This is a genomic window from Candidatus Villigracilis vicinus (assembly GCF_016702885.1).
In the GTDB taxonomy this organism is placed as follows: domain Bacteria; phylum Chloroflexota; class Anaerolineae; order Anaerolineales; family Villigracilaceae; genus Villigracilis; species Villigracilis vicinus.
In genome coordinates this window covers 114,060-171,730 of sequence record NZ_JADJDD010000009.1, presented here as the reverse complement: position 1 = coordinate 171,730, position 57,671 = coordinate 114,060, and the positions used below count along the sequence as shown (strand labels likewise).

Below are 57,671 nucleotides of genomic sequence, written 5' to 3'. Positions count from 1 at the left end.
GACCGAGGATTTCTCCTGCTTCAGCGTGACGCTTGGTCTGCAATTTGGAGTAAAGCAAACTCCCATTCACGTTGACCTCAAACCTGCCTCCGTCTGAAGGAACCAAGGTGATACCTTCGATGACGTGCTCGTAATTCTTCAACAATTCCTCTGCCAGGCTCACGGCCCGGTGAGTGTAATGTCAAACCGCGCAGTAGACGACCTCGATCTTCAACATGGTTTCTCCGAAAGACCCAGACAACATCCCAGCCAAGAACGAATACTCGTAACTTTTCGCTCAGGTGGGCATCTATATTATGTTGATCAGGTCTGAAAATTTGTTAGAAAATTATAACATGCCGCTTTACAAGGCTTGCCATGCCCCCTTATGCAAGCTATAATGCCGCAGTCGTTATAAAGTAATAGTAGGAAGCAAGGAGAGAACAAATGCCCGTTTATACCTATCGCTGTGAAAATTGTGGAATTCAATTCGAAAAACAACAATCTTTCACCGATGATCCATTGAAAACCTGCCCTGAATGCCGCAAAAAGGCTTTGAAGAAAGTTATCACCCCCACCAAGGTCATCTTCAAGGGATCCGGTTTCTATGCCACCGATCACAAATCGCCCTCTGGCGACACCTCCTCCACAAAGAAGAGCACAGAAAGCAGTTCCTCCGGAGAGTAGTATGTCTGCCTCGTTCGGCATATTGCAGAGGACGCGCTTATGAGCGCGTCCTCTGTTTTTTTATTTGAATTCGTAAATACGCATCTTTCCGCGCTGACCTATGAATCTCAAGCCCAGGGCTTCGATATCCACCTCTTCATTGTAAATGGGAGGGAATATCTCGCCGCGATAGATACTGTTCTGTGAAAGGACAATAAAACGCACCCCCTGCGCCCGGCTGGCTTGAGAAAATGCCTCCCACGATTCGTTGGGAAGTGCGGGGAATTCCGCGTCAAAGCCCCAGACCCAACCCGCCGACCAGTTGCCGATCTGACGCGCACGATACGGCATGGTGTTCGGCGTGTAAAAATCATAGCGGTCTGCAAAGACCTCTGAAGGAGAGGTCATGCCGTTGCTGAGCAGTGTTTGTTCGATAACAGTGAGAACTTTTCGTTCTGCGATCGCTGCGCGGATCAAGCCGACGTCATAAACTGCCCAGCCATAAAAGGTTTGAAATCCCAATCCAATGAAGATGGCAGCCACTGCCCACTCTCCCCAACGGATTGAAGCGATATGTTTTTTTACAGTATCAGTCAACACCGCTAACAAGACCGCCATGGAAGGCAAATAAACGCCCATCAAAATAACGGGCGAACGCGCGCTGTCGCTGAGTGAGATCGGGATGGCGTATAAAACAATAAAGACGACCGAAAACAATGAAAAGCGGGCGTACCGTCCTTTTGGAGAAATTATGAAAGCCGGCAACGCTGCCCAGATATGTGAAATAAAATAAAAAAAGAATGGCTTGTACAGGTCAAGCGCACGGACGGGGTCTTCAGCGATGGTCTTAAATACAGAAAAACTTGCAATATCCGCAGGGGTGGGTGGATAGGTCCAGTCGACGCCGTAAAAAAATTTATATAAATTGAACGCCTGCCCTGTCTCCAAAGGTCCATGACCGGAGAAAAGGTTCACAGCGATTTGCAGACCTGCCACCCCAGCCATTGCTCCCGCCAGCACAAGCAACGGGCGGATGGGGCGTATTCCATTCAACAGAACGTATCCGGCAAGAATAGCTACAATGGAAACAGATGCATGCGTACGCCACAAGAATGACAACCCCAACGAGACACCAGCAAGGATGAGTTGGTTGTCAGTCAAGCCCTCCGCCGAGGATGGCGGTGGGAGCTTTTCATCAAACCAGTTATGGCATAAAAGAAAAACGGCGAAAGCAGTAAAAGCCGCCGCGCCGATATCAGGGCTAAGGGTATTGGCATTCTGAAAAACAAATGGGGCGGCAACAGAAGAATAGAACGCGACGAAAGTGGCTGGCACAGATCCAGTACAGGCAACAAGTGTCGAAACAGAAGCAATGAAAAGTCCGGCGAGAAGCGCATTCAATACATAAGAGAGGAAAAGCACATAGGTGAACGGCATCTGTCCAATGAGGAAGGCGTATCCAAATGGATAGAATCCGTTATACAAAGACTCAGGCTGAGCTAAAGACATCCTGCGCCCATAATAGAGAATGTTCCAATAGTCGTTGCTGAGCGCATGGAATTGCATGAGCCAGCCAATGACAAAGGTCAACCCGGCGCCGAATGCAAAGAACAGAAAGAACAAAGCGGTGCGCGAACCGAGAGTTTTTTTCATCAGGCAGGTTTTAGGGTCGCCGGTCTTCTAATCATCCAAACGGCTACAACAAGAAGCGGGATCAACGCCACAACAGCACTGACATACGCCATCATGTTATATCCAAGCGAGGCGAAGATGAATCCGCTTTCCAAACTTCCAAGTGCGGATGCGAGACCGACGAGCAGGTCATTGAAGCCTTGCGTGCGCGCACGTTCGGCAGGTGAGAGCTGGTCTGCAAGCAAAGTTGAGCCGCCGACGAAACAGAAGTTCCAGCCCAAGCCGAGCAGGAACAACGCCACGCCCAACGGAAGAACATCGGGGGAGATCGTTGCCGCAATGCAAGAAATGACCAGCGTTGCCGAGCCGATCAAAATGACAACACCACGCCCCCATTTATCAGCGAGCCTGCCGGAGATGATCGAAAAAGCGTACATGCCAAAGGTGTGCGAGGCGATCACTGCGGAAATATCTGTCAGTTGATGGTTATGCCCGCGCATGTGCAGGGATGTAATGACCATCACCAGCACCATCACCATCTGCCCAAGCACCATACTGACCAGCGCCACCAATGCAGCAGGCTGGCTGAAGATCTCACGCAAGCTGCGCACATGTGTATGTTTGACCAGCGTTTCAGGGAATTTTTCTGCCACCTGTTTGCCGATCTCACGCGGGTCGGGGCGCAAACCGGTAAAGACCACCACTGCACCGATCACAAAGAGGATTGCCGCTACAAGGTACGCGCCAGCCAATTCATCAATGCCCCACGAACCAACAAGTGAACCAGCAGGTCCCGCCACGAACGGACCGATTACCGAGCCGACAGTCCCACCGATCACTACATTAGAAATGGCGCGTCCGCGATGTTCAGGTTTGTTGACTTCAGCAGCCGCGAAACGACCGAGTTGCACCGCCGAATTGGCGATGCCCATCAGGATCATACCGCCCATAAATACAGCAAAGGAATGGATGGCAATCGCATAAAAGGTGACGCTTGAGCCAAATACGCCTGCGGTGAGCCCAATGGTCAAGCCGTTGCGCCTGCCAATGGCGTCGTAGACGTATCCCCACATGAAGGCGGAGAATGCCCCTGCCAGCAGATAAACAGCCGTCGGCACACCCGCCCAACTTGGGTTTTGACTAAGTTCTTTCCCTACAATGGAATTCAAGGTTGCCGCTGCAATAAACCCTGCAGAAGCGAGAGATTGCTGGGCAAACAAAACAGCCGTGATCTTGCGAGCAATGGATTCTAAATCGTTCACAAATTTATCCTTAGGTTGAAGTCGGTTCGGAATTATACACTTTTGCCAATGGATGATTATGGCTCAAGTCGCCACCAAACAGGGTCTACAAAAAATCTAACGCAAAGGCGCAGAGCCGCAAAGAAAATATTTAAATCTTAGCGTCCTAGCGACATTGCGTTAAGCCTTTAAAATTAAAAACGAAAAACCCCAGGCTTATCGCCTAGGGTTTCGACTACTGAGTTATCAACTACCAAACTACCTACCCATCGCATCCATCACAGCGACAGAAGCGATTTGCACAATGGCATTGACATCGTCACCCGTCTGCAAGACGTGAACCGGAGCGCCAACACCGAGTAGGATCGGTCCGATCGCTTTGGCATTGCCGAGGCGTGCCAGCAGCTTGTAAGCGATGTTCGCCGATTCAAGCGAGGGGAAGACCAGCACATTGGCATCTTTCACCGCGCTGAACGGATAACGTTCTTCAGCGATCTCAGGCACTACAGCGGTATCGGCTTGCATTTCACCGTCCACGCGCAGGTCGGGGCGGCGGGTCTTAACGATACTGACTGCCTTGCTGACCTTATCCGAAAGCGGATGCGGGGTGGAACCAAAGTTCGAGAACGAAAGGAAGGCGACATGCGGGTCAAGCTCGATCTTCTTGGCATAGTCCGCCGCGAGGATGGCGATCTCTGCCAGATCTTCAGCCGTCGGGTCAATATTCACAGTGGCATCAGTAAAGAGGAAAACCTTGTCTTCCACGATCATGATGTACACACCTGCCGCACGCGCAACACCCTTCGCGGTATGATGCACTTGCAACGCCGGGCGAATGACCTCAGGATAATCATAGGTCAAGCCGGAGATAAAGGCATCCGCATCGCCCATCTTCACCATCATCGAACCGAGCACGTTCACATCACGCACCTTCTTTAGGGAATCACCCACCGTCATCCCTTTCCGTTGACGCAATTCATAGAATGACTTGGCATAGGCTTCCAATTTTTCGAAAGTATCTGGGTCTACGATCTCCGGCTTGTAATCGAAACTGAGCGACTTAAGCTCGTTCTCAATAACCGACTTGCGTCCGATCAGAACCGGCGTAGCAATACCTTCTTCCTGGATCTGATATGCCGCACGGATGATCTTCTGTTCCTCCCCTTCAGCAAAGACCACACGCTTCTTGCCGCCCGACGATTGGGCTTTGTTCTGGAAGAAATAGCGGATGCGCTCGCCCTTGCCCTGACGGAACGCCAACTGTTCCTTGTATTCTTCGATGTCAATGGTCTTACGCGCCATGCCGGTCTTCATTGCCATCTCTGCCACGGCGGGAGCTTCCCACAGCAACACACGCGGATCGAGCGGAGTGGGGATAATATACTCACGTCCGAACTTGATCGGCTCGCCTCCATACGCGCGGATGACTGAATCAGGTACATCTTCCTTTGCCAACGCGGACAGTGCCTTCGATGCCGCGAATTTCATGTCTTCATTAATTTGCTTTGCACGCACATCCAACGCACCGCGGAAGATGAAGGGGAAGCCCAACACGTTATTGACCTGGTTTGCGTAATCGGAGCGTCCGGTCGCGATGATGACATCCTTGCGCGCTTCTTTCGCCAATTCAGGGCGGATCTCCGGGTCGGGGTTCGCCATCGCAAAGATGATCGGATCGGGTGCCATGCTCTTGACCATCTCCGGCGTCATCACGTTCGCCACAGACAAGCCATAGAAAACGTCCGCGCCGCGCAAGGCATCAGAGAGAGTCCGCGCATCGGTATCAACAAGGAAGCGTTCCTTGTACTTATTCATGCCTTCCTTGCGACCCTTATACACTACGCCCTTGCTATCGCACAGCATGATGTTTTCACGCTTCACGCCCCAACGGATCGCCAACTCCGCACAGGAGATCGCCGAAGCGCCCGCGCCAGAGATCACGATGCGGATCTCTTCATGTTTCTTGCCGACGATTTCCAACGCATTCGCCAACCCTGCCGAGGAAATGATCGCCGTACCATGCTGGTCGTCATGAAAGACGGGGATATCCAGCATCTTCTTCAGTTCTTCTTCAATGTAAAAACATTCGGGGGCTTTAATATCTTCGAGGTTGATCCCGCCAAAGGTCGGGGAAATCGCCGCAACGACCTTGATGATCTCATCCGGGTCGTGTGAATTCAGTTCAATGTCGAACACGTCAATATCGGCAAACTTCTTAAAGAGAACGCCCTTGCCTTCCATGACGGGCTTGCTAGCCAGCGCGCCGCGGTCACCAAGACCGAGAATGGCTGTGCCGTTCGAGATCACGGCAACAAGGTTTCCCTTGGATGTATATTCATAAGCGTCACTAGGATTTTTTTCGATCTCAAGCACTGGTTCGGCGACACCAGGAGAATATGCCAAACTCAGGTCGCGCTGGGTGTCCATGGGTTTGGTGGGCACAATTGCGATCTTGCCGGGCTTGCCTTTCAAACGATGATATTCAAGAGCATCTTCACGTGTGAACTTAGCCATGTTGCCTCCAGAAATTTGATATATTAAATTATTCCACAGCCGGTCAAAAACTCATAGTTCCGTTTGTCACGATTTTTGGCGTAACAGCAACCACTACTGTTCTTTACCCCCAGCTTCCTAATAGTTCCGCGCAAATCCTATCAGATCAGGAAAACTTCAGGCAGGCCTCTGCCACCCGCCGCACCTCGTCCTCGGTCAATTCAGGGTACATGGGCAGGGATAGGACTTCATCCGCCGCTTTCTCAGAGTTGGGCAGGCTTCCACGACCCAAACCTAAGTTTACATATCCAGGCTGTAGGTGAACTGGGTGCGGGTAATGGATCAATGTATGGATCCCTTGCGCCCGAAGGGTTTCTCGAAACGCATCCCGCTTGGGATGGCGAATCACAAATTGATGGAAAACAGGCTCAACGTCCGCAGGGTGAGGCGGAAGGGTTACATCCGAGCCTGAAAGCAGATCCATGTATAGGCTGGCGAGTTGTCTGCGGCGCTGATTCCATTCCTCCAAATGCCGCAGTTTGACACGCAAGAAACCTGCCTGCAATTCATCGAGGCGGCTGTTCATTCCTTTTATCTGGCTGACGTAACGTTGCTTCCATCCATATTGCCGCAAAAGCTGCACTTTCTCTGCCAATGCCGGGTCATTCGTTACAACGGCTCCCCCATCACCAAAGGCGCCCAGATTCTTGGTGGGGTAAAAACTAAACGCGGCGATCTCACTCCACGAGCCCACTCGCTTTCCATTAATAGAGGCACCATGCGCCTGCGATGCATCTTCGACAACTGCTATTTTTTTCTTCGCTGCTATTTCCAAAATAGGATTCATATCAGCAGGACAGCCATATAAATGAACCGGGATAATGGCACGCGTGCGTTCTGTAATGGCATGGGCAACTTGCTCAGGGTCAAGTGTGTAACGCGCTAGATCAATATCCACAAGCACCGGGCGAGCGCCGGTCAACTCAATGGCGGCAATGGTGGCAACCGCCGTGTGTGATGGTGCAATGACTTCATCTCCTGCGCCAACACCACAAGCCAGCAGAGACAAGATCAACGCGTCTGTACCAGAAGCGACACCAATGGCATAAGATGCCCCACAGTAATCTGCAAATTCTTTTTCAAAGGTTTTTACTTCTTCACCCAAAATATAAGAACCACCAGCCATGACGCGCGCGAACACTTCATCTAACTCATGGCGTAGTGTTTGGTATTGACGGGTGATGTCAAATGCAGGGATGATTTCCATTTTTAGAGGTAATGCCTTTTATGCTGGTAATAATATTCAAGCATATCTTTGATTCCATCACGAAGTGGAACATGCGGCTCCCAACCCACTTCACTTTTTATTAAGCCATAATTTCCATAATAGTCGCCGATGTCGATGCGTTTGCGCCCTTCGGGAAAAGGTACGATTTCGTATTCTCCACTGCCATGCACAGCGATCATAAGACGTGCAAGCTCCAACAGAGTGATCGGTTCCCCACCGAGGTTGTATATTTTCCCGTAAGCAGCCGGGTTAGCGGCACAACGTAGAAGCGCATCCATTACATCATCCACATGATTAAAATCTCGGATCTGGCTCCCATCACCAAATATCTGTATCGGCTTTCCTTCCAATAATTGACGGAACCACCAGCCGATAAATGTCAGGCGATCATCACAGATGCGCATCCGCGGTCCATATGTATTAGTCATTCGCAAGACACAGGTTGCCATACCATGCACGCGATTGTAGACGATGTGATACATCTCACCGGCGCGTTTGCTCACGCCATTGTTATCAAGCGGGGTTAGCAAATGTTTTTCATCCACAGGCAGATACATGGGGCGTCCGTACACTTGTCGCGTTCCCGCAAATACGATGCGGACTGCTGGATTCGTCACGCGGCAAACTTCCAATAACTTCAACTGTCCTACTGCATTGACACTTAAATCTTTGAAAGGATCTTGCATACTGCCAATATGACTCATCTCCCCCGCAAGGTTGAACAGAAAATCCTGACCTTGAACTGCCTCTTTTACTTTTGCCTCATCCTGAATATCCGCTTCAATTACCTTAACCTGTTGCCTGATCCCGTCCAGATTAAATGGATTCGCCCCTGTAGCCGGGTCGGCATTATCAAGAATGTTCACCTCAGCGCCAAGGTCAAGCAGCTTGCGCGCAAGATTGCTTCCAATAAACCCAAGTCCGCCTGTGATCAATGCATTTTTATTTTTATAACTGGTTTTAATATCCATTATGTCTTTTTGTGAAGATGTTCCTTCTTAACGACCAGCATCCAATATAAATCGGCTAATTGTTTCAAGGTACGAACAATACGCCAGGGGACAAAAAATTGCGAAACGCCATATTTCCGCGAATAATGATTAACGGGCACTTCTGCAAATACATACCCGGCATCCTCGATCTTTTTGACCAATTCCAGACAAATCGCGCCGCTTATGCTCTTCAACTCGACACCTTGCAAGATATGCCTGGGGATCAGGCGAAAGTCGCAATCTACATCGCGAATGCGAATGCCGAAGGTAAGCTTCACAAAATAATGATATACCCGTCCGATCAGGATGCGGGCAATTGAATCATTGCGAGACAATTTATATCCATTGACGAGTTCAGCACCATCATACACAGCCTGTGCCAGATCAACCAACTCAAGCGGGTTGTATTGCGAATCACCGTCGGTATAAAATACCCAATCTTTTGTGGCTGCTGAAAAGCCGCTTTGTAATGCACCACCATAGCCGCGGTTCTTTTCATGTGTGATGACTCTCAATTCAGGGTAGCGCGCCTGCATTTCTGCCAGCATGTCAGCAGTGTAATCTGAGCTGCCATCATTGACGACGATGATCTCGAAATCATCTGTCACCTGACGGCAGGCAATCGAAGCTGCCGCGATCATACTTGCGATACTGCCCCCGTCATTGTATGCCGGAAAGACGGCGCTCAAGCTGTTTATCTTTTTACGATCAGGTTCTGTATTCATGATTTTTTCTCGCAACTGCAAACACACTTAACCCATAAGGCAGCCCAAAACGGGAAACAAAAGGCGCCTCCCATGAAAGAATGCGCCTGAAAATTTCGTTCGTCCCGTCCAAGGTTAAGTCTGAGCGTTCACTACGCAACGGCGAGAAATGTTCGCCGAGCCTTTTTGCTACAGCCAGCGGGAATAACAAGGTATTCGCATAGGAAAGATGCACAATGTGAAATCCGCTTCCTTCCAGCAAAGATTTCAAAAGCCCTTTGGTATAACGTCTGCGCGTGTGGACACGCTCATCGTGTTGACCGCGCAGCCAGTCATAAGCGGGCAAGCGCATTAGAACATGTCCGCCGGGGAGGAGCACGCGGAAAAATTCTCGCAATGCGCAGGCTTCATCGGGCACGCCGCGTTCGTACAAAACGTCGAAGCTGGTGACAAGGTCAAAGGAAGCAGGAGCAAGCGGCAGGTCCAGCACAGAAGCGCGGGCGAGGCGGGAGGCGTTTCGTTTGCGGCTTAACGTCACCGCTTCAGCATATAAATCCACGCCGGTGACATCGCCATAGTCTGCCAGGTAGGTCGTCATGGCGGCACCGGTGCCACAACCTGCATCTAAAATTTTCAATCTGCGTTTGGGTTGTATCTGGCGGAGGATCAATGCTTCTGTAATGGCAGCCATGCCAAGGTACCACCAATGGCGTTCCTCAGCTTGATACATGATCTCGTATTCACGCGAGTCCAATCTGCCTCGTTAAGGAACGACGTACATCAAGAGCATCTCTACATCGCAATCATATTGATAGTGCAAGTCGCCGCCAGGATGGGCACGCGCCCAAACTTCAAGCTCTTCGATACGGCTGGGAGGTGCAATGAGCACCTCATTGGAAATCGGGTTAAACGTATCCAAAAGTTCGGGCACATTGATCACACTACGGCTTCGACTCAAGAAAGATGTCGAAGGGTGTGTACCGTGAATAAAAACTGCATCGCTCAATAGATAGATCTGCTGCTGGTTGTCAATCTCATATATTTGCGACCCCAAATACGAAGCAAACCGACCGGCAGTATTTTCGGCAAACCGGCAGCGCCCCACAAAATCGGCATAATATGTCCATAAATTGAACACAACCAAACTTGAGAGGACGATGGAAGTTGAAACAACATACGCCTGCCGCTTCTGCTCCCAACCCAAGCCGAACATCTTCAATATTTCATCCAAACCGATCGCAGCCATGATCATAGCCGAAGGCATTGCCATCAACATGCGATAAGAATCGGCAGAGGGCGGCAAAGCAAACACTCCAATGGCAACGGTTGCACCCCAAAAGTACCCATATAAAAGCAGGTATGCCGGGTTTCTCAAGCGCCATAGGGCAATCCCCAACCCCGCCAGGAACATGGTGGTTGAAATCATACTTAACATTGGAGCAGGTGACCCATAGAAATCTATCGCAGGAAAGTAGATTAACGAAAGAAATGCATGCATCACACGCCCAACCAAGATCTCTACAGCACTTTGCCCCGTAGACTGCATGGTTAATTCCAGCCAGCCTGATTGAAATGTTCCATCATTTCCCAGACGAGCGAAGAACTCATTCGGCTGCAAATAAATAAACATTGCGCTTGGCAGCATCGTTACTACAAAACCGCCCCAAAAAGCGGACATCTGCGACAAGCGCTGTTTAAACCAATCACGATAGAAAATAAATCCTACCAAAGTAAAAACAACCAGCATACCCGCCACGACCTGAGCGGTCAAATAAACAGAAATGTGAACGGCAAGCAATGCCCCACCAAGAGCGGTTCGCCATGTCACACGTTTTTTCAGACCACTCCATAAAAAATACAACTCAAGCGGCGCCAGCCATGTCCCTTGAATATACGCTACTGAAGCGATGCGGCTATAATGAATATGGGAGTGAGAAAATGCCACCAAAAACGCTGCCAATAAACCAATACGAGCCCCCCCTATTGAACGTCCCAAGAGATAAATACATGGAACTGCCAAGACACCACCAATAGCAGGCAACAACCTTAAACCGAAGGGGGTAACTCCAAAGACCTTAAATGAGAAATTAATCAGCTGCAAGTAAATCGCGCCGAAGTTATCCCACGTTGCAAACGGATTGGTGAGAAGACCATTTATTGTATTTTGCGCCGCAAGCCCAACTGCACCTTCATCACCATCCAATACGCGTGGCAAACCGCCTAGTTTATAAAACCTAACAGCAAATGCCAAAAGAGTTATAAATAAAATCAAAAGGATTTCAGTTCTATTCTCTTTAAACCAGGCAAGGGCTGACGGCTTTATTACACTCGAATCCATTGAGGGTAAAAAAGCATACACATAACACGCCACCCCCAATAACCATACCGTAATCACTGGAATATAATTAACTCTTGTAAAGATCGCAAAAAAATACGTTGCCAGCATCGCCAATGCCGAAAAGAGGGTTCCAGCCAGCACCCAGAAGACTCGCTCAGTAAATATAAAAGAATCAGACCAGCGTTTCAAGAATGAAAATTCAGGCATAATTTGGCTGGTGACCAAAATTAGAACCCCAATACCCGCCAACCATGTATAAGGAGGAAGAAAAAACGCCTCATCTGCCGGTTGAGAAAAAACCAAGAACTGGCTGATCAGAACGATATATACACCAATGAACGCGAAAAAACGGCGTATATTTAAAATATCACTCCCCACTAAGTCATGTTGTTTCATAGTAAAGCCTCCTTCATCAGTTCAGTTTTGTATTAAAGATTATACCCAAAAAAATTATTCAATTTCATTAACTCACCTTATACGATGTCACGGGGAAGCGGAGCGAAAAATTTCTGAGATTATCATAGAAACCTTTCGCTATCGCTCAGGGTGACATGCCAGGTGCGTAAGGTAAGTCATTAAGCATAATCTTTGCTCGTTATGCACATGACTTTCTCAAAATAAAACGGCAGGTTCTGAAGTTCGAGAAAAGGTTCGCTTAAACAATATACCTCTTGCATCAATGCTCTCGCCGCAGCCCCCGTCGGCGAGGACGCCGCCTTGAGCAAGGTAAAAATAGACTTTTAGAAGAAGTCTTATGTTCTATTCTCTAAAATTCCACCTGTTTTGTGCATTTCTTATCGCGGTTTTAATGCTCTGAGCAAAGCCACGTTGTTATAAAGACCCAACGTTAACAAATCTTCAAATTCATGTATAATTAAGGAAATCTTTAAACACTTCCCGCCGCCTTTTGCGGTCTTGGCTTTGAAACTAACTGGAAAATTCGAGCACGATCCTCCCCCGGTTTTGGGAGTTATTTTGTGAAGTCTGCCCAGGATAAAACATTGAACACGAACCTGGCTTCACCCTAAAATCTACAAGTGCCGAACGTGACGGAACCCAGTCACGGAATTCGACCTATCTCCGGAAACGCCTCTTTTGCGACCCCGGAGCCTGGTACCCTAACCCAGACCTTTTCGCAGCCGAGACCGATTCTGTCGGGCATCTCGGCTGTGTGTGTTTAAAAGGTTTTGTAGCAAAAGCGAGTCACGCAAAAAGCGTGACCTACATGAACATGAAGAAAATAACCGCTCTCGAAGTGCAAAAGAAGAATCCCAATCGGGTGAATGTTCACCTTGACGGGGAATTCGCCTTCGGACTGGCGCGCATCACCGCCGTATGGCTCAAAGTCGGAGACACGCTCAGCGATGAGAAACTCGCCGCCCTGCAAGCCGAAGATGCGCGTGAAAAAGCACTGCAACAGGCGCTGCTCTTCCTTAGTTACCGCGCCCGTTCGGAGAAAGAGATACGGCAGAACCTGAAAAAGCACGAATATCCCGAAGACGCCATCGAATACACGATGACCCGCCTCCGCGATAACAGGCTCGCCAACGATAATGAATTTGCCCATGCGTGGGTCGAAAATCGCAGTACATTCCGCCCACGCAGCCGCCGCGCACTGACGATGGAACTTCGTCAAAAAGGGCTCGACGAGGAAACGGTAAAAGAAGCCGTTGCCAATATCGATGAAGAAGCCCTGGCGTATGAAACAGCCCGAAAACGGGCACCCAGATTCAAAAGTCTGGAATGGAGCGAGTTTCGCAAGAAACTTTCCGAACATCTTGCCAGGCGCGGCTTCCCCTACTCTGTAGTTACGTCCGTTGTCACCCGCATTTGGAACGAGACGCATACAGAGGAAACGAAATACGAAGATGAGGAATTGACATGAATCCGATCATCATAATTTTGATAAATATTGTGGCTCTGCTCGTAGGTGCTGCAGCGGGATATTTCTTTCACCGCTATCAGGTAGACCGCGCCGCCAAGGCACGTCAGGAACGGGCTGATGATATTCTAAAAGCCGCCCAGACCCAGGCAAACATGATCGTGAAAGGTGCGCAGGATAACGCCACCAAGATCATCCAGGCTGCCGAAAGCGAGATCAAGGAACGCCGTATCGAGTTGAACCGCGATACTGAGCGCCTTGAAAAACGCCGCTCTGAAGTGGACAGCCGCTACGATAAGATCGAACAGCGCGAACAGAACCTCAATCGCCGCCAGTCACAGATCGACAAACGCTATAACGAAGCCGAAAAACTGCACGAAGATCAAATGAAAAAGCTCGAAGAGATCGCGCAGATGACCCCCGAAGAAGCGCGCAAAGACCTCTTTGCCGCCGTTGAAAAAGAAGCTCGCGGCGACATGGCGCGCATCATCCGTCAGATCGAAGCGGAAGCGCGTGAAGAAGGCGAGAAGCGTGCCCGCAAACTCATAGCGGATGCCATTCAGCGCGTCGCTTCTGAACACGTGGCGGAAGTCACCCGCGCCGTGGTGACCCTGCCCAGCGAAGAAATGAAGGGTCGTATCGTTGGTCGCAACGGACGCAACATCAAAGCCTTCGAACAAGCCGCCGGTGTGGATGTGATCGTGGACGATACGCCCGATTCCGTCACCGTTTCCTGCTTCGACTCGGTCCGCCGTGAAATTGCGCGCCGCGCACTCTCCAAGCTCATCCTCGATGGACGCATTCACCCTGCACACATCGAAAAAGTTATTGAAGACGAAACCCGTGCCGTTGATAAGATTATCAATGAAGCAGGCGAACAAGCCGCGTACGATGCCAACGTGTCTGGCATACATCCTGAAGTCCTGCGTATGATGGGTCGCCTCAAGTTCCGTACCTCGTATGGTCAGAATCAACTCGCTCACGCAGTGGAAGTTTCCAAGCTGGCGGGCATCCTCGCCGCTGAGATCGGTGCGAATGTAGAGTTGTCTAAGATGGGCGGCTTCCTGCACGACATCGGCAAAGCCATGGATCACAATCAGGAAGGCACGCACGCCGGTCTCGGTGCGGAATTCTGTAAACGCTATGGGGTCAACCCCATTGTGGTGAATGCCATCGCTTCTCACCACCATGAAGTGGATCAGGAAACTGTGGAAGCCATTATCGCCGAAGCCGCCGATGCCATTTCTGGCGCCCGCCCCGGCGCCCGCCGCGAAGACCTCGAAGCCTACATCAAACGCATCCGTTCGCTCGAAGAAATGTCCATGTCCTTCGATGGCGTCCAGCAAGCCTTCGCCATTCAGGCAGGACGCGAAGTGCGCATCATCGTCAAGCCGGAAGCGATCGACGATCTCGGCTCCACCCGCCTTGCACGCGACATCGCCAAGAAGATCGAAGAGACCATGCAGTACCCCGGTCAGATCCGTGTGACGGTCATCCGCGAGACTCGGGCGACTGAATACGCCAAATAACCCTTACAGGCTGGTTACGAATGCCCAAACCCATCCCCCAGAGTGCTAAAATAAACGCACCTGCCGGGATGGGTTTTTATTATTCTTCGTCCTCATCCCAAAGGTAGAGGCGAAAAGGTCATGGCAAAAACCAAGGCACCGAATATTGCAAAAAAGGGGAAAACCGCAGCAAAGCAAGGGGCGGCTCTAAAATCGTCCGTTAAGACAGTGAAGCCCCGAACCGGTAAAAAGAATGCTCTCAGCATTGCAAAACGGGCTGCCGCCCTGGAGCAGCAGAATGAGTATCTCGCCTTACTTAATGAAGTGACCATGACGATTCTGCTCTCGGGGGATTTTGATACCATTCTACGTGAGCTGGCAAAGAATATGGCGCGGCTTACCAATGCCGATGACTGCTACATCACTCTTTGGGATGAGGAAAGAAACCTGACCATTCCACAGGAAACCACTGCGATCCTGAATACTCCTTACTCGGAAGACCAACTCCCCAGCTCTCACAGCATGACGGCATCTGTATTAAGATCTGGACACACCTTAACAGCCGATGATGTTTTCAACTCGCCGTACATAGATAGTGAGATCGCCCGGCATTATCCTGCCCGCTCTGTAATGGGCGCTCCGCTCATCGTGCGCAAACACAAATTAGGCGCGGCGATCATTGCCTTTAATACTCCTCATCACTTTACACAAGAAGAAGTCAAGCGCGCGGAATACGCTGCTGGGCACATCGCTGTGGCGGTCTGGAATGCCCAGCAAGATATTGAGATTAAGAAAAGGCTGAAGGAACAGCAAACACTCGCGCGTATTACAACGGCCTTGAGTCAAACTGAACGGATCGGACTTGCCAACCTGCTCAAATTGATCGTCGACTCTTCCCGAGACTTGATCGCAAACGCCCAACAAGCAGTTATCCACCTGGTGGATCAGGAAAAAAACTTCCTGATCCCCAAAGCCGTTTCAGGCATCGAGATCACCGAAGACAACAAGAGTAAGATGCGTATCGGCGAAGGGGTTGCCGGGCAGGTGATCACGGACGAGCAAAGCATCTATATTCCGGATATCCAAAACGATAAACGCTATATCAACCTGTCTGCCAATATCAATTATCGTTCCATGATCGTGGCGCCGGTTTCCAGCGGCAGCCAAAAGCTCGGGACCATCAGCATTCAAAGCCGAAAGACTCATGCCTTTTCCAGAAACGATATCAGCCTGTTAAATGAACTTAGTCAACAGGCTGCCATTGCCATTGAAAATGCCCGCCTTTATGCTGCCGTCCAGCAGGAGTTGGCAGAGCGTATTTATGCAGAAACAGCGCTACGCAGCAGCGAAGAACGCTACCGCAGTGTATCCGAAGACATCCCTGCCATGATCTGTCGCTTCCAAGCCGATGGAACCCTGACCTATGTCAATCAATTTTATAGTCAGTTCTTTGGCAAAAAACAATACGAATTCACGAACATCAATCTCTTCTCTCTAATCGAAGATGAAGAAGAGAGAGCCAAGGTCAAATCAAAATACCTTTCTTTAACACAGGAAAACCCATTTACCATCTACGAAGTGAATGAAACCAACAGCCGGGGTGAAAAGCGCTGGGTGCAATGGATCGACCGCATGATCTACCACAAAGACAATGAGAATGTGGAATACCAAGCCATCGGTATGGATATCACCGAGCGTAAATTGGCGGAGCTCGAACGTGAACGACTCTTAAAAGCCGAACACGTACAACGCCTGCGCGCTGAGACCAGCGCCGATGCCACGCTTGCGCTTGTCTCGCACACTGAAACCGATAAGGTTCTAAATGAGATCCTGCATCAGGTGCAAAAACTACTTCCCGGCTGCGCAGCAAATATCGCCTTGCTGGAAGGAGATATACTGCGAACTGCCGCATGGCTGGGATATGAAAACCGCGGCGAGGAAGGTTTCAAAAACCTGATCAAACGCACTTCCATGTTCCCGGTCGAACAACAAGTCATGCAGGACCCGCGCCCACTACTGGTCGCAGATACGCATCAAGATCCAAACTGGAAAATCCTGCCCGGGCTGGAATGGATCCGCTCAAACTTAAGCATCCCGCTCATGTGGAATAACGAAATGCTGGGCTTGTTGTATATCGACGAAGATACCCCCAACAAAGTGACAGAAGAAACCGCCAATCTTCTCAAACCGCTGGTCAACGCCACCACGGTTGCACTGGAAAGCTCCATTCTGATCGAGACCACACGCCAGGCGCTAAAAGAGACCAGCGCCCTTTATCGTATCAATCAAGGCTTGGTTGCCCTTGAAACCGACGAGCTTCTAAAAGATGCCGTGGAACTCCTAAAGAATAATTTTGATTATTATCATGTTCAAGTCTTCGTCATTGACCCGGTCACTGAAAATTTCATTCTCAAAGCCGCAAGTGGAGAGATCGGGAAGAGACTGGTGGAAGCCGGGCACGAACTACGCGCCGGGGCAGGTATCATTGGATATGCCGCTGAAACCGGCATGCCATTCTTTACCAACAATGTAGAAGAGGTCGTTTTCTTTATGTTCGATCCTTACCTGCCAGAAACCAAAGCAGAGATGGCCATCCCCGTTCGAAACGGAGAAAAATTGTATGGCATCCTCGACATTCAACAAACCACCGCAAAACCCTTCACGCCCAGAGACCAGCAACTGGTCATCACAGTCGCAGACCAACTTGCCGTGGCACTCCACAAAGCAGAGTTATACAAAGATCTGCAAACCGCTTTACAGCAGGAAAAAAATATTCGCAACCAATTGGTACAAAATGAACGGCTTGCCATCATGGGGCGACTGCTCGCTTCGGTATCACATGAATTGAACAACCCTCTGCAAGCCATTCAAAACGCCCTATTCCTCTTGAAGGAAGAAAAAGGGCTTTCGCAACAGGGCTTGAACGACCTCGATATCGTACTCGCCGAATCTGAGCGCATGGCAGCATTGATCGAGCGTCTGCGCACCACCTACCGCCCGCCTCAGGCAGAGGAACTGCAGCCTACGTACATCAATAACATTATTGAAGACGTTTACGCCCTGCTCGCCACCCACCTGCGCAAGAATGAAGTCGTTTTTGAATTCCACCCGCAAACTGATTTGCCGCCCATCATGGCACTACCGGACCAGATCCGTCAGGTGGCACTGAACCTGATGATCAATGCCGTGGAAGCCATGCCCAATGGCGGCAGTCTGACTGTAGATACCCATTACCTGCGCGCATCAAACGAGGTTAAGTTGTCCGTTTCGGACATGGGAGCAGGGATTTCTCCTGCAATCCTGCCTTCCATTTTCAACCCATTCGTCACAAATAAAAAGCGCGGAACGGGCATTGGTTTGACGATCTCACATGACATTGTCATCAAACACAGAGGTCGTATTACTGCCGAAAACAACCAAGGCAAACCCGGCGCCACATTCAACGTGTGGCTGCCCGTGGAACAACCTCTCTCGGCGGAGATCGAATGAACATCACTGGACACATCCTCATCATTGATGATGAAGCCTCGCTGCGTAAAACGCTGGCGCGCATTCTGCAACAAGCGGGGTTTGATGTCACTACTGCTGAAAGCGCCGAACAGGGTTTGGATTATATAAAAACCACTCCCTTTGACATGGTACTGACCGATCTACGTATGCCCGGCATGCATGGTATGGACGCACTCAAACTCATCCATAGCAATCACCCTGCCCTGCCAGTGATACTCTTTACCGCCCAACCAGATGTCAACTCGGCAATCGATGCCCTGCGGCACGGCGCCACAGACTACCTGCTCAAACCGATCAAGCCCGAAGCCATCATCGAACGCACCCGAAGCATTCTGCTTAACCATCAACGTGAAAAACGGAAACGCGAGATCCAATCACAGATCGAAATACTGCAAAGCGAGTTGAAAGAATTGAATGGCATGGAAAATTCCACAAAACCGCCAGCACAACCTGCGAACCCGGTTGCACTGGAAAAAGAACGATTCCTCAAACGTGGTCCGCTTGTGCTGGATCTTCAAGCCCGGCGAGTGCTGTTCAATGAAGAGACCCTGAACCTGCCGCCCACTTCCTTCGATTACCTGCTCGTATTGGCACGACACGCCCCCCATGTGGTCGATTACCAAACCATGGTAGCGGAGGCGCAAGGATACCAAACCGACACGCGTGAAGCTCAGGAGTTGACCAAGTGGCACATCCATCAACTGCGTCAGATCATCGAAAAAGACGTTCACAACCCTGCCTACCTTCTCAACGTACGTGGAACCGGCTACCGCCTCGTCGTTGATTAGTTGGAAGCACCCTACAGAGGGGCACCCCGCTCAATGGATGGAACCCGCTTCAGCCCTCGCCTGAAGCGGGTTTTTCATTCACCAACTTTCCCCAACTTTTGCCTCTTCATCCTATCTTTTCGCAGGGTGAATCCTGTGAAAATATAAGCGATGAATACCCCAGCCTCCCCCCAAGAATTGGTACGCATCCTCGTAGTGGATGATCACCCCAACACCGCGACAACCCTTGCGCGTGCGCTCGCACAGATCGGACCCACAGTGGATGTCGTCTCGGCAGTCAGCGGAATGGACGCCCTCGCTAAGGTAAAAGACATGGGCGTGGATATCCTTTTCACCGATATGATCATGCCCGAGATGACTGGCTTGGAACTGATCGAAAAACTACAGAACCACCCTGGCGGCAAACCTTCGTACTCGTATCTCATTACGGCGTACGATGTACCTGGTCTTAAAGTGACCGCCCAGCGCTTGAAAGTGAACGACGTCATCATCAAGCCGGTGCGCCCCGAGCGGATCTGTCAGATTGCGACCAACGCCATTGATGAGATGAAGCACGCCACTCACCCGACCGGCAGCAAAGCCTCAACAAAGCGAAAATTCAAACTTCTTGTAGCAGATGATGTAATGGATAACGTGACCCTATTAACGCGTTATCTTGAATATGAAGGTTACGATCAAGTCACTGCTCGCGATGGGCAGGAAGCGTTGGACAAGATCCGCGATGAATTACCAGACCTCATCCTGCTGGATGTGAACATGCCTAACAAAGATGGTTTCACCGTCCTCGAAGAGATCCGCAATGATCCTTCTGTCGCACATATCCCGGTCATAATTCTGACCGCTGCACGACTCGACCCTTCTGATGTGCAATCAGGTTTAAACCTGGGTGCCGATGATTATGTAACCAAGCCCTTTGACCGTCACGAATTAATGGCACGCATCCGCACCAAATTGCGTGTTAAAGAAGCGGAAGATATTACCCGCCGCCGCAACCGTGAGTTAAATCTTTTGCCTGAGATCGGTAAAGAATTAAGCGCCCGCCTCGACACAAAAGACCTTGCCAATGTCCTGCTTAAACGAACTGCAGAAACACTGGGCGCCATTCAGGCGAACATGTACATCCTCGGGGAGGATGAAGATGAAGTCCACGAAAAATATGAGGTGGCGTTGAATCCCTCCGGCGCGGCAGTAGACCTAACCCCGCCCGCAAAACTTATTCAACACATGCAGGGAACTCATCAGGGACTGGTGATCGAAGATGCCGTCAATGACCCGCTATGGCATGTGGACGCAAAAACCTATATCCGCTCTGCGTTGGTGGTGCCGATCTTTGGTCGCCACTCGCTGCTCGGTCTGATCCTGCTGACCCACGAGCAGGAGAGTTATTTTTCCGGCGACCATCTCCTATTGCTCCAGGCGATCGCAAGTCAGGCAGCTATTGCCATTGAAAATGCGCGCTTGTACTCGGCGGTGCTGCAGGAGCAGAAAAAGGTGGCTGCGATCTTGCGCCATGCCTCCGAAGCCATCCTCCTTTTTGACGAACATACCAACCTCACCTTGCTCAACCCGGCTGGTGAACAACTATTCAACGAAAGCCCTGCAAAAATTAATACTCCCTTGCCCCGCGACCACGGCTACGAAACCTTTACCCGGTTGATCGATGAAGCTCGCGCCGCGAACATGTCCATTTCAGGCGAGGTGGTGTGGCCCGACCAGCGCACGTTTACGGCGTTCATCGCCCCGATTGAAGACGGTGGAACGGTCGCTATTTTGCACGATGTCAGCCGCTTCAAAGATCTCGACCGCATCAAGAATGAATTCATCGCCACCGCTTCACACGATTTAAAGAATCCACTCACCACCATTGGCGGCTATACCCAGCTTTTAGGTCAGGCGGGGCCATTAAATGACCACCAAAAAGAATTTGTCGAGCGCATTCAACACGCCACCAAGAATATGGGCGAGCTGGTCCATAACATGATGTCACTTGCGCAATCTGACCTTGAGACCATCCAAAAACATGAGCCGGTTGATATCAAAGAACTGGTCAAGGAACTGGCGACTGAATTCCGCCCGCAGGCCGCGAAAAGCTGCAAACACTTGAAACAGAAAACGCAACTTCGATCCACATCAATGGCGATCCGTTTCAATTGCGCCAGGTATTTCGCAATTTGATCGGCAACGCAATCAAATACACACCTCAGGGTGGTCATATCAAGATCAAAACTATTATCGAACAACAACAAGTCATCATTCAGGTCATAGATAATGGATATGGCATTCCCGCTGCGGATCTACCCTTTATTTTCAATCGTTTTTATCGGGTCCGCAGCGGAAAAGCCAACGAGATCGAAGGGAATGGGCTTGGGCTGGCGATCGTTAAATCCATTGTAGAACAACATAACGGACACCTTAGTGTGGAAAGCGAGCCAGGAAAAGGCTCTTTATTCAGTGTTCGCTTACCCCTAACAAACAAGTAAAACAGAACCAAGGAGAATAGGATGAAAAAAATTCGCTTTCACATGATTTTTGCAATTGCCATGGTACTTATTACAGCCTGCTCGCCCAAAGTGATCTATGAAAGTGCGGCAGAGCCGCAAATTAAACCCGGCGACGCCATTGCAGCGCCGAGCGATGAAGTCATTTTGACCGTTACTGGAAACATCAGCGCCAAAAATAACGGGGACGCCCTTGAACTGGATATGGCAACGCTCGAAAAGTTTGGTCTTGTACGTTACGATGTCAACGATCCATGGATGGGGAAAAACATGACTTATACCGGTATCCTGATGTCAGATTTCCTTAAAGTCGTCGGCGCTTCTGATACCGCTGAAAATGTACTTTTCACAGCCCTGGATGAATACGAGGTTAATCTCACCATCAAGGAACTCGAACAGTGGCCCATTTTGCTTGCCACTCAAGCCAACGGCGCTTATATGACCGTCAGTGAAAATGGTCCCACACGCATCATCTTCCCATTCGATGACTATGCCGATATCGATCAGATTCTTTATAAAGATTTGTGGATCTGGAATATCAAGAGTATCGAGGTGCAATAAAAATGGAAAATAAATCCAGTCAGCGCAAACCTGTACGATTGCAATTCATAATAGGGGTGGTGGGAGCAATCTTTCTCATCTCCATTTTGTCAGTGGTTTTCCTATCCTTCCAAAGCAGTACAAGATCGCGTGAAGCTTTTCTTGTGGATTCGGAGGCACTTGCAACCCTATCAAATATTCAACGTCACTGGTTATTGCTTCACGTGGAAACACGCGCCTGGCTGGATGATCCAAGCAGTGGAACGGAACAGGTTGAAAATCAGAGGTCGCTTCTCGCTGCGCAACTCCGGGTGATCAAACCATATATCGTGGACAACCTGCCCGCATCCAGAAGAATTACCAACATAGAAGCCAGGTTAACCGAATACGATGCCCTGCTGGCAGAGGCGCAATCCTCAGACACCCCCCAAGCATACAAAGAACAACTCACAGACCTCCTTCAAAACGAAGAAACAGAACAGATCAAACGCGCCTACGATCAAGTTGAGCGCGATTTCTTCGTAACATTTAGCGAGAACCTCTCTGCCCAACAAAACATCCAACGTTTGCTGATCGTTCTAGCGATCCTTTTTACACTTTTCATTATTGGTGCTGGCATTTGGGCAGCACGCACCGCACGTATTACAGCGGAACTACAACAAAGTCAGGTTGCTACATTGGAGCAGCGCGTTGCAGATCGTACCAAAGCGCTAAGCGCCTCTTCAGAAGTCAGCCGCAGACTCTCCTCCATTTTGGATCGCGGGCAACTGGCAGTGGAAGTGGTGGAGCAACTCCAGTCCACCTTCCATTACTACCATGCTCACATTTATCTTTTTGATGAAACCAAAGAAAACCTGGTCATGACCGGTGGAACGGGTGAGGCAGGAAGAATTCTACTGGAACGCAATCACAAGATCCCGCGTGGACGAGGCTTGGTCGGGCGCGCTGCAGACTCAGGAAAAGTTGTGCTGGTTCCTGACACTCACGCTGACCCCAACTGGCTCCCCAACCCGTTACTGTCAGAAACGCAGGCAGAAGTTGCTGTTCCCATTATGGTTGGCGATCAAGTTCTAGGTGTTTTGGATGTGCAAAACAATGTTGCAAACAGCTTGGGAACAGAAGATGCGAACTTGCTACAGAACATCGCAGACCAGACCGCGATTGCTCTGCAAAACATTCAATCGACCGAGAATGTAAAAATTTCTCAGGAACAATATGCCCTGGCGTTGGAAGGCTCGAACGATGGCATTTGGGACTGGGACATTGCCAATAACAACATCTATTACTCGGCACGTTGGAAAGCCATGCTAGGGTACGAAGAACACGAACTGACCCGTGGCTTTGTAGAATGGGAGGAACGTATCCACCCAGATGACCGCGATTATGCGGTCAAAGCCCTTGAGGATTACCTGGAACGGCGCGCGCCAGAATATAAGGTCGAAATCCGCCTCCGCCATAAAGACGGCACCTGGCGCTGGGTGCGCGACACAGGCAAAGCTCTGCGAAATCCTGATGGCACTGCCTACCGTATGGCAGGTTCACATGCCGATATTACCGAAGCCAGGTTGCAACAGAACCTAACGGCTCAACGCGCCCGACAGCAGGAAGCGCTCAACTCGATCTCCCAAAAGATACAGTCAACGACCAGCATTGAAGCGGCGCTTCAAGTAGCAGCCCGCGAACTGGGACACGCTCTCGGCAGAAAACCCACACTTATCACGCTTGACCCTGTAAATGAACAAAAGAGCAAAGACTCGGGAGCATCTCATGCAAACTGAAAGAAACAACGCCCTCACCTTGCGCTATGTATTCGCTTTGAGTCTCATTGCGCTTTTATCGATCACGGCGTTCTTCACCCTGCGTTTTGCCATCACTGAGCAGGAATCGGGTGCAGCCATCATCAACGTAGCCGGGCGCCAACGCATGCTTTCACAACGCATCTCGCGCTTTGCGTTACTGTATGTGTTAAATGCAGGCGACCGTGAAAACCTGCGCACGACCCTCACTAACGATCTCGAACTCTTTGAAGACTCACATACCGCCCTGATCAATGGCGGCAGTGTCCGCGGATTAAGCAGTGATGAAGTATTGATCCTTTCGGGCAATCCATCTGAAACAGTAAGCGATATGTACTTCGCGTCTCCGATGAACCTTAACCAGCAGGTAAAAACCTTTATTGCCGAAACCAGACTGCTGCTCGCAGATCCAACAGAGGAATTAACGCTCGAAAATACCCACCTTGCTTACATTCTGGAAGCCGCCCGGTCCAATCTGCTTTCCGGCTTGAACACGGTCACCGGGCAGTATCAAAAAGAGAGCGAAAGCGCAATTGCCAATCTCCAATTCCTCGAAAGTATCGTTTTAGGAATCACCCTGCTATCGCTTCTTGCTGAAGCGTTCTTTATCTTCCGTCCCATGGTAAGTCAGATCACCAAACACACCCATGATATTCAAGAAGGTATTGACCTCTTAGCCAAGCAGAATGAAGTCCTTTCCACCAGCACACGTGCCCTGGCAACAGTGGCAGAGATCAGTACTTCTGTTTCCAGCATTTTAAATGTCGACGACCTTCTCCTAACAGTAGTTGACCTTACAAAGGAACGCTTCAATCTTTACCACTCACATATTTACCTGCTGGATGAAAAAGGGGAAAATCTGGTGCTGGCAAAAGGCTCAGGTGAAGCTGGGCGCATCATGGCAGCTGAAAAACGCTCCATTCCGCTTAACCGCGAGCAGTCGCTCGTGGCTCGTGCTGCCCGCGAACGCAAAGGCGTTACCGTAAACGATGTGACCCTATCCCCCGACTTCCTCCCCAACCCCTTGCTGCCGGATACACGCGCAGAACTGGCGGTTCCAATGCTTGTTGGTCAGACCCTCATAGGCGTATTCGATATCCAATCAGATGTGGCAGGACGTTTTACTGAGACGGATGTAAATATTCAGACAACCCTTGCTGCGCAGCTTGCCAGTTCCGTACAGAACGCAAGATCTTTTGAACGATCCAGATCTCAGGTGGAATTTGAAACCTTGGTTAACACGATCAACCAAAAGATCCAGCGTACAGACTCAGTAGAGGAAACTCTTCAAACTGCTATCCGTGAGCTGGGAACAGCCATTGGGACATCCCGTGTCAAGGCAGTTCTGACTGCCAGCTCAAATAACAGCCCGACCACCTAAACCAACTTTATCCCGCATGCAGAATCACCCACCTTCTGCCAAGGAGAAATAAAAATGAATATTTCATTTCAGCCTTCCCCCTCCCCTGATAATGCCAACATTCAGCTTGCTCGTTGGGGCAGTACTGCTCTTGCAGTGTTGGTCTTGCTGGTTTATGGCTACTTCCTGCTCAATACCTTTCAGCAACCAAGCACACCCGTCCTCTATCTTGCAACAGCCATTCTAGCCATCAGTTTCATAATGACAGTGTTGGGGCTCATTTTTATACAGCGCAACAGACAGGAAACCGGTTTAAAACTAACATTGTATTCACTATATTTAATCGGTGTCTTTGTTTCTATTTTCTATTACGGACGTGTTTTGACTGCATCATTCTCGATCTTTACGGTTTCTATTTTTGCCATCGAATGGCTCCTTCCTGAAACCCTCCGTCGCCGATATATTGTACTAACCCTAATTACCGTCTCTTTAATGTGGGTGGTGGAATGGATCGATCCCACGTGGCGCGTCAATCTTGGAACGGCCACCGTGGGTCCGTTTGCAACGGGACTATTTGTGATATTCCTGGCAGTTACAACATATCGCCGCTTTCGCGGTTCACTTTTCTCCAGTCTGCGCAGTAAGCTTTTGGTAGCTTTTGTTGGAATGCTGGCAATTCTTGCCGCCCTCTTTATTTTCTTTAATTACTACGCAACGATCCGTAACATTGAATCCCAAGGAGCTAATGACCTGTTTAGGATCAAAAATGCCGTACAGGGACAATTCGGTGAATTGCAAAAACTGGCACTGGCACTAGCAACCGACATGGCAAATGACCCGGAAGTGCAGGCTACCTTCGCAGCCCGTGACCGTGAACAGCTAAAAAAAATAACTCTCCCAACATTCAAGATCCTTCAACGGGATTTCGATGTTAAGCAATATCATTTCATCATGCCGCCCGCAACATCCTTTTTACGTTTACATCAGGTTGACCAATTTGGCGATGACCTAACTTCCTTTCGAGCAACAGTGATCCAGGCAAACTCAGAAAAAGAACCCGTCAGCGGGCTGGAAATTGGACGCGGCGGGTTGGGCGTGCGCGGGGTTGTCCCGGTCTTTTATCAAGACAGGCATATTGGGGTGATTGATGTAGGTATTGATATCAGTTCCGATTTCCTATTTAACATCAAGGAACAATATGGCGTAGACGTACAGATTGTTCTTGATCAGAAAGTTGCTCAAACTGCTACATTTCAAGGTTCTGTTTCCGAACTACAAGGTCCTACCTCAGAATTAGTTTTCCAAGCGAGCACCAATGAACTTCCCTTCTTTGTCGATGAAGCCATATACACCCAAGTCATGAACGGCGAGTCAGTCGTTTCAAATAAAAATATTAGCGGGCAAGAATATGCCATTATCAGCTTTCCACTGATTGACTATTCTGGAAAGACCATTGGAGTGATCGAGATCATCTCTAATCGCACCACAGCGATTGCAGAAGCAAATAAGAACCTTTTAAATACAATATTAATTGCACTGTTCATTCTCTTGATCAGCGGTATCGCCATCGTGCAGATTATCAATACCACGATCAAACCGATCACCGAATTGACACTCTCCGCCAATACTATTGCTGAAGGCAATCTGAACATTGTGGCAAGTATCCAATCATCCGACGAGGTAGGGGTTTTGGCAAAGGCGTTCAACCTCATGACATCCCAATTACGTGAAATGGTCGTCGGGCTTGAACAACGCGTAGCAGACCGCACCCACAACCTTGAATTGGCGGCAGAGGTTGGACGTGCGGTGTCCCAGGTGCGCGCACTTGATGTCATGTTGACCGATGCAGCAGAACTGATCCGTGAACAATTCAACCTGTACTATGTGCAGGTATATCTCGTCAACCCAAGCCAGACTTATCTCATCCTTCAATCAGGAACCGGCGACGTGGGGCGGGAATTATTGAACCGTAATCACCGCCTGCCCCTTACAGCAAACTCCCTGAACGGACGTGCCGCAACCGAGAAAAAGCCTGTGATCATTGCGGATACACTTAAGAGTGCCACGTTCAAACCGAACTCGCTATTGCCTATGACCCGTTCAGAAATGTCCATCCCACTCATGATCGGTGATAAGGTGGTGGGCGTACTGGATATGCAAAGCGACAAAAAAGATACCTTGAATAAAGATGTACTGCCTGCTTTCGAGGCATTGGCTGGTCAATTAGCCATCGCCATTCAAAACGCAAACTTCCTCGCTGAAACACAGCAAGCCCGTGCCGAGGTCGAGGCGCAAGCCCAACGGATGGCACGCTCAAACTGGGCAAACTACCTGGATGCGATTCACAAATCAGAGCACACCGGCTTCGTTTACGAGAATGACAAAGTGGAGCCTCTTACAACTCTTGATGAGCTAAAGAACACAGACATAAGCGCATTCATGACACCCATCGAAGTTGCAGGTGAACCGATTGGCAGTCTGGTCGTGGAACAGGACGAGTCCCAATTAACTGAGCGCGATAGTCAGCTCATCGAGGCGGTAGCCCGTCAGGTGGCGCAACAAGTTGAAAACCTACGCCTATTGGATAGTGCTGAACGCTACCGCAGCGAGTCAGAACAAGCCGCCCGCCGTCTCACCTACGAAGGCTGGCAGGAATACATGCAGTCCCAAGCTAACGATGGCATCAGTTACATGTATGATCTGAAGAATGTCAAGTCATATCGTAGTAACGGTAATGAACAGCCTGAAACCGATGGCTATACTTTGCCTCTCAAAGCTCGAGATGAAATTATCGGCAAACTTGTTGTTCAAGGGCTTGACACTACGAACACCGAATCTGTCGAACTCGTCAACGCTGTGGCGGAACGCCTTGGCATACATCTTGAAGGGCTGCGTCTTTCCAATCAAACAGAACAAGCACTGCTTACAACCCAGAAACAGGCGGAGCGCGAGCAGGCACTACGTCAAATCACCAGCGCCGTCCGTGGTTCAACCGACCCTGTCACCATCCTGCGATCTGCCGCGCGCGAGTTGGGTACGTTTTTAGGTCGCAAAACAGTTATTCGTTTGACCACTGACTCGCACTCAGAAGAAACCACACTACATGATGGTAAGAACCCTCTGCTGTCTGCGAAGAGTCCTTCACAAGAAGCATGATCGGAGATACTCATGGAAAATAAAATAATGACACCTCAAAATATGGATATCTTTCAAACCTTCTTTGAACAGTCTGCCGATCCCATTTTGATTCTGGAAAATGGACTCTTTACAGATTGCAACCATGCGGCGGAGCAAGTACTACACGCCCACAAAGCCGATTTTCTCCCCATCTCCCCTGCGCTGATTTCACCTGAATTTCAGCCCGATGGCAGGCTATCCACTGAGAAAGCAGCTGAGATGATCAACATTGCAATCGAAAAAGGCAGTAACCGTTTTGAATGGGTACATCGTCGATTAAATGGTGAAGACTTTCAGGTGGAACTCACCCTAACATCGGTACACATTAGCGGACGCCAGTTGATTTATACAGTTTGGCGTGACATTACCAAGCGTAAAAAGGTGGAAGATGCGGTTAAAGCATCGCAGCAGAAACTTTCGCTGTTGATCGATAGCTCGCCTCTGGCGGTTATCGAATGGAATACAAATTTTGAAGTAGTCTCATGGAATCCCGCGGCAGAACGTATTTTTGGTTATTCATTTGAAGAAGCAAAAGGACGCCATGCCGCAGGGTTGATCGTACCCGCCGAGTACAAATCCGTGGTGGACGAAGTGTGGGCAAATCTGCTTAAGCAAACCGGCGGCACCCGCTCTACCAATGGCAATGTCAGAAAAGACGGACGCGCCATTACATGCGAATGGTACAACACGCCATTGGCTGACTCGGACGGCACAGTATTCGGCGTCTCTTCACTCGTCGAAGATGTCACAGAGCGCAAGCAGGCTGAGGATGAAATCAAAGAGTCGCAGCAGAAACTTTCGCTGTTGATCGATAGCTCGCCTCTGGCAGTTATTGAATGGAATACAAATTTTGAAGTGGTCTCATGGAATCCGGCTGCCGAACGTATCTTTGGTTATTCCTATGAAGAAGCAAAAGGACGCCATGCCGCAGGGTTGATCGTACCCGCCGAGTACAAATCCGTGGTGGACGAAGTGTGGGCAAATCTGCTTAAGCAAACCGGCGGCACCCGCTCTACCAATGGCAATGTCAGAAAAGACGGACGCGCCATTACATGCGAATGGTACAACACGCCATTGGCTGACTCGGACGGCACAGTATTCGGCGTCTCTTCACTCGTCGAAGATGTCACAGAACGCAAACAGGCGGAAGAACTTTTGCAGCAAAGCGAAGCAAACCTATCGTCCGCGCTGCGTGTTGCTCAAATGGGATACTGGGAATTTGATATTCCCACCCAAATGTTCACATTCAACGATCAGTACTACTCCCTGCTCGGTACAACAGCCGAGAAAGCGGAGGGCTACCAGATGAGTGCTCAAAAATTTGCCGCAGAATATGTCCCCCCGGAAGATGCGGGCATTGTGCAAAGCTCCATCATAAGAGCCATCGAAGCCACCGATCCCAACTTCCAGACTCAAATTGAAACCCGTAACTTACGCGCAGACGGAACGCCGATCTCAACGATCGTTTGGTTTCGTATCCGAAAAGATGAGCAAGGTCAAACCGTCAAACTATATGGCGTGAGTCAAGACATCACCGACCGTAAACGATTAGAACGCGAAATTCAGGAAGGTTTTGACCGCCGTGGTTATCAGGTGCAAATCAGTACTGAAATTTCGCAGGAAGTTGCCACTGCCTCTGAATTGAACGAACTATTTACTCAGGTCGTAAAACTGACTAAGGAACGTCTGGGGTATTACCATACACAACTATTACGTTATGACCCAACTCGCGACGCCGTGGTCTTAGTCAGTGGATATGGGGAAACAGGTCAAAAAATGCTTTCCGGCGGTCACCAAATGCCCATGGGAAGCGGTTTGATCGGTACTGCTGCTGCAAGCGGACAAACCGTCCTGCGCCCCACTTTGGCAGATGACCCTGACTGGCAGCCCAATCCCTTATTGCCAGACACACAGGGTGAGATCGCCGTGCCCATCAAGCTGGGTGAACAGGTACTGGGCGTGCTTGATATTCAAAGCGATCAAGCTGGCGCCCTCACCGAAGATGACCGTCTATTGCTGGAAGGTCTGTGCGGACAGATCGCTGTGGCTATTGAGCAAACCCGTCTACGCGAGGAAATGAACGAACGTCTTGAGGAAGTTAATCGCCTGTATCATAGCATGAGCCATGAAGGTTGGAAAACCTACCGCGAAAACGCAGAACTGCCTGAAGGTTTCGTATTCGACCAAACAGGTATCCGACCAGTGAGAGACGAAATTTTGCCCGAAGGGCAGTTCGCAAACATCCCAATGAAAGTGCTTGGCGGTGAAGTGGTCGGATCTCTGTCCATCGCCGACGACCCGAACCAACCCACATCACCCGAAGATTATGCTTTCCTCCAGCAGGTTTCTGATCAAATTGCGCTGGCGTTGGAAAGTGCGCGCTTGTCTGCGCAAACTCAGATCGCGCTCGCACAGACGGAAAAACTATCAGAAGTCAGCCTTCGTTTCGCACAAGCATCCAATTTACAGGAACTGCTGGTGGTGCTTAATGAAGCACTGGGAATTCCAGCGGTTAATCGATCTCTTTTAGGTGTCACCAATTTGAGCTCAACGAACGAAATGGAAAGCATTGATATCGTTGCCAATTGGTGGAATGGTATCGGGTCGGAGCCATCAGAGATCGGCAGACATTACACATTGGAAAATCTTAATGTGCTGCCAATGCTACGAAGTAATACCACCATATTTTTCAACGATACTTTTAACGACGAACGAATAAATGATCCCACAATGCAGATGTTCGTAAAGCAAAATATTCGTGCAGCCGCAGTGTTACCTCTTTTCCTTGGTACGCGTCAGGTTGGCGTTCTATTCCTGGAAGCGGATGAGCCTCACGAATTCACACCAGATGAAATCCGGTTGTTCACGGCGCTGTCGCCACAGATCGCCACTGTACTCGAGAACCGCATTCAATTTGAAATTGCTCAAAAGCAAGCGCAGCGCGAGAGTACACTAAACGTTATTAGTCAAAAGATCCAAAGCGCCACCACTGTGGAAGCCGTGCTACAGATCGCCGCACGCGAGCTCGGACACGCCCTCGGCGCGCCCATGACAATTGCCCAGCTAAGCATGAAGGACTCATCCTCGTAATGCGGGGCAAGTATCAGGAGAAGCGCTGATGTCGATCAACGATAAGTCTCGAAAGCGTGTAGAAGACCTGTTCTCAGGCATGTCACCGCTTATTTCAGAAGGCTCAAACGGGCAGGATCGCCACGCCCCTGCCCCAGCAGAAGTAGCTGCCCACTCACTACCCAGCTCTGTTGCCATGCTGCAGGAAATGGAAGCATTGCGTGCTCGCGTTATTGACTTAGAAGCCCGCCTCAAGCAAAAAGAAGAACAACCGGCAAACCCTGCTTCTGCTCCTATTATCTATGAAAAGGAACAAGTCGGATTCGCGTACATGGGAGACCAAGTCCTGCCGGTTCGCGGCGACCAGTTACCGGTCCCGAATGATGCGAAAGTCATCAAAACGCCGCTAATCTCCAGTGGGCGTCCCATCGGTGAAGTGCAGATCACCAAACCAACTGAACGCAATCTAACAGACGAAGACATGAAGCTCGCCAATGCCATCGTCCAACAAGCTTCGATTCAAATCGAAAACCTGCGTCTGCTCGCCGCAACAGAACGCGCCCGCACTGAAGCTGAAGAAGCCTCGCATCAATTTACACACAAGAACTGGGCAAATTTTCTGGATGCCATTCACAATGCAGAACGGATCGGCTATGTGTATGATCAGGCAGCAGTAGAACCGTTTACAGAACCTGCCCCCGCCCAATATGACCATGAAGAGATCATGGAAACATTGAATGAACAGATCGGCAGACTCTTTATAAAGGGAAACGGCTCGCTCACCGAAGACGATAAAAAGTTCATTGGCACGATCGCAAAGCAGGTCAGCCAGCAAGTGGAGAATATCCGTCTGTTGGCAGATGCCTCCCGTGCCCGTGCTGAAGCCGAAGAAGCCACACGCCGCCTCACCCGCCAGAACTGGGAAACGTATACCCAACGTGAAGGCATGCTTGGCTTTGTATATGACTCCGTCAAAGTATCGCCATTAAGTGACGACATGGCAGCCAGTGACATCGTACTTGAGCAACCCCTGTTCGTTCGTGGTGAAGCCATTGGTCAACTCGCAGTGAAAGGACTGCGCCATGTTTCACAGGAAGCAAAGGACATGGCAGCCGCCATTGCCTCACAAACCAGCATCCACCTCGAAGCCCTGCGCCTGACCGAAGAACTTCAAAAGCGCGCCGAGGAATTGAAAGAACTCGACCGGCTCAAGTCTGCCTTCCTTGCCAATATGTCGCATGAATTACGTACCCCGTTGAATTCCATTCTTGGCTTCACCGATGTGATGCTGGAAGGACTCGACGGCGAACTGACACCCTACATGGATAACGATCTGCGCCTCGTTCAAAAGAACGGGCAACACCTCTTACACCTTATCAACGATGTACTCGACATGGCAAAGATCGAATCTGGACGCATGAGCCTGCACCCCGAAAAATTCAAGGTCCACAGCATCCTCGAAGAAGTGACCAGCATTACCTCCACCCTGGCAAGCGAAAAGAATCTCGCGCTTTATATAGATCCCGAATCAGATGCAGAGATCGAGATCTATGCCGATAACACCCGCCTGCGCCAAGTAATGATTAATCTCGTGAACAACTCCATCAAGTTTACCGAGAAGGGAAATGTCGCATTGAAGGTCACACCCATGGATGGGGATAGAGTGCTCATCACCGTCCAAGACACAGGTCTTGGAATTCCCACCGAACAGCTCGAAACCATCTTTCAGGAATTCACCCAGGTCGACACCTCCACCACACGCAAGGTGGGCGGCACAGGCTTGGGTCTGCCGATCAGCCGCCGCCTTGTTGAAATGCACGGCGGGCGCCTATGGGCAGAAAGCAGCGGGCTCGAAGGCGAAGGCGCCACCTTCCATGTGGAACTGCCTCTTGAAGCGCGTAATACGGAAGTCATTGAGAAAAAGGAAAAATAATGGCAGCACCACTCTACCTCGAATGCAATCTTTGCGGCAACCAACAACCCTACGTGCCATTCGTCCCTGCCATCTGCCAAAAATGCGAATCGCAATGGGTCGAAGCCCATTATGACTACGAAGCCTTCAAACGCGAGATATTACGCGGCATTCCCAATCGCCCCAACAACCTATGGCGCTTTCAGGATGTCCTGCCATTGAACGATCCCTCCGCCCTCAATCTTTATCCTGCTGGCGGAACTCCACTGTGGCACTCAAACCGCTTCGCCCCGGACCTTGGACATTCTGCTGTTTACTTCAAAGATGAGCGCTACGGACCGACCTCTTCCTTCAAAGATAGGCAAGCGGCGGTTGCTGTTGCCGCCATGAACGAGAATGGCATCCGTGAAGCAGTGATCGCATCGACCGGCAATGCCGCCGTGGCATACGCTGCGGCTTGCGCGCGCGCAGGTATCAAACTCTGGGTCTTCATGACCAGCCTTGTCCCGCAGGAAAAACTGCGTGAAGCCGCCCTCTTCGGCGCGGAAGTGATCCGCGTCAGCGGCAACTACGACCAAACCAAACAGATCGCCAGTCAATTCGCTCAACGCAAGAATCTGTTACTCGACCGCGGCGCCAGTTCTGTGCCTGCCCGCGAATCGATGAAGACTATTGCCTACGAGATCGTGGAGCAACTCGGCTGGCGCGCCCCAGACTGGTACATTCAAGCCGTTAGCGGCGGCTTGGGTCCCTTGGGGGTATATCAGGGTTTTAAAGAAATGTTCAATATGGGGCTCATCAATAAGGTGCCCAAACTGGCGATCATTCAAGCAGAAGGCTGTGCGCCCATGGTTCACGCCTTCAAAGCAGGCAAAGATACAGCCACCCCTATCATCCCCGACACGCGTATCATCATCCTTTCCACCGGCGACCCCGGCAAAGCATATACCTATCTTTGGAACCTCACTCAGCAATACGGCGGTGTGATGGAGTCTGTGACCGACCTTGAAGCCTATGAAGCAATGAAAGCCCTTGCCAAAAGCGAAGGCATGGCGGTCGAACCGGCTACAGCTGTGGCTTTTGCGGGCTTCCAAAAATTGTCAAAACAAGGCATCATTGGCAAAAATGAGCTGGTGGCGATCAATTGCACCGGTCACACCTTCCCGGTCGAAAAGCATGTTCTCGGCGACCAATGGGCAGTGGATGTTCACCTGAGCAAAGATCAGTCCCCTGCTCCGCGTGAAGGTCTACAAGCCGCGCTCGAAAACCTTGATGAAAAGACCACGACCGTGCTGTTAGTTGACGATAATTCGGATGATGCTCTGCTCATCCGCCGCTTGCTGGAAGGGCGCAAGAATTACCGCATGTATCACGCCAAAGACGGTTGGGAAGGTCTTTCGATCGCACGCCAGAAACTGCCTGACCTAATCATCAGCGACCTGACCATGCCCGGTATCGACGGCTTTGGTCTTGTGGAAGAATTAAAGCTGGATCCGCGCACCAGGAACATTCCGGTCGTGGTCGTCAGCGCAAAAGATATTACAAATGAAGAACGAAACCGCCTCAATGGTCAGATCGAGGCGCTATATCAAAAGGGATCCCTGCCTACCCGCAAATTCGTCGAAAAGGTTATTGGCGTCATTGAAGATAAAATGGAAGAAAAAGGCAAGGACTAAGGAGAACCATGGGACACAACATCCTATACATTGAAGACAATCCTGATAACATGATGCTCGTCAAACGCGCATTGGAATCGCGCGGCTATATCCTATTGGAAGCTTTTACAGGTATGGATGGCGTTACATCTGCCGAACAGAACGCCGTAGATCTGGTTCTGCTCGATATCAACCTGCCCGACATTGATGGGTATGAAGTTGCCAGGCGGCTGCGTGCCAGCAGCAAGCATAACCTTGCCTACGTCCCCATCATCGCCATCACTGCCAACGCCTTGAAAGGGGATGCCGAAAAAGCGCTCTCTGCTGGCTGCGATGTGTACATGTCCAAGCCGATCAACATCCGTGAGCTATGGGCTCGCGTGGAAGCCTTCGTTCCAGCGCCGTAGAAATATAAGGAAATAAAAATCCGCCCGCAAAATTTGCGGGCGGATTTTGTTTATGGCTTTCTGTTGCTAGCCTTCTGAGATAACGATCAGTTTATCTTCAGGGCTGAAGGTCACTTTTTCAGATTTCTTCGGGTTGGTGCGTACGCCATAGGATTTTTCAGCTTCACGGCTTTCACTCATCAAGCGGTACCCAATGGCGGTTTCGCCACGGCTTCTGGCGGCTTCAACTGCCGTATAGAAATTGACCGGCTCGCCCGTCTTCACATAATCGCCGATGGGCTTGAGATACACTTCTGAACCTTCGGGGTCAAAGAGGTCGGTAAAGACATCCATGAGCTCGGAATTTTCGGAAAGCTGGGCAAGCATTAGGCTGATGAGGTGCTCGCTAACGATAAAGTCATCCACTTTGGCGGCTTCGGCAAGCTCGCGGTTGCGCAAGTCAAGCATTTCGCTAATGATGGAGAAGGGTGTCTCATCCTTCTCGGCGATATCGCGCAGGTGCAGCAAAGTCACCAAGGTGATGGCATCGGCTTCCTGTACATCAAGGTGGCTGTATGCCAGTACGATGACATGGTCATACTCGGTGATTCCCAGTTCATTCAGCAAGGTACGGTCACGGATGTCACCTTCCATGATCTTAAGTTTCTGGTTCTTGAGTTTGCCCACTTCACGCTGGATCTGTTTTTCGAGGTCATCCACTTCTGAGACGATTAACAACTCAGAGCCTTTGGCGACGTAGTTATCCAACTCGCGGACGATAATGGAGCCGGAGCGGTTCCAGCCGAGGATCAGTCCACGTTCGGGCTTGGGCTTGGAGGCGCTGCCAGAACGCTGGATCAGGCTTTCTTCCAGAGGGATGCGGGCAAGGTTCGAAAGTTGGATCTTGTCGTCATCTTCCGCAATGGCAAAGATGGCGTCGCCGGGTTCAAAGCGGGTGTCCATCGCAGGGTTCATGAGAATTGTGCCATCGGCACGGCGAATCCCCATGATAGTGGATGTATCGTAGGCGAGTAAAGCATCGCCGTAGGTCTTACCAGAGAGACCGGGTTCTTGCTTGAAGTAGATCTCGTCGCCGCCGAAGTTCATCAGCTCGGTATACACCACAGACAAACCGCTCTGACGCGATGTCTGCGCCACAACGCGGGCAATAAGATCGGTCGTGAGGATGGGCTGAACGGTGTCTTTTTCAGAAAGCAGTTTGATCACATCCAGGTTTTGCGGGTCGCGGATCTGAGTGACGATATGATAGGCTTTGTCGTGGCGGTTGGGGTTATTGGTGATCGCCAATACAGACTTGATCACGTGGGTATCGGGGTCTTCGCCTTCGGAAAGGATGATGATGGAACGGGCAGCATGCGGACTGACGATCTCAAGGTCGTTCATATCCATGGGACTGCCAGAACGACAGATGACGCGTGTATTTTTCATATCAGAGATGCGTTCATTGATCGCATCTTCCATCTCGACCTTGTCTTGATCTGCCAGCACGACGATGACCGCACCGCTCTTGCGGCTCTCGTTCGCTGCGACCAGTTCAGAGATGACAGTGAAGATCTGCGGGGTAAAACCAAGGATGAGAGTATGGTCGCTTTCAAGGACCAGAGAACGTCCCTTGCGGAGTTCTTCGAGGCGGTCTTCCAAACCATTGCTCAAAATACCAATGAGAGTAGAGACAATGAAAATACCGCCAATAGTGACGAGCAGCATCATCAAGCGGAAGCCCCAGCCTGCATCACCGCCCATGGTGCCGGCATCCAGTGTGCGCATCAGGCTCAGCCAGAACGCTTCCAGAAAGGAAAGAGGCTCGGCACCTTCAGGGGAAAGGATACGCCCGCCAATGACGACGATCAGTGCAGCGACTGAAATGATCACCACTGAAACGACAGCCAGCCCGCCAATTAATGCGCCTGTGCCTCGTGCCATGTAGTTATCAAACCAGTATTGAAATCTCTGCTTGAATGTGGGTTGTTTCATGAACTCTCTCTCCTTGCGACTTTGGAAATTTGACTTATTATAAGAGCAATCTCTTTTCTGGCTAGTGTATATTTTCGTTACATTTGGCAAGCAGCGTTTTTCAATACTCTCTTAGGAAGTTATAAGTTTTTCAGGGTAACATCCGGCATCGTATCCCTGTCTATTCCATGCCGCTATGGCAGACTTTAGTAAAACGAGGTGTACCATGTTCCAATTTGAAGGTTTTGACCGCCGTAAACAGGAAGACCAAGTTCGTTCAGAAGGGCGCCTGCCCCCCGGTCAGTCACTGACCCAAAAATTTCCCGTCCTACATTACGGACCCGTCCCTGCGTTCAACCCAGCCGCATGGGACTTCCGTGTATGGGGCGAGGTTGAGGAGGAAAAACGCTGGAGTTGGGACGAATTCAACCAACTGCCGCGCACCAAACTCCACATGGATATTCATTGCGTCACCCGCTGGAGTAAATTCGACACCGACTGGGAAGGCATATCAGTGAAAACGCTGGTCGATCAAGGTTTCTTCAAGATCAAACCGACCGCGACTCACGTGATGCAGCATGCCGAGTATGGGTTTACGGTCAACCTGCCAATAGAAGTGGTGATGCAGGATAACTTCCTGCTTGCCACCCACTTCCAGGGTGAGCCGATCACTCCCGACCACGGCTACCCGCTGCGCGGTGTGGTGGGGTTCATCCCCGGGCGCGAAGATATGGAAACGCCATATTTCTGGAAAGGCGCCAAATGGCTGCGCTCGATCGAGTTCATGTCGCGCGATAAACGCGGTTTCTGGGAACAGGCTGGGTATCACAACCGCGCCGATGTCTGGCGTGAAGAACGGTTCGGATAGAATCAAAAACGCCGAGGTCTTTTTTGAGACCTCGGCGTTTTATTTTACGGACGCTTATCCAGTTTCACAGGCACATCCACACGTTCTTCACCGCGCAAAACAGTGAGTACAACCGTATCACCGGGTCCTTTATTGGTAATGAGATATGCCAACATTTCATCGAAGGTGCGCACTTCTCTGCCATCAATGGCTACGATCAAATCGCCGCCTGCCAGCAAGGTCGGGTAATTGGTCGGGGTCGTTCCAGCTTTGATGCCTGCCTTATCCGCCGGACCGTTCGGCACAACCGAGGTCACATACGCACCGGTATATTGCTTCAACCCCAATGCATTGACCGCATCGAGGCTCAAGGCACTGCTGGAAGAGATACCGAGGAAAGGATAATCATAGTTACCGGTCTGGATCAACACCGGCACCACGCGTTTGACGATATTGATGGAGATCGCGAACCCAATGCCCGAGTTGACCGGCTCGCCGGTATCGGTAAAGTTGGTGGTGCGAATGGCGCGATTGATGCCGATCACTTCACCATGAATATTGAAGAGCGGACCACCCGAATTGCCCGGGTTGATCGCCGCATCGGTCTGAATGATATCGCCTGCGCTAAAGAGTGCGCCATCAGGGCTGGAGCGCTGAGAATCCAATGTGCGCCCAAGCGCAGAAATGATCCCCACCGTCATGGTGCTTTCCAAACCAAAGGGATTGCCAATGGCAACCACGGTCTGCCCCACCTTCAGCAAGGACGAATCACCCAAAGGCAGCGGCTTGAGTTCCGCCGCAGGGGCATCCACTTTGATGACTGCCAGATCCGAATCCGTATCAATGCCCACGATCGAACCAAACACCATAAAGCCGGAGCTAAAACGCACCTCCACTACATCCACCGGCTCGCCCGGATTGCTAACATTTTCAACTACATGGAAATTGGTCACAATGTGACCCTGATCGTCGAACACGAACCCGGAGCCCTGACCACTATCCGTAAAGATGGCAACCGTACCCGGGCTGACATTCTCGAACAACGTCACCAGGGTTTCCTGCTCGGCAGGATTGACATCAGATGCATCTGAAACCTGAACAGTGGGAGCCACTTCAACCGGTAAAGACGAATCAGGGCTCTGCGTTGCCGCAAAGGACGGAGTCTGGCAAGCCAAAGCGGCAAGCGCCAGCGTTAATATCGCAAGGGTTACTTTCTTTTTCATCAATAGAACTCCTCTAAAACTTGATACGGGATGCTTCCTCGATCAATTCCCGCTGTTTGGACGACAGGTATTTCGGAATCTGTACCTTGAGCTTCACATACAGATCCCCTTTAACCTTCGGGTCTTTCACAGTCGGCATACCGCGCCCAGCCAGTCGAAACACTTGCTCGGGCTGGGTTCCAGCAGGAATGCCCAGCTTCACTTTACCAGTGGGCGTTTCCACATCCGCATCACCGCCGAGAATAAGCGTAAAAACATCCACATTGGATGTTGTGGTTAAGTTACTGCCGTCACGCTCAAAGCGTTCATCCTCAACTACTTTTAACAGCAGAAAAAGATCGCTTCTATCTGGACCTTCGCCTGCCACTCGCACCTTGGAGCCCGTCTTCACCCCAGCCGGGATGCGAACGTTGACCTTGCTGCCATTGGCACGCTGTAATTGGCGCATGGTGCCGTCATATGATTCTTGAAAACTGATCTCCACTTCCTGCTCGTACCCCGGCGACTCTTGCGCGAACGGATTGCTGCGTCCTTGCGAACGCAATGCTTCGCCAAAAATGGTACGGAAGAAATCAGAGAATCCACCCGCGCCGCCTGTGCCGCCGAACATATCGTCCACATTGCCGCGTTGACCCGCCGCCTGCTGCTGTTGAAACCAGTCGTCCCATTGAAAGTCGCCTGGTCTGCCGCCAGTGGTGCGGAAGTTCGAGTAGGCGCTGCCAAGTCGGTCGTAATGAGCGCGCTTTTGATCGTCGCTCAAGACCTGATAGGCTTCGTTGATCTCCTTGAACTTGTCTTCCGCCTTTTTATCCCCGGGGTTCTTATCGGGATGATATTGCATGGCAAGCTTGCGGTACGCCGAGCGGATCTCATCCGCGCTGGCTTTTCGTTCTACACCGAGAATCTTGTAATAATCCTTATAGTCCATTAGGCTATTTTCATCCCGTAAGAGGAAGGGGTCAAGCACCCAAAGGTTGCACTTACATAACTCTAACCTGTTTGTAGTGTGGTACAGTAGTCAAAAAATAATTCTAAGAAGAAAAAATGAGGGTACGATGAAATCAATTTGTGTTTTTTGTGGGTCTTCCGATGCAGTCCACAACGACTATAAAACTGCGGCGTTCCAAATGGGGGCAACTCTTGCTCAAAATGGAATACGTGTGGTGTACGGCGGCGGAAAAACCGGGCTGATGGGCGAAGTTGCCAACGGAGCCCTCTCTGCAGGCGGCGAGGTGATCGGGGTCATTATCCCTTCCATGAACACACCTGCACTGGCACATACCGGGCTGACCCAGATGGACGTCACCCCGGAAATGCGCTCGCGCAAAGCCCGCATGCACGAATTATCAGACGGATTCATTGCCCTGCCCGGCGGCTTTGGCACCTGGGACGAACTTTTTGAAACCATTACTTGGGCACAGACCGGCGGGCATGAAAAACCGGTAGGGTTATTAAACGTGAAAAATTATTACATCCCCCTGCTGGCTGACATAGACCATGCCGTGGCAGAAGGCTTCGTTTTCAACGAACATCGCCAAGCGATCTCGTTCGAGACAGACCCATCCAAGCTGCTGGAGTCGATGCGAAATTACGAGCACCCGCATGAAGCCGTTAAACGTTGGATGAAGGAAGACTAGTTTTACGAATTACGCCCCAGGCAGTCTACTACCTGGGGCGTAATGATTTAACCAGCCTGAGATTTTTTACGGCAGAGTCAAAATGATCGGCTCGCCTTTGGTGATAATAACCGTATGTTCGAATTGGGCAGCGATGGTGCTATCCACGGTCTTGAGAGACCAGCCGTCCATTTTTTCTACCACGTGACCCTGCCCGGTGGTAAGGAAAGGCTCAATGGCAAGCACCAAACCGTTCTCAAGAATGCGGCGATCTTCCGGCTTGTGAAAGTTATACACGGCGGAAGGCTTGTCGTGCAGCTGACGTCCGATGCCGTGACCGGTCAGGTCAAAGATGGGGTTATAGCCATGTTTGCTGGCTTCCTGTTGAACGGTTTTACCAATGAGATTAAGCGGCTTGCCTGCTCTCACCACACTGAGCACTGCCGCCAGCGCAGCCTTGGTGGCTTCGAGCAGTTTTTCATACTCGGGTGTGGAGGTACCTACCACCATGGACGCGCCGGTATCGCCAAAGTAGCCGTTCAACTCCGCAGAGACATCAATATTGATCAACTCGCCGTCTTGAATAACATGGCTGCCGGGAATACCATGCGCGATGACAGGAGAAACGCTAATGCAGGTACCGCCGGGGAATTCGTACATCACCCGTGGCGCTGATTTGGCGCCCTGCTTGTTGAGAAAGTCTTCGCCGATCTGGTCAAGTTCCAATGTGGTCATGCCTGGTTTTACACTCGCCATCATTAATTGCATGGCTTGAGCACAGACTTTGCCAGCGGCTTTAAGCCCATTGATATCTTTTTCGTCTGTAGCGATCATTTAAGTTTTGATTCCTCTTTCAATAGTCTCACGGTGTTCTTGGAAATGTTCAGTGGTATCACCCAAGACCCATAAGAGCAACGGGTCTGGTCGGTCAGCATGACGCGGTTTGAGCAGATCTTCAAAGGAAGTTTCGTCTAATTTTTTCATCAGCAATGCATACACGCGTTTGAGATGATCCAGTACCTCAGCACGCGGACGGGCTTGATTGCGTTTGAACAAAAGCGGGTTGACCGCTTCCACGCTCCATTCGGGCAGTTCCGCCTGCGAAACTCCAACGACATCATAATATGGGCGTTTGTCCATGTGATAGCCCATGAGGAGGTTCATCCATTCGGTGAGATGAGCAAGGTTATCTTTGGGTGACCAGCCGCCTTCATCAGGCGTTGTCATTTGCTCATCGGTTAATGAGTCGGCAAGTGAATTCAATGCCGCCCATTCTCGTTCAATGGCAGACATCAACTCTTCTTTGTTTTCAGGCATCCATTGTTCGGTCATAGTGTCTCCTATAAAGCGATCTGCTGACCCTCTTCGAGTCTTTCTTTTTCCGAATCTTTTCTCAAAACATACGCCTCACCACGGACGAGGGTGGTCTTGCCCTTTTCTGTTTTCACATACGCCCCATCACACATTATGATGACGGGGTTATCGTGGAAGAAGTGATAATCCGCAAGCCAGTCATCTTTCACCGACTGACCATATCCATCCAACGGGTAATGCGGCGAGACGTTGAACGGAATTGCATTCAAGCCTTTGAAGAAAGCCGTACTGACTGCGTTCAAATCTTTCGAAGTTAGGATGTTCGGTCCACACAGGATGGCGCCCGCGCTAAAGCCGACATAAGGCAAACCAGCTTGAATGCGCTTTTGCAGGAAAGGCATCACTCCGCTGGCATGCAAACGATGGTTTAGCAAAAACGTGTTTCCGCCAGGCACATACACCACCTGCGCATCGCGGATGATGCTCTCAATTGCCTTTGGGGTCATCAACTCGGTGTTGATTGTTTTCAGCTCTGCCAATCCCTTGAAAGCATCTTCGGTCATTTCCAACCAGCGTTCGGCATATAAAGAAGCCAGCGGCAAATAGGCAATGGTCGGTTCCTCTTTGCCTTCCACATACGGACGGCAGGCATCGACGATATCGTCCAAGTCCCTTTCGCCGGGAGATGAGAAGAGATGTAAATTTGCGGGCATAAGGGGATTGTATCAAAGATGTAGGGGCGACTCGCGAGTCGCCCCTACGTAATTATTTGTTCAATCTTTCCAAAATCACTTGCCGCAACTCCGCCTGCACGGATTCCCATGCCTGCTCCGAGTTGACGACCACCCAACGCTTCGGCTCGGCTTTGACCATCTCCAAATACCCATCGCGAACTCGTTTGTGGAAATCCACAGTCTTGGCGTCCATGCGATTCCATTCATTATCTTTCTTCTTGCGTGCCAACCCTACTTCAATATCAAGGTCAAGCAGAATGGTCAGGTCAGGAGTCAAACCACCGGTGGCGTATTTGACCAAGGCACGAATTTCATCCAAGTTTTGCTGGTGACCATAGCCTTGATAGGCAATGGTGGAATCATAGTAGCGGTCGGAAAGAACAATTTCCCCATCGGCAAGACGCGGCTTGATAACCTGCTCCACGATCTGGGCGCGTGCAGCTTGATATAGCAACGTTTCCGTGCGTGGATGCATCTCGGCATTCTTCATATCATGCAGAATATCGCGGATCTGCTCGCTGATGGACGTCCCACCGGGTTCGCGGGTCGGGAAGACGGTGTGTCCCTTCTCGCGTAGAAATTCGACCAGATGGGGAATGTGAGAAGTTTTGCCCGAACCTTCGGGACCTTCAAGAGTAATGAACATGGGGGAAGTATAAAGGAGACAGGGAAACAAGTAAACGGGAATTCTTACAATATGTCACCCTGAGCGACACTGCGCCGCACTGAGTTTGTTGCAGTGCAGGTGTAGCGAAGGGTCTCTACCAAGATAATCGAGACTCTTCGGTCGCGAAGAGCGCTCCCTCAGAGTGACACCACAATCCTTCAATCCCGATAATCCCCCACGTAAAACTCCAGCTGAATATTATCAGGGTCACGAAAGCAGACGTATTCTTCCTTCCCGTCCGGGTCGAATTCAATGCCTGCGGTTGGAATATTCATTTCTTTCAATAAGATCAATAAATCTTCCAACTGTTTGCGAGAATCCACTGCAAAGGCAAAGTGGTCGAGACCGACACGGTTTTCATCAAAGCGGTCATTCGGAATCGGCTTGTGCGGTGCTCGCTGAAACGCCAGCAAGAAAGTGTCACATGAGATCCAGCGGATATTTTCGTTCCCACCGCCGATCTCCACACCGAGAATGCGACGATAGAACGCATCCGACCGGGCAGGGTCTGCTACGGTCAAAATGATGTGATGAACTCCACGAACTTGTTTTGGCATCCGAAATCTCCTTCACAAGATAATAAAAGACCGTGGACGCCCGACAATCGTGATTGCCTTCGTCCACGGTCTATGGTCAATCGTCCGCGGTCTTACTCTCTAAAAATCCTCACATGCCTGCGTGGTTCTTTGCCATACGAATGAGAAACCAACTCGGCATCACGCGCCATCTCATGTTGCAAACGGCGCACGAGGGATGGTCCCGGCGGCAGGTCAACGAAGCGCTCACCATTCAAGACCGCACTAATGGCTTGCTTTGCCGCATCACGAACATCTTCCATGTTATCGCGCTGCACATGCTCGGTCAGGCTATACAGGTCGCTTACGAACTGTTCGGTCTGCGAAACCGAGTTCGCGCGCAGCACATAGATCGGCATGCCGCGTGCTTCAGCGTCCATGATGGTGTGCTCGCGATTACGGTAATACGTCCGCAGCGTTACCAGCACATCGGCTTCGGCGGCATCGGTTACAACAACCGCGGGCACACCGAGTCGCTTCGCGGCTTGCTGGAGTCGATTGCGCGCCACGCCATAAGCGAAGATGCGGATGGTCTGCAACTTTGCGCCAACGTTCGGAACTTGATTCGGCGTAGGCGAATGATCGACGGGTTGAGAAGCAGGCTGTTGTCTACGAGTCCGAAGCGGGGTTTTCGTCGGCGCTTCCGTTCTGGACTTTGGAGCGGGTGCGGCTTTCTCGATCTTGATCTCACCCGATTCGTCGCGGGTGCGCACTTCCGGCGGGATGGGTGCATCACGCAAAAGCGAGTCGACCGAGGTCATGATGTCTTGGTGAACCGTGAAGCGGTCGCGGGTTTGAATTTCGATCAGCACGTCAAAGGTCGGCGGCGCACGGCGTTCGAGCACGGTCTTCTGCGTACCACGACGGCGGGCTTCTTCATCTGAAAGAGTCACGGCTTCGATGCCACCGACAAGGTCACTGAGCGTGGGGTTGAGCAAAAGGTTATCAAGGGTTTGTCCGTGTGCCGTGCCGATGAGTTGCACACCGCGTTCTGCGATGGTGCGGGCGGCGAGAGCTTCAAGTTCACGCCCAATCTCATCGATGACGATCACTTCGGGGTTGTGATTCTCCACGGCTTCGATCATCACCTCATGCTGAAGCATCGGCTCGCGGACTTGCATGCGGCGCGCCTTGCCCACAGCCGGATGCGGCACATCACCATCGCCACCGATTTCATTGGATGTATCGACGATAACCACGCGTTTATTCTCGGCGAGGATGCGGGCGGCTTCGCGCAGAAGCGTGGTCTTTCCCACACCAGGGCGACCAAGGATGAGCACTGACTTACCTGATTCGATCAAGTCTTGAATGATATCGACAGTGCCATACACCGCGCGACCGACGCGGCAGGTGAGCCCGACGATGGCACTGCGCCGATTTTTGATGGCAGAGATACGATGAAGCGTACGCTCCATGCCTGCGCGATTGTCCGTATCAAATGTACCGATGCGCTCGGTGATATGGTCGATCTCGGCGCGGGTGATCTCAGTATTGAGTAACGGAATTTCGCCATCCACAAAGCGGGCGGCAGGAATACGACCGAGGTCGATGACGATCTCCAGCAGTTTCTCGTTGTTATTCGCCTTCTCCACGGCATGACGAATGTTCGAGGGGAGGACGTCCAGTAGGGCTTCGAGGTCGTCTGTGATTCGATGTTGTGTCATAGTTAAAGTACCAGGTTCCAAGTGTCAGGTATCAAGTGACACGTTAAATCAAAAAAAGGAAAAAAGAAAGAGGCACGCGAATAAGGACAAGCGCGGCTTGGGTTTTATGGGTGTAGGGGGGAATAAAAAAGGATCATGATGGTGTACCTGCCTTCCTGGGGCGTCACGCGCAGAGTTTCGCGTGTCAGGCATCCTGTGCCGTTTTTGTAGTGGCAGATGACATTATAGCAGGTGCCCGGTTAACAATCTGTTAGAGATGCGTGTTAATTTTTTGATTTGTCTGACGAATTTTGGGCGTGCCAATTCTTCAAGACCAGGTACGCGATCGGCAGGCTGATGCCCAACCCAGAGATGCGAATGGATTTTCGGTTGGTCAACATTAAAGCGATGAAATACTGTTTACCATTTCGAGATTGAGTAAAGGACAATCGAACCGAAGCGATCTCATCCGCAAGCAAGGTCTTCTCGCTAAACACATATTTCAAAATCAACGAATTCCTTTCCAGCGTCAATGAGTTTGGAATTGAGAAGACCATGGCAGCAGCAAAAGCAGCAAATAACACGAATGCCAGCAGGGCGATCAGTCCGGCAAATGGCGCCTCAGAAGTATCCATGATCGAAAGAAAAAATGAGAGCGATATGCCTAATAACAACAGCAAAACGGACATAAACAACGCAAGCGGCCCCAACCCGCGCCTCATTTCGCCATACTCCTGCGATGAAAAAAGGTCTGGGCGCTTCGAGCCAAGGATATCAATGATCTCCTCATAGCCCGGCAACCCCGGGCTTGGAGTGACGGTCATATCTTCATTGTAGTCATGCAACTTGATATTGAAGCCCCTGCCCGAAACACGCCCAATATCCGACCAGCGCATAGACTTGGAACCGAAAAGGGATTGAGTGGTGATCTCATCATCGGTAAGAATGACCTTTGAAGAAACACTCAGAAAGATCGCCCCGAATATCAACATCCCAAAAACAGCAAAGGGCAGCATGGAGAAAGCCGAATCAAAGCTGCTCCCGAAAGCGATGAACGCCAACATGAACACAAAAAAGATAATGAGCACGATCAAGGCAAAGGGCGAATTCTTGAAAACACGCGGTTCGTTCATGGAGTCTCCTTATTAATAGGATGTACGCTAAAAACAAAAGCAGGATGCAGGCATCCAATTACCCGAGAGGATTGTAATTGCAAATTCCCCGCCCCGCCTCCCTCTAATTCATTATCGCCTGTATAATTACAGTATGTCTATGTCAGAAGAACCAATTCTGCCCCCATTGGAACCGCCCGCAGAGCCGCCCGTCCGCCGCAGGCGCGCCACACGCCGTTCCCACATCCCAACCGATGCGGAAGGGCAGGCAGAGTTGATCGCCTCACTCGCACGCCGTGCTTACCCGTCCATCGAGTTGTTCGTCTTCTCCCTGGTCTGCGGCGCGATCCTCGGTCTTGGCTACCTGCTCGACTCGCAGGCAGTTCTTTTATTAGGCATTCTGGTTGCGCCGCTCATGATCCCCTGGGTTGGCTTCCTGCTTGCCATCCTCACTGGCTCGCTGCGCTTCATGTTTGAAACAGTCATGGCGCTGCTCATCAGCATCCTCTTTGTATTACTCGGGGGACTGCTAACGGGGTTCGCTGCACGACTGTTCATGCCCATCACGTTCAACAATGTATTCATTCACTCGCGGCTCTGGCTGCCTGAATTGATCGTCTTTGCTCTTGGCGCAATCACCCTCACCATTTCCTTCGCTAGATCTGAAGATAAGCCTTTCCTGCCTAGTGTGTTGATCGCCTATGCATTCTTTCTCCCCATCGGCGCAACTGGCTTTGGTCTTGGTGCAGGTCTGCCGGATGTCTGGCTGCAAGGCTTACTGGTCTTCCTGACTCACTTTGCCATGACCAGCATCCTCGGTCTCATCACGCTCTTCGTTTTGCGCCTGCGCCCATCGTCTGGGGGCATCGTACTAAGCGGAATTACATTCGCCGTCTTCGCAGGCATCATCATTGTTCTGATCGGATCCGGCGGCGGATCCCAGCCTGCTGCTCCAACCGCCATCCCAGCCACTGCGACAAATGCATCAGCCTCGCTTCCTTCCCCGACCGTAGGTCTCTCTGCCACCCCCAACCCCAGCCCCACACAGGCGGTTGATTCTGCCACACCCAGCCCTATTGCCAGTCTCGGCACCGCAGAAGTGAGCCCCGTACCGTTGACGTTGGAGATCACACTCCCGCCCACCGATACGCCCACGATTACACTTACCATTCAACCGCAGTCGATCTATGGAAAGGTGGCAGCCAACGAAGGTGGTGGTGCAAACTTGCGTGACGCGCCCGGCGGCACCTATGTGATGACCCTGCTCAACGGCACCATCGTCGAGACCTATTCCGAGTTCCAGGTGCTTAACAACGTCACTTGGGTCAAGGTCTTTGCTTCTGTGAACGGACAGCGCATTGAAGGCTGGCTGCTGGAATCGGTCATCTCGTACGCCACTCCCGCACCGAACTTCGGTCCTTCCGTCACCCCCGCCGTCACATCCACCCCGTAACCTCACCAAACAGACAGCAGTCACTTTCCAAGTGGCTGTTGTCTTATTTTTATGTCAACTTACCACTCAAGGAGAATCAATGCCCATCCATTTTGGCACCGACGGCTGGCGCGCCGTCATCTCAGATAGTTTTACATTCAGTAATTTACGCATGGTTTCGCAAGCCATCGCCGACGCAGTTGCTTCAGATCACTGGGACAAATCCGAAAACGTCGATTCCAAAAAGATCGTGGTTGGCTACGACACTCGCTTCCTCTCGGACCGCTTCGCAGGTGAAGTGGGGCGCGTCCTTGCCGCCAATGGCTTTACCGTCCTGCTGGCACAATCGGACTCACCCACACCTGCCATTTCATACGCCGTCAAGAACAACAACGCCATTGCAGGCGTGATGATCACTGCCTCACACAATGCGCCGCGCTATAACGGCGTGAAGTTAAAGGGCGCATTCGGCGGCTCAGCGCTGCCGGAACAATGCCGCCGCGTGGAAGTCTACATTAACGACAACGAAGAACAGGCACGCGGACCCAACTTAATGGATTACAACAAGGCGCGCGAAGCGGGACTGATCCAACGTTTCAATCCATTGCCCGCCTACTTTGACCATCTTCGAAAGCTCATCAATACCGATGTGATCGCCGAAAACCCACAACGCTTCGTGGCAGATGCCATGTACGGGTCAGGGCGCGGCGTGATCAAATCCTTTTTGCAGGGCACCGGCTGCGAGGTCTACGAGATCCGCGGCGAGATGAACCCCGGCTTCGGCGGTGTCCACCCTGAACCGATCGCCAAGAATCTGGGCGCATTATCCAGCGCGGTCAGTTCGGGTTTTGGAAACTTCGGCGTGGTCACCGATGGTGATGCCGACCGCATCGGCGCGATGGATGAACGCGGCAACTTTGTTGACCCGCACAAGATCATGGCACTCTCGTTGAAATATCTCGTTGAGAAACGCGGCATGAGCGGCGCAGTCGTCCGCACGGTTTCGACCACACGCATGCTGGACCGTCTTGCCAAGCGCTATGGTGTCAAAATTTACGAAACACCTGTGGGCTTCAATCACATTGCCGACATCATGATGAATGAAGATGTGCTCATCGGCGGCGAAGAATCCGGCGGCATCTCATTCAAGGGACACATCCCCGAAGGCGACGGTCCCATCATGGGCTTGTTGATCGTGGAAATGCTGGCAGCATATGGCAAGTCGCTTGGCGAGCTGGTCAACGATCTGCTTGCAGATGTGGGTCCCGCCTTTTACGAACGCGTTGACCTGCGCCTCAGCCGCCCGGTTGCCAAAGCCGAGATGACCGAATTCCTCACCAAAAATGCACCTGCTGAGATCGGCGGCGCAAAAGTGTCCGAGATCAGTCAACGTGACGGCGTTAAATACATCATGTCTGACGACTCCTGGTTATTGGTTCGCCCATCGGGTACCGAACCGGTTCTGCGTGTCTACGCCGAAGGACGCACGAATGACATGGTCAAAGCGCTCTTGGGATATGGAAAGAGTGTTGCTGAAAGCGTCGTCTAAATTTTGATAGAGAAGTAATGAATCAAAAACTCACCCGATATCACTGGGTGAGTTTTTGATTCAGGGTGATTAACCAGTTAGCGGGTCGGGGCGAAGCGTAAACGGCGCGCCATCAAAATGACGATAATGAACGCCAGTGCCATCACAACCAACCCCGGCACACCGACATCTTCCACAAAGCCGGTCTGCGGTAAAGCAGTGGTGGTTGGCACAATGGTCAACTGTGCAATGGCAGCTTGGGTCAGCGCCGCACCAACAGTGGCAGTAGCCGCCGCCGGAGTACCAGCCCCGGTTACAAGGTTTGGATCGGCAGTGCGGGTCACAGTGGCAATATTCACCACAGGTGTGGATGTCGGCGGTAGAGTTGCCGTCGGCAAAATGGAGGCTTCGAAAGTGGCGGTCAGGGCATCATTGATAAAGTTGCTGGCGACCTGTGCAGTTTCAGAAGCTGCCACAGCCTGCTCATTGACCTGTGTGCTGGAATTCTGGGTGAAAAGATAAACACCTACAAGACAGGCAATGGAGATCAGGATGATACCGCCCAAAATACCGGCAGCGATCAGGAAGGTGCGATTATTATTCGACTCTTCCGGAAGTTGTCCGTCGTCGGGGACGTTTTCATCAAAATTGGGTTCTTCAAAAGACATGGAGCACTCTCCTGATTATTATGGTCTTCAATTTACAGTTCAGCCGGGGCAATTATCCCACAACTTCCATGTTTACGAGCGGAACGATCACCGTTTCGTCATTCTCAAGTTTAACTTCAGCTGCCTGAGCGCGCAGTCCGCTGGGCAGGGTGGTCAGACCGGGCTTGATGGATACAATGGAACCGATCATTCCCATGGCTGGCGGGCGGCGCATTTTAACTTGCAGTCCCGGCGCAAAAGCTTCGATCTCATTGAGCATGGGCGGCTCGGCAGAGACAGGCAATGGAATGAATATCTCGGGGCGCGCACCAGTATAGCGATCATAAGCTTCGGCGTTCAGGGAAATTTCACGCTTGGCATTTGTGCTGAGCAATTTATATGCAGCTGAATTCATCGACAGGGAACCGATGCCGTCTGTAACCAGAATGGGGAAACGCATCTCACGCGCTTTTTGCAGCAGCGCAGGCTGAATGCTGGAAACGATCAACCCACGGGCAGGCAGGTCTGCCAGCGCCTGCAAGGCTTCGACCGTATTAAGCATACCTCCAAGGATAATGGAACCGCGCAGGCTGACATCCACACGACCCGGCACCAGTACGGTATCGGGAGCTTCCATCAAGTTGACGAGCAAGCCCGCGTCAATGCGACCGTTCCCCCAAACACCCTGCACCAATCCGCCAGAGGTTTGGATCACCACACCGCGATTCGGCACAACCTGGATCACGGTACCAGGGATACCGGCGCGTAATTCCATTTTTGCTTCGCCGACTTCCATCAAAACCTGACCGCCCCCCACAGCCACAACACGCCCTTCGCGCGGTGCGCGAACTGAACGAGCGAACATGCCGCGCCCAACGGCGATCGTGGTGCCTGCTGCGATCTTATCGTCCACCTGGCACTTGATCAATTTCTCCGCAGCGATGGGCGAAATGCCCAATGTGCGAGAGACATCCAGCAGGGCATGTTCACGCGCCCAGTGAGTTTCAGCAACAATCTCACCCGCGGTCACTTTCTGTTGAACGCGTGCGATGACATTTCCGGAGACAGGCAAAAGCCGCTCACGGACTATGGTGGTCAGACCGACGACATGATGTACGGGTGCAAGCATGGATTATCCGCCTCCCAATGTCCAGTTCCATTTTTTGATAAGCTCACGCCGCCGCACGGGGTCGGCAGGCATATCCAATGGACGTCCACGTCCATCGAAGACAATGCCAAGTGCGCCGCCAGTAACAGTAAGCGCCTTCACGCCACGACCAGGACCGAAACCAATATCCACACCACGGGCAACTTGAATGGTGATCCGCCCGGTTTCACCGCTGGCAAGCGGGAGGGTTTCAAGGAACCCATACTTGAGATCCATGGCGGCTTCTGCGCCGTTTTCGTAAATCACTTTTGCCTTCAAAATGGAAGAACCATATCGAGCAGAAACGACCGGTGAGATGACGGTACCCACGCTTAGGAATGCGCCTGATTCAAGTACCTGCACTGGCAGGATGTTGTTCTGAGAGGCGGCGGCACCGAGCATCGGCATGAGGTTATTTTGGTCGAGGATGATAGTGGAAATGCCAACAGGTTGAACCGTGTCGAGGAGCAGGAGCAGGCTCTGACCGGGGCGTGAAGCGTCACTGAGGGCGGCGCCTCCAGCAATGATAGGATCAAAGAGCGGGACAAGAGTCGGTTTGATCGAAGCGGCATCCTTGGGAAAATCACGGCGAGCCGCTTGCATGGCAAGGAACAAGGCCTGTTTTGCCACAGATTGCGCGATGACAAAATCTTCTTTCGTGGCGGCAATGGTCGAAGGGTGCAGTGCTTTTTGATGCAGATAATCGAGGATGGCGCTGGTGGGAATATCAAGGGTAGACCAACGCAGGATGTCTTCCAGTGTGGTGTAATTCAATAAACCCGGCAGGTTCTCACCAATGCCGAATTGCGGGAAGGTCTTCAACACGGATTTGTTCTTAAACCCGGCAGAGATGATCGCAGCCGATACGCCAAGATCCACACTGAGCAGCCCTTTGTTAGAGCCATACACATTCGAGAGGAAACGCACCATGCGCCCGGTTGCGTACGATGTGGGTAGAGTATGCCCGCCCGCCCAAAGGTCGAGCATATCCAAACCTTTGAGTTGCTTCTTGCGGATGTTAATGAACATCTGAGCCAGTTCAAGTTCGGCGGGGTCAATGTCTTCGGTTTCAAGGGATGGGCGGATGTTATGGCTAAAATGCAGGCTGGATGCCAATGAACCAACAAGCGCTTTAACTTCATCCACCAGTTTGGCGTTGCCCGCATACAGAACAGCGGGGCGTTTTTCTTCGGGTAAAAGGTAGCTGGCTAACCCGATCGGGTCGAGTAATTTTTGAATGGAGCGCGATGCGCCGCCATCGGTTCCCCCGGCAATGATGACCATATCCGGACGCATGCGTAAGATGCTGTCTATCTGTTGCTCAGGTTTGCGATGGTCGCTCAAGCTGATGGCATCCAGGACGCGGGCATAGGTGGTCTCGGTCAATCGGCGGGCACTGTCGAGTGAAACATCCTTGAGCAAACCGACGACAAGGGTCCTGACAGCCGGGCCGGCAGAAATGGTGACCACAAGCGAATCCACGCCAGAACCGTCCGGCTGACTCGGCAAAATAAGACTGCGGGCAGAATTGAGCAGAGTCTTTTTGAGGATATTCTGCAAGACTTGAATGGCATTCCGGGCACCTTCGGAAACATCCTTGAAGGGTGCTTCGGCAGTGCTGGGAGCAATACCAGACGCGACAAAGCGATATTCGCCTTCGATCACGTCGAACAATACGGCACGAGTGTTCGACGCGCCGACGTCGATGGCAAGCAGGGAGTTACTGGTAACCAGTGAAGTTGGCATGAGATCTAAGGAATCCCGAACAAAGTTTTGATGAAAACGACAAGTGAAGAAACGCGATCGATCATGGCGGTGAGCGCCGCAGCGTAGACACCTGCGAAGACCACGCCCAGGGTAATTCCAATAAAGATGCGGCCCACCCATGCGATCATATCGATCAAGCCAAGGCGTTTGGTTGAGCCATCCAGTTTTTGGCGGGCGCCAAAGTGGAAGTAGGCAAGTGAGGTGACCACACCAAGCAGCATGATCGTACCATTCCCCAACACTTCAAACACACTGATGTTGCGCGCAGCAGCGGCACTCTGATCGAAGAAATTAATTGTTGCCGTCACTTGTGGAATGAGCGTGCCGGTCAATGCACCAGCGAGCGTGACAGCCGCTCCCGCCCCTACCAGGAATGCCATCGTGATGCGGGCAATACCCGCCAGACGTGGAGACCCTTTCATCAAGATGAAGCCAAGCCCAAGCAACGGCACGACCAGCAGAACACCTTGACCATAGGCTCCCGTTAGCAGGACGTTGCCCAACGGCATGAAAAGTTTCGGATACAGCACTTGCCAGATGATAACTGCCGCGGCGTACCCCGAAGCAACCCCTACAAACAGATACACGGCAATTTTGAAAAGGGGGTTATCCCCGATCAAATAACTCAGGATCAAAAGAGTGAACAGGAAACTCAGCGCGCCGGTGATGAAATCGAGAGGAATAAAAGGCATATCTACTTTCCTCCTCTCGCCGCAGCACGGTCACGCAGACCGAGCGCCAGATTCAAGAAACCGCCACCGATTGTGACCACCATGGCAAGCAACATTCCAATGCTAAAGGCGTCCCAATAATTTCGGGCCATGCCGGGGCGTCCGTTGTTGTATTGTCGTTCGATGATCGCGCCTCCATATAGACCGGAGACCATTCCTGCCACCTGTCCCGATTCATAATATGGCTGGATCATCGGCGAGGCTTGCGCACCGGCAATGACAATAACCGGAACAACGCCGCGCGAACCTTCCGTCTGCTCAACCCAGGAGCGGGCGGCATCGGCACTGTCAGTAATGAGGATGATGGCGGCAAATTTGGTCAGGTCGGTTACATCTTGCAATGGTTGCTGCGCCCAGGCAGGCTGACTGTTAATATCCAGCCGCGCAACCGTGGATGGACTTTGTGCAAAAGCGCGGATACCCATCTGTCCACCAGAGAGATAGCCAAGGTTCAGGTAGGTAACTCCGCTTTGATAGTTATGAACAGCCAAAGGTCCTGTAATGAAACGTTCGGCAAGTATCGATCCGTTTTCGTTACTGGCAATGAAGGTCAGGCGTGGGTGTTTCAACAAAAGCAGGTTATCAAAAAGCGGCGCAGCGGCGGCTTCCATTTCAGCAGCACGGGCGGGTTCATAATCCACTGCCACCAATACAGGTGCATTTTCAGGAATGGCTTGCGCAACAGCTACAGCAAAACCAAGTTCACTTGGAATGCCAAGCGGAGTGGAAAAGACCTGTGTACGCATGAATGTGGTCGCAAATGCCACAAGGATCAAAATGGCAGCCAGCGCCCAGCGTAAACCACGGGAAGCGACCAATGATTTTTCTGAAACCAGAGATTCCGGCGCGGTCTCACCGGCAAGAATCTGCTCCAGGATCGCGGCATGTTTCATCTGCTCATCGCTGGCATTCAGCTTGATGGAATATGACTTGGGTTTACTGGTTGGCATGAAACCTGTACCCATCGGCAGAACGCCCGAAAGTCCAGCCAGTGCGCCGCGCGATTCCATCGTTTGATCTTTGGATGCCTGAACGATGTTCGTCATGACGTTTTCATCGGTCGGGCGCATCGCCTCCACCCACGAAGGCAAAACGTTCGGTGCCAATATATCCGAACCAGTGATCGGCTCCGGCACCACCCCACTGGCGCTGGATGGCGTTTCCATGGCGTTGGAAAGCCAATCAGGCATTTCTGCAAAGAGGGCATCATCCTGGCTGGAGAAGGAATCTTTCTCAAATGCGGGTGCCGATTCATAACCGGTATCCACCGGCGTTTTAGATATTTCAATTTGCGAAGGCTCAGCAGTCATTTCAGTTACTGGTGCAGAGTCATCAAAGATCGAGGTTTGCGGCGCAGCAGATTTCAACCAGTCTGGCAGGTCGCCGAGAATATCACCCGATGCCGATGCGGCATCTTCCACAGGCTGTGCCGCGCCCGCGTTCTCATCAGATGCCAACCATGCAGGTGCCGCGGGTTGTGCTTCACTTTCCTGCAGCCAACGCGGAGTAGAGTCCACTTTCTTAGAAGCCTCCGGCTCTGCTGCCAGCCACGAAGGCAGGTCACCATTGGACGCGAACGGTTCGGACTCAACTGGAGCTGATTCTGTAAAGGGAGCCGCTTCGCTGCTGAAAACGGCTGCTCCACCCAAACCACTCAACCAATCAGGAGTCTCTGCAGATTGATTGAAAGGATCAGCAGGTGTTGCAGGTTGGATCACGGTACTGGCATCCGCCGCCGACATTTGATTTAACCAATCTGGTGTATCCGCCGGAAGATCAAAAGCTTCGGCAGATTGTGTCTGTGCGGCAGAACCTGCATTGGCAGACATTTGGCTCAACCAATCTGGTGTGGAGGAAGAAGACTGCGGCGCAGCATTCGTATCTGCAGCCGGCTGCTTGAACCAATCATTTGTATCAAACGATGTTTCGGCAGGAGGCTCAGGTTTTTCGCCCGCATCGGCAGCCATTTGCTTCAACCAATCCGGCGTCTCATCAGAAACTGGCGGGGAGAAAGATGCATCAAATGCCGGGGTTTTCTGAATGGACGGCTGCTCAGCATCAGTTTCACGGAACCACTCAGTAAGCTCATCTTTTTCTTCCACAACCGGCTCAGACTGGATCCCAGCCAGCCAGGAAGGAACTTCTTCTTCAGCGGCGGCTTCCTGTTGGAAGTCGTCTTTTTTACCGGTTTCCACCCAACGGATGCCACTGGGTTCCGCTTCATCGTGTTTCGGTTTCGGTTGTGCCGCGCCGGTGATGCTGGCGAGCCAGTCGGGAACGTCCTCTTCGTCATCATCCCCTGCCTGAGATTGCAAACCCGCTAAAAAGTCGTTACTTGCAGCGACAGGTTTAGGTTTGGCAGGCGGCGCTTCATTTACAGTAGGTTTTTGTTCAAGCGGAGGTTCTGTCAGCTTCGCAGACTCGCGTGCATCCCTGAGCCATTGCGGCAGGATGGGTTCCAGTTCGCCGGTATCCATGTTTACAGGCGACTGCCCAGGTGTAAAAGCAGATTCACTAACAAGCGGCGACTGACAGCGCTGGCATGTTTTTTGATTAGGCGGGTTCTCAGTTCCACAGACGGGGCAAACGATCATATCAGCCATGTTCTAGTTGCCCCCATAAGGACGATCCACGCCGAACAGAACGCGCAAACCAGTAGTAAGTGTGCCAAGCGCAACACCGATCAAAATCCCGCGCGCGCCGCCCAGCGCCCAGATTTGCGAGATCCATGGGCGAACCAGTGTACCAATGATCGGGACATCTCCAAATGGCAGGGTTGCCGAACCCAGGAAAATAAGCCCGGCGGTGATTACAAATATGATGCTCATGGTATCCGCCCGACGGCGCAAGAGGCGAATAATTGCATATAGCAAGGTAACTGTGAGCAAGCCCATCAGGGTTATTTCGACGGGGATAATGATGCCGTTCAAGGCAATGGCTTGCAAAAACGCATTCTGCGGTTTGAGGATCAAGCCAAAAACAAAAGTGGCGAATAATCCCATAATGAGAATGGCACTGTAAACAGCATCCTTCTCACGACGGCGGATCTTATCGAAATGAACCATGCCAAGGTTAAGGATACCTGTCAACGTTGCCGCCCCAGCAAGGATGACCGCCCAATCAAGCAGAATGATCTGAAAGATCGCTGCGGCTGGGAGGAAATATCCAAGCAGGACGAGAAACCCAACCGTAATGGCAATAAATGCGGTCACAATACGCATCAGATGACCCCCACAAATTTCGCAGCCGCACCGCCCAACAAAACGAGAATGATCAGCCAGCGAAAGATATCCTGCACGG

At 51.2% G+C, this 57,671-nt stretch carries 44 protein-coding genes and 1 pseudogene (2 of these 45 cut by a window edge); 19 read left to right on the top strand and 26 right to left on the bottom strand.

Annotated elements, in window-relative coordinates:
- Positions 1–166: pseudogene (locus IPG80_RS10185) on the bottom strand (Rdx family protein) (its annotated part extends 23 nt beyond the left edge of the window); the annotation flags it as partial.
- Between the two features lie 260 nt (positions 167–426).
- On the opposite strand from IPG80_RS10185, the gene IPG80_RS10180 reads away from it, so the two are divergent.
- Positions 427–666 carry a zinc ribbon domain-containing protein gene (locus IPG80_RS10180; RefSeq protein ID WP_345106032.1) on the top strand — a complete coding sequence of 80 codons (240 nt, stop codon included), beginning with the start codon at positions 427–429 and terminating at the stop codon, positions 664–666.
- Positions 667–726: 60 nt separating this feature from the next.
- Here IPG80_RS10180 and IPG80_RS10175 read toward each other — a convergent pair whose 3' ends face one another.
- The 8 genes from IPG80_RS10175 to IPG80_RS10140 form a co-directional block, all read right to left on the bottom strand.
- Positions 727–2,298, bottom strand: a complete 1,572-nt coding sequence (locus IPG80_RS10175; RefSeq protein ID WP_345106027.1) for a hypothetical protein — start codon at positions 2,296–2,298, stop codon at positions 727–729.
- Entirely contained in the window at positions 2,298–3,539 is a 1,242-nt protein-coding gene (locus IPG80_RS10170) for an MFS transporter (protein ID WP_345106024.1), read from the bottom strand. The genes IPG80_RS10175 and IPG80_RS10170 overlap by 1 nt, the downstream gene beginning before the upstream one ends.
- A 237-nt stretch (positions 3,540–3,776) precedes the next feature.
- A complete protein-coding gene (locus IPG80_RS10165) occupies positions 3,777–6,032 on the bottom strand; it encodes an NADP-dependent malic enzyme (RefSeq protein ID WP_345106021.1) in 2,256 nt (751 codons plus the stop codon).
- A gap of 145 nt (positions 6,033–6,177) precedes the next feature.
- On the bottom strand, positions 6,178–7,278 hold the full coding sequence (locus IPG80_RS10160) for a DegT/DnrJ/EryC1/StrS family aminotransferase (protein ID WP_345106016.1): 1,101 nt from the start codon (positions 7,276–7,278) through the stop codon (positions 6,178–6,180).
- 2 nt (positions 7,279–7,280) lie between these two features.
- Positions 7,281–8,270: an SDR family NAD(P)-dependent oxidoreductase gene (locus tag IPG80_RS10155; protein WP_345106014.1), complete on the bottom strand. Its 990-nt coding sequence runs from the start codon at positions 8,268–8,270 to the stop codon at positions 7,281–7,283.
- Positions 8,270–9,016 carry a glycosyltransferase family 2 protein gene (locus tag IPG80_RS10150; protein ID WP_345106013.1) on the bottom strand — a complete coding sequence of 249 codons (747 nt, stop codon included), beginning with the start codon at positions 9,014–9,016 and terminating at the stop codon, positions 8,270–8,272. Before IPG80_RS10150 ends, IPG80_RS10155 begins: the two co-directional genes overlap by 1 nt.
- Positions 9,000–9,749 carry a class I SAM-dependent methyltransferase gene (locus IPG80_RS10145; protein WP_345106010.1) on the bottom strand — a complete coding sequence of 250 codons (750 nt, stop codon included), beginning with the start codon at positions 9,747–9,749 and terminating at the stop codon, positions 9,000–9,002. The genes IPG80_RS10150 and IPG80_RS10145 overlap by 17 nt, the downstream gene beginning before the upstream one ends.
- 9 nt (positions 9,750–9,758) lie before the next feature.
- Positions 9,759–11,729, bottom strand: a complete 1,971-nt coding sequence (locus IPG80_RS10140) for a glycosyltransferase family 39 protein (protein WP_345106007.1) — start codon at positions 11,727–11,729, stop codon at positions 9,759–9,761.
- Between the two features lie 835 nt (positions 11,730–12,564).
- Between IPG80_RS10140 and IPG80_RS10135 the strand changes: the two genes are divergently transcribed.
- From IPG80_RS10135 to IPG80_RS10070, 14 genes are all read left to right on the top strand, one after another.
- Positions 12,565–13,218 (top strand): RecX family transcriptional regulator, encoded by a 654-nt coding sequence (locus IPG80_RS10135; protein ID WP_345106004.1) that lies wholly within the window; start codon positions 12,565–12,567, stop codon positions 13,216–13,218.
- Positions 13,215–14,744 carry a ribonuclease Y gene (gene rny, locus IPG80_RS10130; protein WP_345106000.1) on the top strand — a complete coding sequence of 510 codons (1,530 nt, stop codon included), beginning with the start codon at positions 13,215–13,217 and terminating at the stop codon, positions 14,742–14,744. The genes IPG80_RS10135 and rny overlap by 4 nt, the downstream gene beginning before the upstream one ends.
- A gap of 120 nt (positions 14,745–14,864) precedes the next feature.
- On the top strand, positions 14,865–18,212 hold the full coding sequence (locus IPG80_RS10125; protein WP_345105998.1) for a GAF domain-containing protein: 3,348 nt from the start codon (positions 14,865–14,867) through the stop codon (positions 18,210–18,212).
- Complete coding sequence (locus tag IPG80_RS10120; RefSeq protein ID WP_345105997.1) at positions 18,209–19,021, top strand: response regulator transcription factor; 813 nt, start codon at positions 18,209–18,211, stop codon at positions 19,019–19,021. Before IPG80_RS10125 ends, IPG80_RS10120 begins: the two co-directional genes overlap by 4 nt.
- Before the next feature lie 150 nt (positions 19,022–19,171).
- The gene (locus tag IPG80_RS10115; RefSeq protein ID WP_345105995.1) at positions 19,172–21,196 is read left to right on the top strand and encodes a response regulator; all 2,025 of its coding nucleotides are present in this window, start codon (positions 19,172–19,174) and stop codon (positions 21,194–21,196) included.
- Entirely contained in the window at positions 21,193–21,501 is a 309-nt protein-coding gene (locus tag IPG80_RS10110; RefSeq protein ID WP_345105993.1) for a sensor histidine kinase, read from the top strand. Before IPG80_RS10115 ends, IPG80_RS10110 begins: the two co-directional genes overlap by 4 nt.
- 21 nt (positions 21,502–21,522) lie before the next feature.
- A complete protein-coding gene (locus IPG80_RS10105; protein WP_345105990.1) occupies positions 21,523–22,080 on the top strand; it encodes a molybdopterin-dependent oxidoreductase in 558 nt (185 codons plus the stop codon).
- Between the two features lie 2 nt (positions 22,081–22,082).
- Positions 22,083–23,837 (top strand): PAS domain-containing protein, encoded by a 1,755-nt coding sequence (locus tag IPG80_RS10100; protein ID WP_345105988.1) that lies wholly within the window; start codon positions 22,083–22,085, stop codon positions 23,835–23,837.
- On the top strand, positions 23,827–25,236 hold the full coding sequence (locus IPG80_RS10095; protein ID WP_345105986.1) for a GAF domain-containing protein: 1,410 nt from the start codon (positions 23,827–23,829) through the stop codon (positions 25,234–25,236). The genes IPG80_RS10100 and IPG80_RS10095 overlap by 11 nt, the downstream gene beginning before the upstream one ends.
- Positions 25,237–25,290: 54 nt before the next feature.
- A complete protein-coding gene (locus IPG80_RS10090; protein WP_345105984.1) occupies positions 25,291–28,371 on the top strand; it encodes a cache domain-containing protein in 3,081 nt (1,026 codons plus the stop codon).
- Positions 28,372–28,383: 12 nt separating this feature from the next.
- Complete coding sequence (locus IPG80_RS10085) at positions 28,384–31,482, top strand: PAS domain S-box protein (RefSeq protein WP_345105982.1); 3,099 nt, start codon at positions 28,384–28,386, stop codon at positions 31,480–31,482.
- 28 nt (positions 31,483–31,510) lie between these two features.
- Entirely contained in the window at positions 31,511–33,394 is a 1,884-nt protein-coding gene (locus IPG80_RS10080) for an ATP-binding protein (RefSeq protein ID WP_345105980.1), read from the top strand.
- The gene (locus IPG80_RS10075) at positions 33,394–35,049 is read left to right on the top strand and encodes a pyridoxal-phosphate dependent enzyme (protein WP_345105977.1); all 1,656 of its coding nucleotides are present in this window, start codon (positions 33,394–33,396) and stop codon (positions 35,047–35,049) included. The genes IPG80_RS10080 and IPG80_RS10075 overlap by 1 nt, the downstream gene beginning before the upstream one ends.
- Before the next feature lie 8 nt (positions 35,050–35,057).
- Positions 35,058–35,435: a response regulator gene (locus IPG80_RS10070; protein WP_345105974.1), complete on the top strand. Its 378-nt coding sequence runs from the start codon at positions 35,058–35,060 to the stop codon at positions 35,433–35,435.
- Positions 35,436–35,501: 66 nt separating this feature from the next.
- Here the strand turns inward: IPG80_RS10070 and IPG80_RS10065 are convergent, their stop codons facing one another.
- The gene (locus tag IPG80_RS10065; RefSeq protein WP_345105971.1) at positions 35,502–37,409 is read right to left on the bottom strand and encodes an NAD-binding protein; all 1,908 of its coding nucleotides are present in this window, start codon (positions 37,407–37,409) and stop codon (positions 35,502–35,504) included.
- 205 nt (positions 37,410–37,614) lie between these two features.
- On the opposite strand from IPG80_RS10065, the gene IPG80_RS10060 reads away from it, so the two are divergent.
- Positions 37,615–38,256, top strand: a complete 642-nt coding sequence (locus IPG80_RS10060) for a sulfite oxidase-like oxidoreductase (protein ID WP_345105968.1) — start codon at positions 37,615–37,617, stop codon at positions 38,254–38,256.
- Between the two features lie 44 nt (positions 38,257–38,300).
- Here IPG80_RS10060 and IPG80_RS10055 read toward each other — a convergent pair whose 3' ends face one another.
- On the bottom strand, positions 38,301–39,458 hold the full coding sequence (locus tag IPG80_RS10055) for a trypsin-like peptidase domain-containing protein (RefSeq protein ID WP_345105965.1): 1,158 nt from the start codon (positions 39,456–39,458) through the stop codon (positions 38,301–38,303).
- A gap of 13 nt (positions 39,459–39,471) precedes the next feature.
- Positions 39,472–40,386, bottom strand: a complete 915-nt coding sequence (locus IPG80_RS10050) for a J domain-containing protein (protein ID WP_345105963.1) — start codon at positions 40,384–40,386, stop codon at positions 39,472–39,474.
- A 127-nt stretch (positions 40,387–40,513) separates the two neighbouring features.
- On the opposite strand from IPG80_RS10050, the gene IPG80_RS10045 reads away from it, so the two are divergent.
- Complete coding sequence (locus IPG80_RS10045; protein WP_345105960.1) at positions 40,514–41,095, top strand: TIGR00730 family Rossman fold protein; 582 nt, start codon at positions 40,514–40,516, stop codon at positions 41,093–41,095.
- 66 nt (positions 41,096–41,161) lie between these two features.
- Here IPG80_RS10045 and map read toward each other — a convergent pair whose 3' ends face one another.
- The 7 genes from map to IPG80_RS10010 all read right to left on the bottom strand — a co-directional run bounded on the left by map (position 41,162) and on the right by IPG80_RS10010 (position 47,140).
- Entirely contained in the window at positions 41,162–41,908 is a 747-nt protein-coding gene (gene map, locus IPG80_RS10040; RefSeq protein ID WP_345105957.1) for a type I methionyl aminopeptidase, read from the bottom strand.
- The gene (locus tag IPG80_RS10035; protein WP_345105955.1) at positions 41,909–42,406 is read right to left on the bottom strand and encodes a ClbS/DfsB family four-helix bundle protein; all 498 of its coding nucleotides are present in this window, start codon (positions 42,404–42,406) and stop codon (positions 41,909–41,911) included.
- A gap of 8 nt (positions 42,407–42,414) precedes the next feature.
- Positions 42,415–43,101, bottom strand: coding sequence for a Type 1 glutamine amidotransferase-like domain-containing protein (locus IPG80_RS10030; protein WP_345105953.1), 687 nt, complete (start codon positions 43,099–43,101; stop codon positions 42,415–42,417).
- Between the two features lie 52 nt (positions 43,102–43,153).
- On the bottom strand, positions 43,154–43,768 hold the full coding sequence (gene tmk, locus IPG80_RS10025; RefSeq protein ID WP_345105950.1) for a dTMP kinase: 615 nt from the start codon (positions 43,766–43,768) through the stop codon (positions 43,154–43,156).
- Positions 43,769–43,947: 179 nt separating this feature from the next.
- Positions 43,948–44,346 carry a VOC family protein gene (locus IPG80_RS10020; RefSeq protein ID WP_345105947.1) on the bottom strand — a complete coding sequence of 133 codons (399 nt, stop codon included), beginning with the start codon at positions 44,344–44,346 and terminating at the stop codon, positions 43,948–43,950.
- Positions 44,347–44,438: 92 nt separating this feature from the next.
- On the bottom strand, positions 44,439–46,028 hold the full coding sequence (locus IPG80_RS10015; protein WP_345105944.1) for a R3H domain-containing nucleic acid-binding protein: 1,590 nt from the start codon (positions 46,026–46,028) through the stop codon (positions 44,439–44,441).
- A gap of 263 nt (positions 46,029–46,291) precedes the next feature.
- The gene (locus IPG80_RS10010; protein WP_345105942.1) at positions 46,292–47,140 is read right to left on the bottom strand and encodes a hypothetical protein; all 849 of its coding nucleotides are present in this window, start codon (positions 47,138–47,140) and stop codon (positions 46,292–46,294) included.
- A gap of 139 nt (positions 47,141–47,279) precedes the next feature.
- On the opposite strand from IPG80_RS10010, the gene IPG80_RS10005 reads away from it, so the two are divergent.
- Together IPG80_RS10005 and IPG80_RS10000 are read left to right on the top strand one after the other, a co-directional pair.
- The gene (locus tag IPG80_RS10005) at positions 47,280–48,572 is read left to right on the top strand and encodes a DUF389 domain-containing protein (RefSeq protein ID WP_345105940.1); all 1,293 of its coding nucleotides are present in this window, start codon (positions 47,280–47,282) and stop codon (positions 48,570–48,572) included.
- A gap of 79 nt (positions 48,573–48,651) precedes the next feature.
- Positions 48,652–50,100, top strand: coding sequence for a phosphoglucomutase/phosphomannomutase family protein (locus IPG80_RS10000; RefSeq protein WP_345105937.1), 1,449 nt, complete (start codon positions 48,652–48,654; stop codon positions 50,098–50,100).
- 77 nt (positions 50,101–50,177) lie between these two features.
- On the opposite strand, the gene IPG80_RS09995 is transcribed toward IPG80_RS10000, so the two are convergent.
- The 7 genes in view from IPG80_RS09995 to IPG80_RS09965 are tightly spaced (at most 52 nt apart) and all read right to left on the bottom strand, a layout consistent with a single transcriptional unit that may run on beyond the window.
- Positions 50,178–50,747: a hypothetical protein gene (locus tag IPG80_RS09995; protein ID WP_345105934.1), complete on the bottom strand. Its 570-nt coding sequence runs from the start codon at positions 50,745–50,747 to the stop codon at positions 50,178–50,180.
- Between the two features lie 52 nt (positions 50,748–50,799).
- A complete protein-coding gene (locus tag IPG80_RS09990; RefSeq protein ID WP_345105932.1) occupies positions 50,800–51,855 on the bottom strand; it encodes a hypothetical protein in 1,056 nt (351 codons plus the stop codon).
- A 3-nt stretch (positions 51,856–51,858) separates the two neighbouring features.
- Positions 51,859–53,619, bottom strand: a complete 1,761-nt coding sequence (locus IPG80_RS09985) for a glutamate mutase L (protein ID WP_345105929.1) — start codon at positions 53,617–53,619, stop codon at positions 51,859–51,861.
- Between the two features lie 5 nt (positions 53,620–53,624).
- Positions 53,625–54,332 carry a hypothetical protein gene (locus tag IPG80_RS09980; RefSeq protein ID WP_345105926.1) on the bottom strand — a complete coding sequence of 236 codons (708 nt, stop codon included), beginning with the start codon at positions 54,330–54,332 and terminating at the stop codon, positions 53,625–53,627.
- A gap of 2 nt (positions 54,333–54,334) precedes the next feature.
- The gene (locus IPG80_RS09975; RefSeq protein WP_345105924.1) at positions 54,335–56,974 is read right to left on the bottom strand and encodes a hypothetical protein; all 2,640 of its coding nucleotides are present in this window, start codon (positions 56,972–56,974) and stop codon (positions 54,335–54,337) included.
- Between the two features lie 3 nt (positions 56,975–56,977).
- Positions 56,978–57,592, bottom strand: coding sequence for a hypothetical protein (locus IPG80_RS09970; protein WP_345105921.1), 615 nt, complete (start codon positions 57,590–57,592; stop codon positions 56,978–56,980).
- Positions 57,592–57,671: the end of a DUF6754 domain-containing protein gene (locus tag IPG80_RS09965; protein ID WP_345105918.1), read on the bottom strand. 652 nt of this gene lie beyond the right edge of the window; only the last 80 of its 732 coding nucleotides appear in the window; its start codon lies off the right edge, out of view; its stop codon occupies positions 57,592–57,594. Before IPG80_RS09965 ends, IPG80_RS09970 begins: the two co-directional genes overlap by 1 nt.

Excerpts from the sequence above, each read along its gene's own strand:
- IPG80_RS10180 (WP_345106032.1), top strand. The coding sequence starts at position 427 with ATGCCCGTTTATACCTATCGCTGTGAAAATTGTGGAATTCAATTCGAA.
- IPG80_RS10175 (WP_345106027.1), bottom strand. The coding sequence starts at position 2,298 with ATGAAAAAAACTCTCGGTTCGCGCACCGCTTTGTTCTTTCTGTTCTTT.
- IPG80_RS10165 (WP_345106021.1), bottom strand. The coding sequence starts at position 6,032 with ATGGCTAAGTTCACACGTGAAGATGCTCTTGAATATCATCGTTTGAAA.
- IPG80_RS10160 (WP_345106016.1), bottom strand. The coding sequence starts at position 7,278 with ATGGAAATCATCCCTGCATTTGACATCACCCGTCAATACCAAACACTA.
- IPG80_RS10155 (WP_345106014.1), bottom strand. The coding sequence starts at position 8,270 with ATGGATATTAAAACCAGTTATAAAAATAAAAATGCATTGATCACAGGC.
- IPG80_RS10150 (WP_345106013.1), bottom strand. The coding sequence starts at position 9,016 with ATGAATACAGAACCTGATCGTAAAAAGATAAACAGCTTGAGCGCCGTC.
- IPG80_RS10140 (WP_345106007.1), bottom strand. The coding sequence starts at position 11,729 with ATGAAACAACATGACTTAGTGGGGAGTGATATTTTAAATATACGCCGT.
- IPG80_RS10135 (WP_345106004.1), top strand. The coding sequence starts at position 12,565 with ATGAAGAAAATAACCGCTCTCGAAGTGCAAAAGAAGAATCCCAATCGG.
- rny (WP_345106000.1), top strand. The coding sequence starts at position 13,215 with ATGAATCCGATCATCATAATTTTGATAAATATTGTGGCTCTGCTCGTA.
- IPG80_RS10125 (WP_345105998.1), top strand. The coding sequence starts at position 14,865 with ATGGCAAAAACCAAGGCACCGAATATTGCAAAAAAGGGGAAAACCGCA.
- IPG80_RS10120 (WP_345105997.1), top strand. The coding sequence starts at position 18,209 with ATGAACATCACTGGACACATCCTCATCATTGATGATGAAGCCTCGCTG.
- IPG80_RS10115 (WP_345105995.1), top strand. The coding sequence starts at position 19,172 with ATGAATACCCCAGCCTCCCCCCAAGAATTGGTACGCATCCTCGTAGTG.
- IPG80_RS10105 (WP_345105990.1), top strand. The coding sequence starts at position 21,523 with ATGAAAAAAATTCGCTTTCACATGATTTTTGCAATTGCCATGGTACTT.
- IPG80_RS10100 (WP_345105988.1), top strand. The coding sequence starts at position 22,083 with ATGGAAAATAAATCCAGTCAGCGCAAACCTGTACGATTGCAATTCATA.
- IPG80_RS10095 (WP_345105986.1), top strand. The coding sequence starts at position 23,827 with ATGCAAACTGAAAGAAACAACGCCCTCACCTTGCGCTATGTATTCGCT.
- IPG80_RS10090 (WP_345105984.1), top strand. The coding sequence starts at position 25,291 with ATGAATATTTCATTTCAGCCTTCCCCCTCCCCTGATAATGCCAACATT.
- IPG80_RS10085 (WP_345105982.1), top strand. The coding sequence starts at position 28,384 with ATGGAAAATAAAATAATGACACCTCAAAATATGGATATCTTTCAAACC.
- IPG80_RS10080 (WP_345105980.1), top strand. The coding sequence starts at position 31,511 with ATGTCGATCAACGATAAGTCTCGAAAGCGTGTAGAAGACCTGTTCTCA.
- IPG80_RS10075 (WP_345105977.1), top strand. The coding sequence starts at position 33,394 with ATGGCAGCACCACTCTACCTCGAATGCAATCTTTGCGGCAACCAACAA.
- IPG80_RS10070 (WP_345105974.1), top strand. The coding sequence starts at position 35,058 with ATGGGACACAACATCCTATACATTGAAGACAATCCTGATAACATGATG.
- IPG80_RS10065 (WP_345105971.1), bottom strand. The coding sequence starts at position 37,409 with ATGAAACAACCCACATTCAAGCAGAGATTTCAATACTGGTTTGATAAC.
- IPG80_RS10060 (WP_345105968.1), top strand. The coding sequence starts at position 37,615 with ATGTTCCAATTTGAAGGTTTTGACCGCCGTAAACAGGAAGACCAAGTT.
- IPG80_RS10055 (WP_345105965.1), bottom strand. The coding sequence starts at position 39,458 with ATGAAAAAGAAAGTAACCCTTGCGATATTAACGCTGGCGCTTGCCGCT.
- IPG80_RS10050 (WP_345105963.1), bottom strand. The coding sequence starts at position 40,386 with ATGGACTATAAGGATTATTACAAGATTCTCGGTGTAGAACGAAAAGCC.
- IPG80_RS10045 (WP_345105960.1), top strand. The coding sequence starts at position 40,514 with ATGAAATCAATTTGTGTTTTTTGTGGGTCTTCCGATGCAGTCCACAAC.
- map (WP_345105957.1), bottom strand. The coding sequence starts at position 41,908 with ATGATCGCTACAGACGAAAAAGATATCAATGGGCTTAAAGCCGCTGGC.
- IPG80_RS10035 (WP_345105955.1), bottom strand. The coding sequence starts at position 42,406 with ATGACCGAACAATGGATGCCTGAAAACAAAGAAGAGTTGATGTCTGCC.
- IPG80_RS10030 (WP_345105953.1), bottom strand. The coding sequence starts at position 43,101 with ATGCCCGCAAATTTACATCTCTTCTCATCTCCCGGCGAAAGGGACTTG.
- tmk (WP_345105950.1), bottom strand. The coding sequence starts at position 43,768 with ATGTTCATTACTCTTGAAGGTCCCGAAGGTTCGGGCAAAACTTCTCAC.
- IPG80_RS10020 (WP_345105947.1), bottom strand. The coding sequence starts at position 44,346 with ATGCCAAAACAAGTTCGTGGAGTTCATCACATCATTTTGACCGTAGCA.
- IPG80_RS10015 (WP_345105944.1), bottom strand. The coding sequence starts at position 46,028 with ATGACACAACATCGAATCACAGACGACCTCGAAGCCCTACTGGACGTC.
- IPG80_RS10010 (WP_345105942.1), bottom strand. The coding sequence starts at position 47,140 with ATGAACGAACCGCGTGTTTTCAAGAATTCGCCCTTTGCCTTGATCGTG.
- IPG80_RS10005 (WP_345105940.1), top strand. The coding sequence starts at position 47,280 with ATGTCAGAAGAACCAATTCTGCCCCCATTGGAACCGCCCGCAGAGCCG.
- IPG80_RS10000 (WP_345105937.1), top strand. The coding sequence starts at position 48,652 with ATGCCCATCCATTTTGGCACCGACGGCTGGCGCGCCGTCATCTCAGAT.
- IPG80_RS09995 (WP_345105934.1), bottom strand. The coding sequence starts at position 50,747 with ATGTCTTTTGAAGAACCCAATTTTGATGAAAACGTCCCCGACGACGGA.
- IPG80_RS09990 (WP_345105932.1), bottom strand. The coding sequence starts at position 51,855 with ATGCTTGCACCCGTACATCATGTCGTCGGTCTGACCACCATAGTCCGT.
- IPG80_RS09985 (WP_345105929.1), bottom strand. The coding sequence starts at position 53,619 with ATGCCAACTTCACTGGTTACCAGTAACTCCCTGCTTGCCATCGACGTC.
- IPG80_RS09980 (WP_345105926.1), bottom strand. The coding sequence starts at position 54,332 with ATGCCTTTTATTCCTCTCGATTTCATCACCGGCGCGCTGAGTTTCCTG.
- IPG80_RS09975 (WP_345105924.1), bottom strand. The coding sequence starts at position 56,974 with ATGGCTGATATGATCGTTTGCCCCGTCTGTGGAACTGAGAACCCGCCT.
- IPG80_RS09970 (WP_345105921.1), bottom strand. The coding sequence starts at position 57,592 with ATGCGTATTGTGACCGCATTTATTGCCATTACGGTTGGGTTTCTCGTC.